The following is a 57,671-nucleotide window of genomic DNA, read 5'->3' as shown; positions in this document are numbered from 1 at the left end:
CGATTAACGTTGGACAGGAACCCTTGGTCTTCCGGCGTGCGGGTTTTTCACCCGCATTATCGTTACTTATGTCAGCATTCGCACTTCTGATACCTCCAGCAGCCCTCACAGGCCACCTTCAACGGCTTACAGAACGCTCCCCTACCCAACAACACATCGTGTCGCTGCCGCAGCTTCGGTGCATGGTTTAGCCCCGTTACATCTTCCGCGCAGGCCGACTCGACCAGTGAGCTATTACGCTTTCTTTAAATGATGGCTGCTTCTAAGCCAACATCCTGGCTGTCTGGGCCTTCCCACATCGTTTCCCACTTAACCATGACTTTGGGACCTTAGCTGGCGGTCTGGGTTGTTTCCCTCTTCACGACGGACGTTAGCACCCGCCGTGTGTCTCCCGTGATAACATTCTTCGGTATTCGTAGTTTGCATCGGGTTGGTAAGTCGGGATGACCCCCTAGCCGAAACAGTGCTCTACCCCCGAAGATGAGTTCACGAGGCGCTACCTAAATAGCTTTCGGGGAGAACCAGCTATCTCCCGGTTTGATTGGCCTTTCACCCCCAGCCACAAGTCATCCGCTAATTTTTCAACATTAGTCGGTTCGGTCCTCCAGTTAGTGTTACCCAACCTTCAACCTGCCCATGGCTAGATCACCGGGTTTCGGGTCTATACCCTGCAACTTAACGCCCAGTTAAGACTCGGTTTCCCTGCGGCTCCCCTATACGGTTAACCTTGCTACAGAATATAAGTCGCTGACCCATTATACAAAAGGTACGCAGTCACCCCACATGGAGGCTCCTACTGCTTGTACGTACACGGTTTCAGGTTCTTTTTCACTCCCCTCGCCGGGGTTCTTTTCGCCTTTCCCTCACGGTACTGGTTCACTATCGGTCAGTCAGGAGTATTTAGCCTTGGAGGATGGTCCCCCCATATTCAGACAGGATACCACGTGTCCCGCCCTACTCTTCGAGTTCACAGCATGTGCATTTTGGTGTACGGGACTATCACCCTGTACCGTCGGACTTTCCAGACCGTTCCACTAACACACACGCTGATTCAGACTCCGGGCTGCTCCCCGTTCGCTCGCCGCTACTGGGGGAATCTCGGTTGATTTCTTTTCCTCGGGGTACTTAGATGTTTCAGTTCCCCCGGTTCGCCTCGTTTGACTATGTATTCATCAAACGATAGTGCAACGAATTGCACTGGGTTTCCCCATTCGGACATCGCCGGTTATAACGGTTCATATCACCTTACCGACGCTTTTCGCAGATTAGCACGTCCTTCATCGCCTCTGACTGCCAGGGCATCCACCGTGTACGCTTAGTCGCTTAACCTCACAACCCGAAGATGTTTCACTTCTGATTGCGAAAATTTGAGAGACTCGAACACACTTTAACTGTGTGTCGTTTCAATTTTCAGCTTGATCCAGATTTTTAAAGAGCAAAACTTCGCAGTGAACCTTTTCAGGTACACTCTGAAGTTTTCTTGTTTTTTGCAGTAATGATGGTGGAGCTATGCGGGATCGAACCGCAGACCTCCTGCGTGCAAAGCAGGCGCTCTCCCAGCTGAGCTATAGCCCCATCGTAGTTAAAATCTCATCAACCTTAATTCGTTTTCGGGCGCGGCGTGGTGAAGCGAAGCATACTGAAGTATGCGAGCTTTGCCACAACAAAGCACGGAGACGAATTTGGTAGGCCTGAGTGGACTTGAACCACCGACCTCACCCTTATCAGGGGTGCGCTCTAACCACCTGAGCTACAAGCCTGCAGAGATTTTCTTACTGCTTATTTTTCATCAGACAATCTGTGTGAGCACTACAAAGGCAGGTTCTTTCAGGTAAGGAGGTGATCCAACCGCAGGTTCCCCTACGGTTACCTTGTTACGACTTCACCCCAGTCATGAATCACAAAGTGGTAAGCGCCCTCCCGAAGGTTAAGCTACCTACTTCTTTTGCAACCCACTCCCATGGTGTGACGGGCGGTGTGTACAAGGCCCGGGAACGTATTCACCGTGGCATTCTGATCCACGATTACTAGCGATTCCGACTTCATGGAGTCGAGTTGCAGACTCCAATCCGGACTACGACATACTTTATGAGGTCCGCTTGCTCTCGCGAGGTCGCTTCTCTTTGTATATGCCATTGTAGCACGTGTGTAGCCCTGGTCGTAAGGGCCATGATGACTTGACGTCATCCCCACCTTCCTCCAGTTTATCACTGGCAGTCTCCTTTGAGTTCCCGGCCGGACCGCTGGCAACAAAGGATAAGGGTTGCGCTCGTTGCGGGACTTAACCCAACATTTCACAACACGAGCTGACGACAGCCATGCAGCACCTGTCTCACAGTTCCCGAAGGCACGTTCTCATCTCTGAAAACTTCTGTGGATGTCAAGACCAGGTAAGGTTCTTCGCGTTGCATCGAATTAAACCACATGCTCCACCGCTTGTGCGGGCCCCCGTCAATTCATTTGAGTTTTAACCTTGCGGCCGTACTCCCCAGGCGGTCGACTTAACGCGTTAGCTCCGGAAGCCACTCCTCAAGGGAACAACCTCCAAGTCGACATCGTTTACAGCGTGGACTACCAGGGTATCTAATCCTGTTTGCTCCCCACGCTTTCGCACCTGAGCGTCAGTCTTTGTCCAGGGGGCCGCCTTCGCCACCGGTATTCCTCCAGATCTCTACGCATTTCACCGCTACACCTGGAATTCTACCCCCCTCTACAAGACTCCAGCCTGCCAGTTTCGAATGCAGTTCCCAGGTTGAGCCCGGGGATTTCACATCCGACTTGACAGACCGCCTGCGTGCGCTTTACGCCCAGTAATTCCGATTAACGCTTGCACCCTCCGTATTACCGCGGCTGCTGGCACGGAGTTAGCCGGTGCTTCTTCTGCGGGTAACGTCAATTGCTGCGGTTATTAACCACAACACCTTCCTCCCCGCTGAAAGTACTTTACAACCCGAAGGCCTTCTTCATACACGCGGCATGGCTGCATCAGGCTTGCGCCCATTGTGCAATATTCCCCACTGCTGCCTCCCGTAGGAGTCTGGACCGTGTCTCAGTTCCAGTGTGGCTGGTCATCCTCTCAGACCAGCTAGGGATCGTCGCCTAGGTGAGCCGTTACCTCACCTACTAGCTAATCCCATCTGGGCACATCTGATGGCAAGAGGCCCGAAGGTCCCCCTCTTTGGTCTTGCGACGTTATGCGGTATTAGCTACCGTTTCCAGTAGTTATCCCCCTCCATCAGGCAGTTTCCCAGACATTACTCACCCGTCCGCCACTCGTCACCCGAGAGCAAGCTCTCTGTGCTACCGTTCGACTTGCATGTGTTAGGCCTGCCGCCAGCGTTCAATCTGAGCCATGATCAAACTCTTCAATTTAAGTTTGATGCTCGTAGAATTAAACTTCGTAATGAATTACGTGTTCACTCTTTGAGACTTGGTATTCATTTTTCGTCCGAAGACGTTAAGAATCCATGTCACTTTGAGTGCCCACACAGATTGTCTGATAAATTGTTAAAGAGCAGTGCAACGCGGCTTTCGCTCACCGTTGCGAGGTCCCGTATAATACGGTTTCCTCATGCAGAGTCAAGCGTTTAATTTCGCTTTTCTCTGCCGGCATTCATCGCTGAATCCCGCTGACCCGGCGGCTTGCGTGCCGTTGTTCCGTGTCAGTGGGAGCGCATTATAGGGAGTAATTCTGACGTGACAAGGGGAAATTTCAAAAAACTTTTCAACCGCCTCTTTTTTCATCATCACGGCGTGTAATGTAGCAAAAAACCGGCGTTTTGCCGTTTTAACCAACGAAGTGAGCCGCCAGATGGCATACTGATAAGGTAAAAACGAGAAAGGAACGGCATTTATGTCTTTAAGCGCACAGCAGTTGGCGGCACAAAAGAATATCTCCTGGGTATTAGCGGAGAAACTGGCTCAAAAAATTCTGACCGGTGAATATCAGCCAGAAAGTATCCTTCCAGGAGAGATGGAGCTGGGTGAGCAGTTTGGCGTAAGCCGTACCGCCGTGCGTGAAGCGGTAAAAACGCTAGCGGCAAAAGGTATGCTTTTACCTCGACCACGAATCGGAACGCGGGTAATGCCGCGCAGCAGCTGGAACTTTCTCGATAAAGAACTCCTCGCCTGGTGGTTAACAGAAGATAACTTCTCAGAGGTAGTCAGCCATTTTCTTGTTATGCGTGGCAGTCTTGAGCCCCAAGCCTGTTTTCTGGCGGCAATAACGGGTACCCAGGAACAAAAAGCCCAGCTCAACGCCTTGATGAAAGAAATGGTTGAGCTGAAGAGGAACTTTCAGCGCGAGCGCTGGATTGAAGTCGATATGGCCTGGCATGAACATATATATGAAATGAGCGGCAACCCTTTCCTGACCTCTTTCGCTTCTTTATTTCATTCGGTCTATCACACCTACTTCACTTCAATTACTCAAAATGAAGTGGTGAAACTGGATCTCCATCAGGCAATTGTTGATGCCATTCTGGAAAATGACGGGACTCGAGCGCTTAGCGCCTGTCAGGCGTTGCTCAGTACACCAAATCATTCAGACAAATAGCAAGGGAATCGAATGACCGAGAAGAAAGCCCGCAGTATGGCCGGGCTGCCGTGGATCGCAGCAATGGCTTTTTTTATGCAGGCGCTTGACGCCACCATTCTGAACACAGCCCTTCCAGCTATCGCCCACAGTCTTAATCGTTCACCGCTAGCGATGCAATCGGCCATCATCAGCTATACGCTTACGGTGGCTATGCTTATTCCGGTCAGCGGCTGGCTGGCCGACCGTTTCGGCACCCGGAAAGTGTTTATCATTGCCGTCAGCCTGTTTACTCTTGGCTCTCTCGCCTGCGCCCTTTCAAACTCCCTGATGGAGCTGGTTATCTTCCGCGTCATTCAGGGTATCGGCGGGGCGATGATGATGCCGGTAGCGAGGCTGGCATTACTGCGTGCCTATCCGCGAAGTGAATTATTGCCGGTACTTAACTTCGTTACAATGCCAGGGCTGGTCGGTCCTATCCTCGGTCCCGTACTCGGCGGCGTTCTGGTCACCTGGGCTAGCTGGCACTGGATTTTCCTGATTAATATTCCCATCGGTATTATCGGGATTGTGTATGCCCGCAAATATATGCCGGATTTCACCACGCCCCGGCGTCGCTTCGACACGCTCGGATTTGTCCTGTTTGGCCTGAGCCTGGTACTATTTTCCAGCGGAATAGAGCTGTTTGGCGAGAAAATTGTCGCAACGTGGATTGCTCTGGCGGTAATCGCCCTGAGCCTGGTTTTAATGTGGGCCTACATCCGCCACGCTCGCCGTTATCCCACACCGCTCATTTCGCTTTCTTTATTTAAGACTCATACCTTCTCTGTGGGGATCGCGGGAAACCTGGCAACGCGTCTGGGTACCGGATGCGTACCATTCCTGATGCCGCTGATGTTACAGGTTGGCTTCGGTTATCCGGCAATTATTGCTGGCTGTATGATCGCGCCTACGGCTATCGGTTCGATTATCGCGAAATCCACCGTCACCCAGATTCTTCGCTGGTTTGGATACCGTAAAACGCTGGTTGGAGTCACGATATTTATCGGGCTGATGATCGCTCAGTTTTCATTGCAATCACCGGACATGTCGATCTGGATGCTGCTGCTGCCGCTATTCGTTCTGGGGATGGCGATGTCCACCCAGTTCACCTCAATGAACACCATCACGCTCGCCGATTTAACCGATGAAAACGCCAGCAGCGGCAACAGTATACTGGCCGTTACCCAGCAGCTATCGATTAGTCTTGGGGTCGCCGTGAGCGCGGCGGTACTAAGGTTTTATGAAGGATTCGATAGCGCAAATACCATCGAACAGTTTCACTATACCTTTATTACTATGGGGGCAATCACCGTGGTATCAGCGCTGGTATTTGCCTTATTAAGAGCAAAAGATGGCCGCAACCTGATTAAGGAGCGGCATAAACGTTAGGCTGAGCCGCGAACTACCAGTTCAGGAGTTAATTGCACGCGCTGCTGTTTTTGTCCCGGCTCGGCCATGCGGTGAATCAGCACGTCGATGGCTAATTCACCCAGTTCATCTTTCGGCTGATGAATAGTAGTCAGCGGCGGCGTCATATAACGCGCCAGTTCAATGTCGTCATAACCCACCAGCGCCATGTCCTGGGGGATGCGCAGGCCACTCTGGTAAAGCGCCTGATAGGCACCCACCGCCATCGCATCGTTACCGACAAACACGGCCTGCGGTAGCTCTGGTAGGGCCAGCAGTTTCTGCATGGCGCTAAATCCGCCGCCAAATTCAAAATCGCTGCTAATCACATATCCTTCAGGTACCGCGAGCCCGGCTCGGGTCATCGCGGCCTGATAACCTTCCAGGCGCAGCCGCGATGGTGTTTTATCCAGCGGACCCGCAATGCAGGCAATTCGGGTATATCCCTTATCAATCAAATACTGGGTGGCCATATCGCCGCCCAGCAGGGAGTTATCCTGAATCAGGTCGCTATCGCCGTCGAACGGTGCCCAGTCCATCATTACCGTCGGTACAGAGGGATAGCGCTGCATAATCTCGGGAGAAGGTTGATGAGTTTCAGTACACAGGAGCAGTAAACCATCGACGCGTTTTTGCATCAGCGTCTCCAGATTACGGTTCATCCGCTGTTCATCACCTTCTGTATTGCACAGCACCAGACTGTAGCCTCGCTCAAAGCAGCTGCGCTCCACGCCGCGAACCAGCTCCGAATAAAACGGATTGGTACTGGCAGTAATGAGCATGCCTATAGTGCGGGTTTGGTTTAATTTGAGACTGCGCGCCAGCGCGGACGGCGCGTAATTCAGGCTCTTAATCGCAGCGTCGACTTTAGCGGTAATCGCTTCGCTAACGAAACGATCTTTGTTAATGACATGAGAAACCGTCGAAGTGGAAACGCCCGCAATGCGGGCTACATCCTTCATGGTGGCCAAGCGTTACCCCTGTTGACGTAAAAATTCGTCTATTTCTTTTCGCCATGGCACGGAGGGCTGGGCTCCTTTACGGGTGACAGCAATGGCTGCGGCAGCGTGGGCAAAACGTATTGCCTCCGCCAGTTCACTGCCTTCAAGCAGCGCAGTAACCAGCGCGCCATTAAAGGTATCGCCAGCGGCAATAGTATCAACCGCCTGCACTTTAAAGCCGGGCACCCGACGACCTTCACCCTCGCGGCTAGCCCATACGCCACGGCTACCGAGCGTAATGATCACCGTACCGATACCTTTATCATGGAGCACTTTGGCGGCTTTTGCCGCATCATCGTCATTTTCCACGCGAACGCCGGTGAGCTTTTCCGCTTCGGTCTCGTTAGGGGTAATGATATCCACCAGCGTGAGCAGTTCATCGGGCAATTCACGTGCCGGCGCCGGATTGAGAATAACTGAGGTTTGATTCTGGTGAGCAATTTTCGCCGCCGCCAGTACGCTTTCCAGCGGTGATTCCAGCTGCATCAGCAGGGCCTGCGCGCCGGCAATACGCTCTTTTTCCGCATCAACCTGCGCAACCGAGAGCGCGGCATTAGCACCGGCATGAATACCGATAGTATTCTCACCTTCAGCGTTAACAAAAATCAGCGCCACGCCGGTTGATTCTCCGGCTACGGCCCTGACCGGTGAAACGTCGATATTATCGCTTTCCAGCTGACGCCGAATGCGCTCGCCGGTATCGTCATCGCCGGTACAGGCGATAAAGGAAATATTTGCCCCGCTGCGTCCTGCAGCTACGGCCTGGTTTGCGCCTTTACCGCCAAAAGCGACCTGATAGTGATGGCCGGTGACAGTTTCACCAGGCGTTGGGAAGGCGTCGAGATTGAGGATGTGATCGGCGTTAATACTGCCAAGGACGACAAGTTTGCCTGCGGTTTTCATAATCAATATTCCCGGAAAGCGCGCCACCGGGATCCGGTGGCGCATGCCCTGCTTTTCTTTATTATGTTGTCCCTCGGACCGTCACCGGTCCGAATCGCACATTATTGCTTAATGACCAGTTTCAGCTCAACCGGATAGCTGGCATCCACTTTTTCGCCCTTCAGCACTTTATCGGCTGTCTCAACGCCTTTCACGCCGATTTGCTCCGGTAACTGAGCGATGGTCGCAGCCAGTTTGCCACTGTTTACCGCTTTCTCGCCATCCGGAGTGCCGTCAAATCCAACGACCATCACATCTGATTTACCTGCAGTTTGCAGAGCACGCAGCGCACCCAGCGCCATTTCATCGTTCTGGGCAAATACCGCCTGCACATCAGGATGCGCCGTCAGCAGGTTCTGCATGACGTTCAGGCCCTTAGTACGGTCAAAATCAGCAGGCTGGCTGGCCAGGACGTTAAATTTATGCGCGGCAACGGCCTGCTGGAAACCTTCACCACGCTCGCGCGCCGCGGACGTGCCTGCAATTCCCTGGAGTTCAATAATCTTCGCGCTTTCGCCCACTTTCTTCGCGATATAGTCGCCGGCCATCTTGCCGCCGAGTACGTTGTCAGACGCAATATGGCTGACTACTTCGCCTTTTGACGCCTGACGGTCGAGAGTGATAACCGGTATTTTCGCCTGGTTCGCCAGCTTCACGGCATTACCCACCGCATCGGAATCCGTTGGGTTGATCAGCAGCAGTTTGGTACCACGGACGGTTAAGTCCTGAACGTTAGCCAGCTCTTTTGCCGGGTTGTTCTGTGAATCCAGAACCACCAGGTTATAGCCAAGCTTATCCGCTTCTTTCTGCGCACCATCCTTCAAAGAGACAAAGAACGGGTTGTTAAGCGTAGAGATAACCAGAGCGATAGTGTCTTTTGCCATCGCATTCGCGCTTACGGTCGCACTTAAGGCTACAGCAGAGACCAGGGTCGCCAGTTTTTTCATATTCATAGTTAAGATGTCCTGTAGAGTTCTCAGTTACTGCTTCTTGTTATCTACCAGTACCGCCAGCAAAATGACCACCGCTTTCACGATCATCTGGTAATAGGATGAAACACCTAATAAATTCAGGCCGTTGTTCAGAAAACCAAGGATCAACGCACCAATCAGCGTACCGACAATTCGGCCCTTACCGCCCGCCAGACTGGTACCACCCAGCACTACCGCAGCAATCGCATCCAGCTCATATCCGGTACCCGCCGTCGGCTGTGCGGAAGAGAGACGCGCAACCTCAATAATCCCGGCCAGCGAGGCCAGCATGCCGCACAAAGAATAGACGATAATTTTAACTTTATTGACGCTGATGCCGGAAAGACGCGTTGCCGCTTCATTGCCGCCAAGCGCGTAGATATAACGACCAAGACGGGTATGATGGAGCATGTACCAGGCCGCCAGGAAGACGATCGCCATAATCCACACCGGCGTAGGGATCCCCAGCGGACGACCAATACCGAACCAGCCAAACAGATCGGCGTTATCGGTAAAGCCGGTATTTACCGGGCTACCGTTGGTATACACCATCGTCACGCCGCGCAGCAGCAGCATCATTACCAGGGTGGCGATAAATGCCTGGACGCGTCCTTTTGCCACAATCACGCCAGTGACCGCGCCAATTGCCGCCCCTAACGCCAGCGCAGCAGCTACGGCCACCAGCGCGTTAACTTCAATCCCGACAATCGAAGCCGCGACCGCGCCGGTCAGCGCCAGCAGGGAACCAACGGACAGGTCGATACCTGACGTCAGAATAACCAGGGTCATCCCGACCGCCATAATGGCGTTAACTGAAGTCTGCTGCAGAATATTGAACAGGTTGTTTACGGTAAAAAAGTTGGGGCTCATGGTCGAAACAATCGCAATCAGCACCAGCAGGGCAATCAGCGATTTTTGCTCCATCAGCCACGCTTTTGTGAAGTAGCGACGACCAGAAACAGCCGGGTTATTCATCTTTTTTACTCCTGATTCACACGGTTAAGCTTGCCCACAGCGGCAGCCATCAATACTTCCTGAGTGGCCTGCTCGCGTGTGAATTCACCGCCGAGATGCCCTTCATGCATCACCATGATGCGATCGCTCATACCCAGCACTTCCGGCATCTCCGAAGAGACCAGAATGATGCTCAGGCCTTCGGCTTTGAACTGGTTGATCAGCTGATAGATCTCTTTCTTCGCCCCGACATCAACCCCACGGGTCGGTTCATCCAGGATCAGCACCTTCGGACGGGTCATCAACCCGCGGGCAATCGCCACTTTCTGCTGGTTACCGCCGGAAAGCAGCCCAATAGCCTGTTCCATTGAAGGCGTCTTGACGTTAAACAGGCGGATAAAATCACTCACCGCCTGCTGTTCATCTTTATGCTTGAGACTACCGCCGCTGCGGCTGAAGTAGCGCAGCGCGGTTAATGACATATTCTCTTTAACCGACATACCCAGCACTAAGCCATCGCGCTTACGGTCTTCGGAGATGTAGACAATTCCGTTGGCCAGACCATCCTGAGGGGAACGAGTAATAACTTCGCGCCCATCCAGCGTCACTGAACCGCTGCTGCGCGGTAGCGCGCCGTACAGTACTTTCATCAGTTCGGTGCGCCCGGCGCCCATCAGTCCGGCAACGCCAAGAATTTCGCCCTGACGCAGGATAAAAGAGATGTTCTCCACGCCTGACCCGCACAGGTTATCGACCTTAAGGCGAACGGAGCCAGGAGCTTTATCCAGATGCGGGTACTGATCTTCCAGCTTGCGGCCAACCATCATCTCAATCAGCAGATCTTCATCGAGGCTGGCTACTTCACGCTCGGCGATAAATTGTCCATCGCGGAATACCGTAACGTCATCGCAGATCTCGAAGATCTCTTTCATACGGTGGGAGATATAGACAATACCGCGCCCCTGCGATTTTAGTTCGCGGATCACGCGGAACAAAGATTCGGTCTCGGTATCGGTCAGCGCGTCGGTCGGCTCATCCATAATGATGACCTTCGACTCAAAGCTCAGCACTTTAGCTATCTCGACCATCTGCTGATCGCCGATTGACAGATCGCCCACCAGCTTCTGGCTGTTAAAGCGTAGATTCAGCTTTGCCAACAGTTTGTCAGCCTCGGCATACATCGTTTTCCAGTCAATTTTGCCAAAGCGATTCACAAACTCACGACCGAGAAAAATGTTCTCGGCAATCGTCAGCTGTGGGATCAGGTTTAGCTCCTGGTGAATGATTCCGATTCCGGCTTCCTGAGAAGATTTGGGTCCGTTGAAGGTGGTCTCTTTGCCCAACCACAGCAGCGAGCCGGCATCGCGGGAGTAGATACCGGTTAGCACCTTCATCATAGTGGATTTACCGGCACCGTTTTCCCCGACCAGCGCCATCACGCGGCCCGGATAAACGTTTAGCGAGGCGCCGGAGAGCGCCTTGACGCCTGGGAACGCTTTATCGATCCCTTTTAACTGCAATAAGGCTTCCATGTCGGCGACCTCAGAACGTAACGCCGGCACAGAGAATAACGTTCGCATACGGGGAACATTCCCCGCTGCGAATCACCGCCTGGCTATCTGCGGTTTCTTTTTTGAACTGCTCATGACTGGTGTAACGAATTTCAATGGTGTTTCCCTGGTGTTGCTGCAGCTGCTCAAGATGCTTGAGCAACGTCGCGTGGAGCTGCGGATTGTGGATTTTAATCTCCTCCGCGAGGATAGCCGCTTCAACCTGCATTTCGCTCGTCACTACCTCCAGGACCTGCATAAAGGAGGGCACCCCGTGGGTTAACGCCATATCGATACGTGCACTGGTGCGGGGAACAGGTAATCCTGCATCGCAAACCACCAGCGTATCGGTATGACCCAGACGGGAGATGACCGACGAAATATCAGCATTGAGTACGGTACCTTTTTTCATTTTCTCTTTTACTCCACTAGCGAAACGTTTCGCTGGTACAAGTATTAGCAATAAGAGAACAGAAAACCATCACCAGATGTAAAAATTGTGATCGCTATCGAAACGTTTCGCAAACCAGGAGAAAGAAAGCCAGAAGAGTGCAAATAAACAAAAAGCCCTTCATCAGAAGGGCTTCAAGTCATCAAATCTCAACCTGGGTACCGAGCTCAATAACCCGGTTAGGCGGGATTTCGAACTGATCCGGCGCTCGCAGGGCATTACGCTGCAGCAGGAGATACAGCTTGCCGCGCAGGCGCAGATACCAGGGCCGTTTACCGATAATCAGCGACTCATGCGACATGAAGAATGAGGTCTCCATCATCCGGCAGCTCAGCCCTTCCAGGCCGCAGCGGTGGAAAACCTCTTCGACATTCGGCGTTTCGCGCCAGCCGTAGCTGGCAACGACGCGCCAGAACGACGGCGAAATCTGCTCAATCTGCACGCGACGGACATTGTGTACGTATGGCGCATCTTCAGTACGAAGCGTTAACAATATCACCCTCTCGTGCAGCACCTTGTTATGCTTCAGGTTGTGCAACAAAGCGAAAGGAATCACGTTCAGCGCCCGGGACATATACACCGCAGTGCCGGGAACACGAACCGGTGGTGATTTCTCCAGGGAAGAGATCATCGCTTCCAGAGAATTACCGTGCTCATGCATCCGGCGCAGCAGACGGAAACGCTCGCTCTTCCAGGTGGTCATGATGGTAAACATAACCAGACCGAGGGACAGAGGCAGCCAGCCGCCGGAAACAATCTTATCGAGGTTCGCGGAAAAGAGCGGAATATCGATGCACATAAAGGCAACCAGCAGCAGCGCCACCACAAACTTATTCCAGTGCCAGTTTTGACGCGCCACGGTTGTGAAAAGGATAGTGGTCAGCACCATCGTCCCCGTTACCGCGATACCGTAGGCCGCAGCCAGGTTCGATGAGTGCTCAAAGTTCACTATCACGATGACCACTGAGATATAGAGCAGCCAGTTGATAAAGGGGATGTAAATCTGCCCGGACTCCATTTCCGAAGTATGGATAATCCGCATCGGCGAGAGGTACCCCAGGCGCACCGCCTGGCGAGTCAGAGAGAAGACCCCGGAGATAACCGCCTGAGAAGCGATAACCGTCGCCAGAGCTGCAATGATCAGCATGGGGATTAGTGCCCATTCCGGCGCCAACAAAAAGAACGGGTTTTTAATCGCTTCCGGGTGTTTGAGCAGCAGCGCGCCCTGGCCAAAGTAGTTCAGAACCAGCGAAGGCAGCACTACCGAGAACCAGGCCAGGCGAATCGGCAGTTTACCGAAATGCCCCATGTCGGCATACAGCGCTTCGACGCCAGTAATAGAGAGCACAACCGCGCCAAGCGCCACAAACGAGACGGTTTTATATTCAAGGAAGAAGTGAACCGCCCAGTAAGGATTCAACGCCTGCAGCACTTCCGGGTTGGCGAAGATACTGCGGGCGCCAAGTACTGCCAACAGCAGGAACCAAATCAGCATAATCGGCGCGAACAGCTTGCCCACCATGCTGGTACCGTGCTTTTGAATAGCAAACAGCAGCGTCAGAACAATGATGGATATTGGCACAATCCAGGTATCCAGGTCAGGGGCGATAATTTCCAGCCCCTCTATCGCGGACATCACCGAGATGGCCGGCGTAATCACCACCTCTCCATAGAAGAAGCTGCCGCCGATAAGCCCAAGGATCACCAGTACCGATGTCGCTCGTGCGGACGTGTTACGCCCCGCCAGCGACATTAACGTCAGGATCCCCCCCTCGCCGGCGTTATCTGCCCGCATAACGAAGGTTATATATTTGAGCGAAACGGTAAGAATTAATAGCCAGAAAATGAGCGACAGAAAGCCAAAAACAGCATCACGCTCAACGCCAAAACCAAACTGACCGGACAGACATTCACGAAGTGTATAAAGTGGGCTGGTACCGATATCGCCGTATACCACGCCGATTGCCGCCAGCGTTATTGCCGGCAGCGATTGCTTATTATCAGTGCTCATAGACTAGTCTTTTCGTTTATAAAACAAATGTGTGCCTAGTCCCTTGGCCCACAAAAAGCGCACAGTATGCACGATTATTTGCTGAATCGTACCCCTAACTGACATCATATTAACCTGACTCAAAGAAAATAAATCGATTCTTCAGGCTATTACCACCCCTAATCAAACATCTATACTCGACCTAACAACGACATTCTAAAAAGCACGCAACTCTATTATGGCTCAATCACATTTACTGGCAGAAAGAATTTCCCGGCTCAGCGCCGCTCTGGAAAAAGGACTCTTTGAACGCAGCCATGCAATACGTCTTTGTTTGCTTGCCGCGCTGAGCGGCGAGAGCGTTTTTCTGCTGGGCCCGCCGGGGATCGCCAAAAGCCTGATTGCCCGTCGCCTCAAGTTCGCCTTCCAGAAGGCCCGAGCTTTTGAATACCTGATGACCCGCTTCTCTACGCCAGAGGAAGTATTTGGCCCGCTCTCCATTCAGGCGCTGAAAGATGAAGGACGCTATGAGCGTTTGACTGCGGGCTACCTTCCGGAGGCCGAAATTGTTTTCCTCGATGAGATCTGGAAAGCGGGACCGGCGATCCTCAATACGCTGCTGACAGCGATAAACGAACGCCATTTTCGCAACGGGGCGACCGAAGAAAAAATCCCTATGCGCCTGCTGGTGGCGGCGTCAAACGAACTTCCGGAGGCGGACAATAGCCTGGAAGCCCTGTACGACCGTATGCTTATTCGCTTATGGCTGGACAAGGTACAGGATAAAACCAACTTCCGCTCAATGCTGATGAGTCAGCAGGACGAAAACAGTAACCCCGTGCCGGAAAGTTTGCAGGTCAGCGACGAAGAGTTTCTGCAATGGCAGCAGGAAATTGGCAGCGTGAAGCTACCGGACAGCGTTTTTGAGCTCATTTTCCAGCTACGCCAGCAGCTGGAAACGCTGCCGAACGCGCCCTACGTCTCAGATCGTCGCTGGAAAAAAGCCATCCGCCTGCTGCAGGCCAGCGCCTTTTTCAGCGGTCGCGACACCATTGCGCCAATTGACCTGATCCTGTTGAAAGATTGTCTGTGGCACAACATTGAAACAATGAACCTGATGTCCGTACAGCTTGAGACCTTAATGACCAGCCACGCCTGGAAGCAGCAGGCTATGCTTACCCGCCTGGGGTCGATTATCCAGCGGCGCATTCAGCTTCAACAGCAGCAAAGTGATAAAACCGCGCTAAAGGTAAACCGTCTCGGCGGTATGTTCAGCCGTAAACCTCATTATGAACTGCCTGCTGAAGTGCAGGAACCCACGCTGACGCTGCTCCTCCAGCAGCCGCTTAAGCTGCACGATCTGGAAGTGATTCACATTACCTTTGTTCGTGAAGAGCTCGCCCACTGGCTGGAGAAAGGCGGAGAGATCCGCGGCAAGCTTAACGGTATCGGTTTTGCCCAGCAGCTGAATATGGATGTCGATACCAGCCAGCATCTGGTCGTGCGCGATGTCAGCTTGCAGGGTTCGCGGCTCTCCCTGCCCGGCAGCGAAGCAAGGGAAAATATGCCGGCCGAAATCCGGCAGCAGCTTGAGGCTCTTGACGACGAATGGCATCAGCAACACAACCGTTTCAGCGAGCAGCAGAAATGTCTGTTTATTCCCGGCGAGTGGCTGGGACGTATTGAAGCCAGCCTGCAGGACGTCGGGACGCAGATTAAACAGGCCCGTCAGTCATGACGCTGGATATGCTGAATGTCATGCTGGCAGTCAGCGAAGAGGGAATGATCGACGAGATGCTGCTGGCACTGCTGGCAGCACCTCAGCTCGCAGTATTCTTTGAAAAATTTCCGCGACTCAAAAATATTATCGCCGCCGATATTCCTCGCTGGCGCGAAGCGGTGAGATCGCGACTCAAAGCGACCAACGTCCCGCCCGAACTGGATGCAGAAGTTCAGTGCTATCAGCAATCGCAGCGGCTTTCAACCTCGCAGTTTATCGTTCAGCTACCGCAAATTCTGAGCCAGCTACAGAAGCTGCACTCCCCTTTTGCCAGCCAGGCGCAGCAGCTGGTGGATAACAACAGCACCTTTACGCCAGCGCTACACACGTTATTCCTCCAGCGCTGGCGCCTGAGCCTGGTGGTGCAGGCAACGTCCCTTAATCAGCAGCTGCTGGACGAAGAGCGCGATCAGCTGCTGAGCGAAGTTCAGGAACGTATGACCCTCAGCGGCCAGCTTGAGCCGGTGCTGGTGGAAAATGACAATGCGGCGGGACATCTGTGGGATATGAGCGCCGGAGAGCTGAAGCGAGGCGATTATCAGCTGATCGTTCGCTACGGTGATTTTTTGAGCCAACAACCGGAACTCATGCAGCTGGCCGAACAGCTGGGACGCTCACGTGAAGCGAAAGCGGTGCCGAAAAAAGATGCGCCGATGGAAACCTTTCGCAGCCTGGTGCGCGAACCGGCCACCGTTCCTGAGCAGGTCGACGGACTTCAGCAAAGCGATGATATTCTGCGCCTGTTGCCGCCGGAGCTGGCAACCCTTGGTATTACTGAACTGGAGTTTGAGTTCTATCGTAAGCTGGTTGAAAAGCAGCTGCTGACCTATCGGCTTCACGGCGATGCGTGGAAGGAAAAGATCACCGAACGACCGGTTACGCGTCAGGATTTTGATGAACAGCCGCGCGGACCGTTTATCGTCTGCGTTGATACTTCCGGCTCAATGGGCGGCTTTAATGAACAGTGCGCCAAGGCATTTTGCCTGGCGCTGATGCGCGTCGCGCTCGCGGACAACCGCCGCTGCTTCATTATGCTGTTTTCCAGCGAGGTGGTGCATTACGAACTTACCGGCCCGCAGGGGCTGGAACAGGCGATTCGTTTCTTAAGCCAGCGCTTTCGCGGCGGCACCGATCTGGCCAGCTGCTTCCGGGCGGTGATTGAGCGTATGCACAATCCGCAGTGGGTCGATGCTGATGCAGTGGTGATTTCTGATTTTATCGCCCAGCGCCTGCCGGATGAGGTAATTAATAAGGTAGGAGAGCTACAGCATAAACATCAACACCGTTTTCATGCGGTAGCGATGTCGGTACACGGAAAACCCGGTATTATGCGCGTCTTCGATCATATCTGGCGCTTTGATACCGGGTTACGGAGCCGCCTGCTGCGACGCTGGCGGCGTTAATCACTTATTACAGAAGAGCGGCAACGCTTTGACGAACCTGCGTCGGCCATACGCCGCACTGTACTTGGCCGATGTGGTCAAGCTGCAGAAGCAGCATCGTCAGACGAGACTGACCAATGCCGCCGCCGATAGTCTGCGGCATCTCTCCGCGCAGCAGCGCCTGGTGCCATTCCAGCTGCAGGCGATCTTCATCACCGGTAATTGCAAGCTGGCGCTTCAGCGCTTCGGCATCGACGCGGATACCCATTGAAGAGAGCTCGAAGGCATCTTGCAACACCGGGTTCCACACCAGAATGTCGCCGTTCAGACCGGCAAAACCTTCAGCAGCAGGGGTGCTCCAGTCGTCGTAATCAGGAGCACGAACGTCATGACGCTGGCCATCGGAAAGCTTGCCGCCGATACCGATCAGGAATACCGCACCGAGTTCTTTGGCGATCGCCCGCTCGCGGCCTTTAGCATCGAGCTCCGGATAACGGCTTAACAGCTCCTCGCTATGAACAAACTGGATCGTCTCCGGCAGAAACGGCTTGAGACCAAACTCTTTACTGACGGCTGCTTCAGTCGCTTTGATCCCGGCATAGATCGCTTCAACGGTTGATTTCAGCGTTCCGCAGTGACGTTCTTCATCACCCATTACGCGCTCCCAGTCCCACTGGTCAACGTAAACGGAATGGATAGGGGTCAATCGGTCTTCATCGGGGCGAAGGGCCTTCATGTGCGTGTACAGCCCTTCGCCCGCGCTGAAGTCGTGTTGTCCCAGGGTTTGACGCTTCCACTTCGCCAGTGAATGAACCACTTCAAACTGGGCGTCTGGCAGCGTTTTCACTTTCACCTGCACCGCTTTCTCGCAACCAGAAAGGTTATCCTGAGTCCCGTCGCCTACGCGGCTTAAAATGGGGGCCTGAACTTCAATCAGACCGAGCTTCTCTTCAAGCTGACGGGAAAAGTGAGACTTAACGAAACTAATCTGGCGTTGTTTTGCGATATATGCGGCTTTCATTTTTATGACTCCTGCGTCCTGTTGCCACTGATTAAGCAACAAAACAGCGCCACAATTCAATAATCTAACAATAAAAAGCCTGTATCGATTTTAATTCATCAAAATAAGACGCTAAAATAGAGCTATTCATCAAACTTCATAAGAAAAACCTATGGAAAATTATCAGATCGACAATCTGGACCGCGGCATCCTCGAGGCTTTAATGGCCAATGCGCGTACCGCCTATGCAGAACTGGCAAAGCAGTTTGGGGTCAGCCCGGGGACCATTCACGTTCGCGTAGAGAAAATGAAGCAGGCGGGAATTATTACCGGCGCACGCATCGACGTTAGCCCAAAACAGCTGGGTTACGATGTGGGATGTTTTATCGGCATCATACTGAAAAGCGCGAAAGATTATCCTTCGGCGTTGGCCAGACTAAACAGTCTGGATGAAGTTACCGAGGCGTATTACACCACCGGACACTACAGCATCTTTATAAAGGTAATGTGTCGATCGATTGATGCCCTCCAGCATGTACTTATCAACAAGATCCAAACAATCGATGAAATTCAGTCCACTGAAACGCTGATCGTCCTGCAAAACCCGATAATGCGTACCATCCGCCCGTGATCGGGCTTTTTAATCCCACATTTTTCCACAGGTAGATCCCAGCTCGCTCACAGCGTACAATACGTCACTCTGAATAGTTGAGCAGGCGATCATGGCAGATATAACTCTTATCAGCGGCAGTACTCTGGGTAGCGCAGAATATGTATCAGAACATCTGGCGGAAAAGCTGGAAGAGGCTGGTCACAGTACAACTATCCAGCACGGACCGTTGATCGAAGATCTGCAGGCTGAAGGGATCTGGCTGGTTATCTCTTCTACTCATGGCGCTGGCGACATTCCCGATAACCTGCTGCCTTTTTATGAAGCGCTTCAGGAAAAGCAGATCGACCTTTCTGCGGTTCATTTTGGCGCTATCGGTATTGGTAGCCGCGAATATGACACCTTCTGCGGAGCGATTGATAAGCTCGAGACGGCGCTTAAGGCGTGTGGTGCAAAACAGATCGGCGAAACGCTAAAAATTAACGTCCTCGAACATGAAATTCCGGAAGATCCGGCGGAGGTTTGGCTGGGATCCTGGGAAAAATTGCTCTGAGAATTGTAAAGATCACTCTTTCTTCTGTGGATAACTATGCTTAAAAGCTTGGATCAACCGGTAGTTATCCAAAGTATAACCGTAGACTGATTTTTGTGCTGTGCATAACCCTTCATTTTGATCCCAGCTTATACGGACCAGGATCACCGATCATTCACAGAAAGCGATCCTTCTTAAGCGTTTGATCTTAAATTGCGGATCTGACTTATCCACAAGACAAGCCGATCCTAATAAGAGATCACAATAAAACAGATCTCTAAATAAAAGATCTTCTTTTTAATACTCAGGATCCCGGCGCTTTCTCGAAAGGCTAAAGTTGAGTAGAATCCACGGCCCGGGCTTCAATCTATTTTCAAACCGCTTTACGCGAGGCATACCAACATGTTTTATCAGGATCCTTTTGACGTCATCATCATTGGCGGGGGTCATGCAGGCACTGAGGCCGCGATGGCCGCAGCGCGAATGGGTCAACAGACTCTGCTTTTGACACACAATATCGACACGCTGGGGCAGATGAGCTGCAATCCGGCGATTGGCGGTATTGGGAAAGGACACCTGGTAAAAGAAGTGGATGCGCTCGGCGGACTGATGGCGAGGGCTATTGACCACGCTGGCATCCAGTTTAGGATACTAAACGCCAGCAAAGGCCCTGCTGTGAGAGCAACCCGCGCTCAGGCAGACCGCGTGCTCTACCGGCAGGCTGTCCGTACTGCGCTGGAAAACCAGCCCAATCTGATGATCTTCCAGCAGGCCGTCGAAGATCTGATTGTTGAGAACGATCGCGTTGTTGGCGCCGTTACCCAGATGGGGCTTAAATTCCGCGCCAAAGCGGTAGTACTGACCGTTGGAACCTTCCTCGATGGTAAGATCCATATCGGTCTGGATAACTACAGCGGCGGTCGTGCAGGCGATCCTCCGTCGATCCCGCTATCGCGCCGTTTGCGTGAACTGCCGCTACGCGTCAGCCGCCTGAAAACCGGCACTCCGCCGCGTATCGACGCAAGGACTATTGATTTCAGCGTTCTGGCACAGCAGCATGGCGATGACCCAATGCCGGTCTTCTCGTTTATGGGGAATGCTTCCCAGCACCCTCGTCAGGTACCGTGCTATGTCACCCACACCAACGAGAAAACCCACGATGTGATCCGTAATAACCTCGATCGCAGCCCGATGTATGCCGGCGTGATTGAAGGGATCGGTCCTCGCTACTGTCCTTCGATCGAAGACAAAGTGATGCGCTTTGCCGATCGTAACCAGCATCAGATCTTTCTCGAGCCGGAAGGGCTGACCTCCAACGAGATCTACCCGAACGGTATATCCACCAGCCTGCCTTTCGACGTACAGATGCAGATCGTCCGCTCAATGCAGGGGATGGAAAATGCGAAGATCGTCCGTCCGGGCTATGCCATTGAGTATGACTTCTTCGATCCGCGTGACCTGAAGCCGACCCTCGAGAGCAAATTTATCCAGGGGCTGTTCTTCGCTGGCCAGATCAACGGGACGACCGGTTATGAAGAAGCTGCCGCGCAGGGGCTGCTGGCAGGGCTGAACGCCGCCCGCTTCTCTGCGGAAAAAGAGGGCTGGGCGCCGCGTCGCGATCAGGCCTACCTCGGCGTGCTGGTGGACGACCTGTGTACCCTTGGTACCAAAGAACCGTACCGTATGTTTACCTCGCGCGCGGAATACCGCCTGATGCTGCGTGAAGACAATGCCGATCTGCGCCTGACCGAACAGGGTCGCGAGCTGGGTCTGGTGGATGACGAACGCTGGGCGCGTTTCAACGAGAAGCTTGAAAGCATTGAACGTGAACGCCAGCGGCTGAAATCGAGCTGGGTTAATCCGCTGGCCGAAAGCGCGGCGGAAGTTAACGCTCACCTTACGGCCCCTTTGTCTCGCGAAGCTAACGGTGAAGATTTACTCCGTCGTCCGGAGATGACCTATGAACAGCTGGTACAGATGTCGCCGTTCTCACCGGGTCTGGAAGACAAGCAGGCGGCTGAACAGGTAGAAATCCAGGTTAAATACGAAGGTTATATCGCACGCCAACAGGATGAAATCGAGAAACAGCAGCGCAATGAGAACACCTTGCTGCCAGCTACTCTTGATTATCGTCAGGTCAATGGCCTGTCGAATGAAGTCATTGCCAAGTTGAACGATCATAAGCCGTCTTCAATAGGGCAGGCATCGCGTATTTCCGGCATTACGCCTGCGGCAATTTCAATTTTGCTGGTGTGGTTAAAAAAACAGGGAATGCTGCGCCGTAGTGCCTGATCCTTCTCTGAACGATACATTTAGCGGCTAATTCAGAAAGCATCCGCTATGTTAATTTCTCAGCCCGGTAAGCGCTCGCCTCCGGGCTCATTGCTTTAAACAGGTACTGAACGTGTTCAACAAACTCTCTCGTCTGCTTGATGAAGCCGGTATTTCACTTACCGATCACCAGAAAAACCAGCTTGTAGCCTATGTTGGCATGCTGGATAAGTGGAATAAGGCTTATAACCTGACCTCGGTTCGCGATCCCAATGAGATGCTGGTGCGCCATATTCTCGATAGCATTATCGTTGCGCCATACCTTAAAGGAACGCGTTTCATCGACGTCGGTACGGGGCCGGGGCTACCGGGGATCCCGCTGGCTATCGTGCGTCCGGAATCCCACTTCACCTTGCTTGACAGCCTTGGCAAACGGGTGCGCTTTCTGCGACAGGTTCAGCATGAGTTAAAACTGGATAACGTCACGCCAGTGCAAAGCCGTGTAGAGACGTTCCCGGCTGAGCCACCGTTTGATGGAGTGATTAGCCGTGCATTTGCATCGTTGAATGACATGGTTAACTGGTGTCATCACTTACCCGCGGAGAACGGACATTTCTATGCGCTCAAAGGATTAGCGCAAGAGGATGAAATGGCAAACCTCCCGGAGGGATACGCCATTTCTGACGTTTTTGAGCTCCATGTTCCTCAGCTGGAAGGGGAGCGCCATCTGGTGGTGATTCGCCCAAAAATGATTTAATTTTTATCAAAAAATGTGAAAAAAAGAGCACCCGCGCATGTTACAAAAAAATAAGTCACGGCGCGGTATTATCGGATGAGGTTTAACCTTGCCTTTACTATGGCTTTTCTTTTCGTTAACTTTGCTTTGTTACTTCATCATCAAAATAGTCAACATTGAAAATATCAGCCCGCTAAAAGTCGAGAAGATTGATGTTCATATCGATGTTAAAAGTTTATTAAGAATGTCAATGAAAGGTTTTTATTGTATGCTCGATTGTTTTAGAAAGAATACCTGTTTTTTATGTTGAATATCAGTCGGATAAAATCTTACGTTTTATGTACAGAATTAATTCGATTTAACTGAAAATGTTTATTATGTGATCTGAGGCACGCTTTAATTGCCGTGTTTTCGCGTTATTTGCAGTTTTGTATGACTGCTCACAGATCGGTGAAATGCGTGAAAAGTTGTCTGTCGGAAAATAATTAAACATTTATTCACTATTTTGCTACTTATTGTTTGAAATCACGAGGCGTCACCGTATAATTTGTCCGCTTTTTGATGCTTGACTCTTCGTCTTAAAGGACGTTTTATACGACACGCGACATACCTCGAAGGGAGCAGGAGTAAAAACGTGATGTCAGTGTCGCTCTTGAGTCGAAACGTTGCTCGTAAGCTTCTGTTTATTCAGTTACTGGCAGTAATAGCAAGTGGACTGCTGTTCAGCCTAAAAGACCCTTTCTGGGGCATCTCTGCGGTAAGCGGAGGTTTGGCGGTCATTTTGCCAAATATGATATTTATGATTTTTGCCTGGCGCCATCAGGCGCATACACCAGCTAAAGGCCGAGTGGCCTGGTCCTTCGCCTTCGGTGAAGCGTTCAAGGTGTTGCTGACCTTCGCTCTTCTGGCGGTGGCGCTGGCAGTTTTGAAAGTGGTATTTTTGCCGCTGATAGTGACGTGGGTTTTGGTGCTGGTGGTACAAGTTCTGGCGCCAGCTGTAATTAACAACAAAGGGTAAAAGGCATCATGGCTTCAGAAAATATGACGCCGCAGGATTACATAGGCCACCATCTGAATAACCTTCAGCTGGACCTGCGTACATTCTCGCTGGTGGATCCGCACAACCCCCCGGCCACCTTCTGGACGCTCAACATTGACTCCATGTTTTTCTCAGTGGTGCTCGGTCTGTTATTCCTGTTTATGTTCCGCAGCGTGGCTAAAAAGGCGACAACCGGCGTTCCTGGCAAGTTCCAGACCTTTATTGAGATGATCATCGGTTTCGTCCATGGTAGCGTCAAAGACATGTATCATGGCAAAAGCAAGGTCATTGCTCCGCTGGCCCTCACCGTGTTCGTTTGGGTATTCCTGATGAACCTGATGGATCTGCTGCCTATCGACTTTATCCCCTGGATCGGTGAACACGTTCTTGGCCTGCCTGCTCTGCGCGTGGTGCCGTCTGCTGACGTTAACATCACCCTGTCGATGGCGCTTGGCGTATTTATCCTGATTCTTTTCTACAGCATCAAAATGAAAGGCGTGGGCGGGTTCGTTAAAGAACTGACCCTACAGCCGTTCAATCACTGGGCGTTCATTCCTGTCAACTTAATCCTTGAAGGGGTAAGCCTGCTGTCTAAACCTGTATCACTGGGTCTGCGACTGTTCGGCAACATGTATGCCGGTGAGCTGATTTTCATTCTGATTGCTGGCCTGTTGCCGTGGTGGTCACAGTGGATTCTGAATGTGCCATGGGCCATTTTCCACATCCTGATTATTACGCTGCAAGCCTTCATCTTCATGGTTCTGACGATTGTCTATCTGTCGATGGCGTCTGAAGAGCATTGATTTTTACCAACATACTACGTTTTAACTGAAACAAACTGGAGACTGTCATGGAAAACCTGAATATGGATCTGCTGTACATGGCTGCCGCTGTGATGATGGGTCTGGCGGCAATCGGTGCTGCGATCGGTATCGGCATCCTCGGGGGTAAATTCCTGGAAGGCGCAGCGCGTCAACCGGATCTGATTCCTCTGCTGCGTACTCAGTTCTTTATCGTTATGGGTCTGGTGGATGCTATCCCGATGATCGCTGTAGGTCTGGGTCTGTACGTGATGTTCGCCGTCGCGTAGTAAGTTGTTCGAAAGAAACCTAAGCCACAGAGTTATTTTTTAAGAGGTATTGTGCTGTGAACATGAACGCAACAATCCTCGGCCAGGCCATCGCGTTTGTTATCTTCGTATGGTTCTGCATGAAGTATGTATGGCCGCCGTTAATGGCTGCCATCGAAAAGCGCCAGAAAGAAATTTCTGACGGTTTGGCTTCTGCAGAACGCGCTAAGAAAGATTTGGACCTTGCACAGGCCAACGCGACCGACCAGCTGAAAAAAGCGAAAGCGGAAGCCCAGGTAATCATCGAGCAGGCTAACAAGCGTCGCTCTCAGATCCTGGACGAAGCCAAAGCTGAAGCAGAACAGGAACGCACCAAAATCGTCGCACAGGCGCAGGCTGAAATTGATGCCGAACGTAAACGTGCTCGTGAGGAGCTGCGTAAGCAGGTCGCTATCCTGGCTGTTGCTGGCGCCGAGAAGATCATCGAACGTTCCGTGGATGAAGCTGCTAACAGCGACATCGTGGATAAACTTGTCGCTGAACTGTAAGGAGGGAGGGGCTGATGTCTGAATTTGTAACGGTAGCTCGCCCCTACGCCAAAGCAGCTTTTGACTTTGCCGTCGAACACAACAGTGTTGAACGCTGGCAGGATATGCTGGCGTTTGCCGCTGAAGTGACTAAAAACGAACAAATGGCAGAGCTACTCTCTGGCGCACTGGCGCCGGAAACGCTCTCTGATGCGTTTATCGCGGTTTGTGGTGAGCAACTGGACGAGAACGGTCAAAACCTGATTCGGGTAATGGCTGAAAACGGTCGTCTGAATGCGCTCCCTGATGTTCTCGAGCAGTTCATTCACCTGCGCGCTGCCAGTGAGGCAACCGCAGAGGTAGAAGTTACTTCTGCCGCCCAAATGAGTGAAGAACAGCTTGCGAAAATCGCCAGCGCGATGGAAAAACGTCTGTCACGCAAAGTTAAGCTGAATTGCAAAATCGATAAGTCTGTAATGGCAGGCGTAATCATCCGCTCGGGTGATATGGTCATTGATGGTAGCGTACGCGGCCGTCTTGAACGCCTTGCAGACGTCTTGCAGTCTTAAGGGGACTGGAGCATGCAACTGAATTCCACCGAAATCAGCGAACTGATCAAGCAGCGCATTGCTCAGTTCAATGTTGTGAGCGAGGCTCATAACGAAGGTACTATCGTTTCTGTCAGTGACGGTGTTATCCGCATTCACGGCCTGGCCGATTGTATGCAGGGTGAGATGATCGCTCTGCCGGGTAACCGTTACGCAATCGCACTGAACCTGGAGCGCGACTCCGTTGGTGCGGTTGTTATGGGTCCGTACGCTGACCTCGCCGAAGGCATGAAGGTTAAATGTACTGGCCGTATCCTTGAAGTTCCGGTTGGCCGTGGCCTGCTGGGACGTGTGGTTAACACCCTGGGTGCACCGATTGATGGTAAAGGTCCGCTGGAGCACGACGGCTTCTCCGCAGTTGAAGCTATCGCTCCGGGCGTAATCGAACGTCAGTCCGTCGATCAGCCGGTACAGACCGGTTATAAATCCGTTGATGCCATGATCCCAATCGGTCGTGGTCAGCGTGAACTGATCATCGGCGACCGTCAGACCGGTAAAACCGCTCTGGCAATCGACGCCATCATCAACCAGCGTGATTCCGGCATCAAGTGCGTGTACGTGGCAATCGGCCAGAAAGCGTCCACCATTTCTAACGTGGTGCGTAAACTGGAAGAACACGGCGCGCTGGCTAACACCATCGTTGTGGTTGCTACCGCATCTGAATCTGCTGCACTGCAATACCTGGCGCCGTATGCCGGTTGTGCAATGGGTGAATACTTCCGCGACCGCGGCGAAGATGCGCTGATCATTTATGATGACCTGTCTAAACAGGCTGTCGCTTACCGCCAGATCTCCCTGCTGCTCCGTCGTCCGCCAGGACGTGAAGCATTCCCGGGCGACGTATTCTACCTCCACTCTCGTCTGCTGGAGCGTGCTGCACGCGTTAACGTTGAATACGTTGAAGCTTTCACCAAAGGTGAAGTGAAAGGTAAAACCGGTTCTCTGACTGCGCTGCCGATTATCGAAACCCAGGCGGGTGACGTTTCTGCGTTCGTTCCGACCAACGTAATCTCCATTACCGATGGTCAGATCTTCCTGGAAACCAACCTGTTTAACTCCGGTATTCGTCCTGCGGTTAACCCGGGTATCTCCGTATCCCGTGTTGGTGGTGCTGCTCAGACCAAGATCATGAAGAAACTGTCCGGTGGTATTCGTACCGCTCTGGCACAGTATCGCGAACTGGCGGCGTTTTCCCAGTTTGCCTCTGACCTTGACGATGCAACCCGTAAGCAGCTGGACCACGGTCAGAAAGTAACTGAACTGCTGAAACAGAAACAGTATGCGCCGATGTCCGTTGCGCAGCAGTCTCTGGTTCTGTTCGCGGCAGAACGTGGTTATCTGGCTGATGTAGAGCTGGCGAAAATCGGTAGTTTTGAAGCCGCTCTGCTGGCTTACGTCGACCGTGATCATGCTCCGTTGATGCAAGAGATCAACCAGTCCGGTGGCTATAACGACGAAATCGAAGGCAAGCTGAAAGGCATCCTCGATTCCTTCAAAGCAACCCAATCCTGGTAAAGTCTGGCGGCTTGCTTTAGAGCAGGCCGCAAGGCATTGAGGAGAAGCTCATGGCCGGCGCAAAAGAGATACGTAGTAAGATCGCAAGCGTCCAGAACACGCAAAAGATCACTAAAGCGATGGAAATGGTCGCCGCTTCCAAAATGCGTAAATCGCAGGAGCGCATGGCAGCCAGCCGTCCTTATGCAGATACTATGCGCAAAGTGATCGGTCACCTTGCGAACGGTAATCTGGAATATAAGCACCCTTACCTGGAAGAACGCGACGTTAAACGCGTGGGCTACCTGGTGGTGTCTACCGACCGTGGTCTGTGTGGTGGCTTGAACATTAACCTGTTCAAAAAGCTGCTGGCGGAAATGAAAGCATGGTCCGATAAAGGCGTTCAGTGCGAACTCGCAATGATCGGCTCGAAGGGCGTGTCTTTCTTTAATTCCGTTAGCGGTAATGTTGTCGCCCAGGTGACGGGTATGGGGGATAACCCATCCCTGTCCGAACTGATCGGTCCGGTAAAAGTGATGTTGCAGGCCTACGATGAAGGCCGTCTGGACAAGCTGTATATTGTCAGCAACAAATTTATTAACACCATGTCTCAGGTTCCAACCATTACTCAGCTGCTGCCGTTACCGGCTTCAGAAGATGGTGAGTTGAAGCGTAAATCCTGGGATTACCTGTATGAACCCGATCCGAAAGCGCTGCTGGATACCCTGCTGCGTCGTTATGTGGAATCTCAGGTTTATCAGGGCGTGGTAGAAAACCTGGCCAGCGAGCAGGCCGCACGTATGGTGGCGATGAAAGCCGCGACCGACAATGGCGGCAGCCTGATTAAAGAGCTGCAGTTGGTATACAACAAAGCTCGTCAGGCCAGCATTACTCAGGAACTCACCGAGATCGTCGGTGGAGCATCCGCGGTATAACCAGGTTAATTCGTAGAGGATTCAAGATGGCTACTGGAAAAATTGTCCAGGTAATCGGCGCCGTGGTCGACGTCGAATTCCCTCAGGATGCCGTACCGCGCGTGTACGAGGCTCTTGAGGTACAAAATGGTAGTGAGAATCTGGTGCTGGAAGTTCAGCAGCAGCTCGGCGGCGGTATTGTTCGTACCATCGCTATGGGTTCTTCCGACGGTCTGCGTCGTGGTCTGGAAGTTAAAGACCTTGAGCACCCGATCGAAGTCCCGGTAGGTAAAGCAACGCTGGGTCGTATCATGAACGTACTGGGTCAACCGGTAGACATGAAAGGCGACATCGGCGAAGAAGAGCGTTGGGCTATCCACCGCGCAGCGCCTTCCTACGAAGAGTTGTCAAACTCTCAGGAACTGCTGGAAACCGGCATCAAAGTTATCGACCTGATGTGTCCGTTTGCGAAGGGCGGTAAAGTTGGTCTGTTCGGTGGTGCGGGTGTAGGTAAAACCGTAAACATGATGGAGCTGATCCGTAACATCGCGATCGAGCACTCCGGTTACTCCGTGTTTGCGGGCGTAGGTGAACGTACTCGTGAGGGTAACGACTTCTACCACGAAATGACTGACTCCAACGTTATCGATAAAGTATCCCTGGTGTATGGCCAGATGAACGAGCCGCCGGGAAACCGTCTGCGCGTTGCGCTGACCGGTCTGACCATGGCTGAGAAGTTCCGTGACGAAGGTCGTGACGTTCTGCTGTTCGTCGATAACATCTATCGTTACACCCTGGCCGGTACTGAAGTATCCGCGCTGCTGGGTCGTATGCCTTCAGCGGTAGGTTACCAGCCGACTCTGGCGGAAGAGATGGGCGTTCTGCAGGAACGTATCACCTCTACCAAAACCGGTTCGATCACTTCCGTACAGGCGGTATACGTACCGGCGGATGACTTGACTGACCCGTCTCCAGCAACCACCTTTGCGCACCTTGACGCCACCGTGGTACTGAGCCGTCAGATCGCCTCTCTGGGTATTTACCCGGCAGTTGACCCGCTGGATTCCACCAGCCGTCAGCTCGATCCGCTGGTTGTTGGTCAGGAGCACTACGACACCGCTCGTGGCGTTCAGTCCATCCTGCAGCGTTATCAGGAACTGAAAGACATTATCGCCATCCTGGGTATGGATGAGCTGTCTGAAGAGGATAAACTGGTGGTAGCTCGCGCGCGTAAGATTCAGCGCTTCCTGTCCCAGCCGTTCTTCGTGGCAGAAGTATTTACCGGTTCTCCGGGCAAATACGTCTCCCTGAAAGACACCATCCGTGGCTTTAAAGGCATCATGGAAGGCGAATACGATCACCTGCCGGAGCAGGCGTTCTACATGGTCGGTTCTATCGACGAAGCCGTGGAAAAAGCCAAAAAACTTTAACGCCTTAATCGGAGGGTGATATGGCAATGACTTACCACCTGGACGTCGTCAGCGCAGAGAAACAAATGTTCTCTGGTCTGGTCGAGAAAATCCAGGTAACGGGTAGCGAAGGTGAACTGGGTATTTACCCGGGTCACGCGCCGCTGCTCACCGCCATTAAGCCTGGTATGATTCGCATCGTTAAGCAGCACGGTCACGAAGAGTTTATCTACCTGTCAGGCGGCATTCTTGAAGTGCAGCCGGGCAGCACGACCGTTCTGGCTGATACGGCAATTCGTGGCCAGGATCTCGACGAAGCGCGAGCTCTGGAAGCGAAACGTAAGGCTGAAGAGCACATTAAGAGCTCTCATGGTGATGTGGATTACGCTCAGGCGTCTGCGGAACTGGCCAAAGCGATCGCTAAACTGCGCGTTATCGAGTTGACCAAAAAAGCGATGTAACACCGGCTTGAAAGTTAAAAAGCCAGTCTGGTTTTCCAGGCTGGCTTTTTTTATGGTTTCGTTTCAGAAAAACCGAAACTGAAAAGCCAGTTTAATATTTTTGTGATATAGGTCTCATTTTTATTGATCGACTTAAAAATTGAGCGTAGACTTCTTTTTGTGATTTAAATCACAAAAATAGTTAGTCAAAATGTAATTACTATCCAGGAAGACATCATGAAACTGCTCAACAAAATCATCGCTTTCTTCAGTGCTATGAACGTCACTTTCGGTACTTTTAATAACTAAGAATCAAACTATCCATATCTGCTTTTGCGCTGTACCGCTAACTAAAACGACAACACATGCGGTGTGAAGCAGGAAAGAAAGTAAAAAGGTCGCTCTGAGCGACCTTTGTGCTTTTACAGTGGCGAACTAATTGCGGCTGAGGAAGTTACCAGTGTTGAAGCTGCCGTCGGCCTCACGTATTAGCGGTTCCGGCAGGGCCAGACTTTGATAGTCGGTGTTGTTAATGCTCTTTCCTTGAGCGTTAATGCTTTTGCCGCCGTGGATAAAGTAGTTACTGTCGTCAATGTTTCCGACAACGGCATCGTCATATTTCCCCGGCTGGCTGCGCAAGGAAAGGTTATCGCTGAAGATCCCCTGTGTTTCCGGGGCGCCATAAGGGCTTGGGCGGAATATGTAGTTAAAGCGCTGATTATCTACGGCGACGTTGTTGACCACCACCAGCTTGCCGGGATTAAAGTTGTCGGTAAAACCGTCGAGATGGTTCCCGATGGCGATGCTATTACGTACCTCATGAGCAACCGGCTGCCCTTCCCCGCCGAGCTTAAAACCGTTGCTGGTATTATTGCGGGCAATGGAATTCTCGATCACCACAACTCCGTTGGCGCCATCTTCAATCTTGTTGAACAGGTCGAAGCCGTCATCAATATTATCGTGTGAGTAACAGCCTTCCAGCCGGTTTCCTTCCCCTACGCGCATCTTCACCGCAAAACCATCGGCGTTAATTTTCCCCGGGTCTTCGTTATTAAAAGATTCAGAATTCACCACCCGGTTATAGCTGGCCCACAGCGGGCGACCAACGTCCGGCGGAGAGGAAATTTGAATGCCGGTATCATCGTTACGATAAGCCGTGACGTTCTCAATCAGGTTATGGCTACCCTGAATACGCAGACTCTTGTCCGTAATGTCTATTCCAGCGAGATGCCAGTAGCTGGCATCCAGCAACAGGCCATGAATGACGGCTTTACCGTCGGCTTTCAGGGTCTTGGTCTGGTCTTTCAGGCCGCTGGCGCTAAGAGGTATCGTCGTTTGCGGGTAATCACCGGCGGCTAATATAATTTCCCCGCCAGCAGGCACCAGCTCTACTGCGGAGGCTAAATCCAAAGGAGAGTCTACCGTCCCTTTAGCCTGCGGTTGTCCCTCTGGAGCAGCATAAAGCTTATTTCCTGTCACTTTGGCACTTTGTTCAACCGTCAGCGTCTGGGTTAACGTTTTTGCGCTGGTGGCTGGAGTGAAGATGACTTCGAACGTGCTTTTCTCTTGCAGAACGGCAGGCAGGATAAACATCTCTCCGGCCTTCACGGTTTTATCCTGCCAGATCACCACTTCATCCTGACGAACGGTTATGCGTCCGTCACTGTTGGTTCGCGCCTGGAGTATATACTCTTTGCCCTGGCTTTTTGCGCCTGAGGCAATCTGCATGACCGGCGGCCAGCTTTTGGCAACATATGGCGCTGAGGGGACTGTATTTGCCGCGGAGGTCGTGAGTGAAGCGTTGCTGACGGTGATTTTTGCGTTACGCGAAGCAAAAAAACCGACGTAGTAATGTTCTTTATCCTGTTGTGTAATCAGATCTGCATGAGGAACCTGCTGACTAATCCATTCATTGCTGCCTGTCGCAGCCCATGAGGTAATGAATCCGTCGTTGGTACGTTCCAGCTTGAGTTGAAAAGTCGGCGTTTGCTTTAAATCGATTTTCTCTTTATAGCTCTCACGCTTTATTGATGCGCCAGCATTACCCCATGGTTGGGTTATCCCTTCTCGGCTGATAGCCTGGAGTTTGATATGCGAGTGATCTTTTTTATCCTGGGTCATAATGGCGTTCATCACCATATTAGATGCCGCAGGAAACTCTTCATAGCCGACTTTTAGCGGCTGTTGACGCGCTATACCAATCACATCGCGTACCAGCAATCCCGCCCCTTCCTGGGCTGCCGGACGTGCGCCATTTTCCGGACCGAACTGATTGACGGTCACCGTTGCCTGCAGGATAAAATTCTGGCTGGCAGGTAGCTCGGTATAAAAGAAGGTTAACCCATCGTGGGAATTGGCAATTTTTCCGCCGCGGCTCTCAATAGTTATGGGCTGGCTAAGATCGGCGAGGTCTGCAGGATTCAGTTTTTTGCCAGCAATTGTGACATCATTGACGCCGATCTTTTCCGGCAGCACGTTGGAGGAGAAATTACTGTCTGTGGATTGCCCGAAGGCGATAGCCCGCCATTGATAACCTTCGTTGGCCTGCAGTGGTAGCGCGATTATCGAGCTGCAAAGGGTTAATGCCAAAGGTATTTTGTTATTCATTTTTTTCTCCTGGGTAATTATTGAGCGGTATTATCAGGAAAATGAAATGGCGTTTCTATTTATCGCGTCACAATAAATGAATATTAAAACTGTGTTTTATTTTATTATTTTTCTTTATTCAGGCATCAAAAAAACAGCAAAAGCAGTGGGATAGCTAGTATTGCTGCTCGTAATATTGATTTTTTTGCCCTGAACAGGTTTGCGCTGGCTAAAAATAGCGCTCTAAAATGGTGTATAGCGCTGAGCCTGCGCGTTTTATCTTCGTCTCGTTTCATGATGAAAAATATGTAGATATTTCAACGTGAAAGGCTTTTACTTTTCGTTCCAACAGCAGTCAGGATGCGTATGTCAAACAGTCCTATGAGCGTGGTCATTCTTGCCGCCGGCAAAGGTACCCGCATGTATTCCGATCTTCCCAAGGTATTGCATTGTCTGGCTGGTAAGCCAATGGTGCAGCATGTTATTGATGCAGCTAAAGAATTAGGTGCTTCAGCCGTGCATCTGGTCTATGGGCACGGCGGCGATCTGCTGCGCCAGACGCTGCACGAAGATAATCTTAACTGGGTCTTACAGGCTGAACAGCTTGGTACCGGTCATGCTATGCAGCAGGCGGCGCCGTTCTTCAGCGACGATGAAGATATTCTGATGCTGTACGGCGACGTGCCGCTGATCTCTGTTGAAACATTGAAGCGTCTACGGGAAGCGAAACCGCAGGGCGGCATTGGTTTGTTGACGGTGAAGCTTGAGGATCCAACCGGCTATGGCCGCATTACGCGTGATAACGGCACGGTAACGGGGATTGTTGAGCATAAAGATGCCAGCGAAGAACAGCGAAAGATTCAGGAGATTAATACCGGCATCCTGGTCGCCAACGGCGCGGATCTTAAACGCTGGCTGGCTAAACTGACAAATAACAACGTTCAGGGCGAATACTATATCACCGATATTATCGCCATGGCCTACGCCGAGGGCCGTGAAATTGCCGCGGTTCATCCCCAACGTTTAAGTGAAGTGGAAGGCGTGAATAATCGCCTGCAGTTATCCCGCCTTGAACGCGTCTGGCAGTCTGAACAGGCGGATAGACTGCTGTTCGCAGGCGTTATGCTGCGCGATCCGGCACGTTTTGATCTGCGCGGCGTGCTCAAACATGGGCGAGATGTTGAAATTGATACTAACGTTATCCTCGAAGGGAACGTGACGCTGGGCAATCGGGTGAAGATTGGTACCGGTTGCGTCATCAAGAACAGCGTCATTGGCGATGACTGCGAAATCAGCCCCTATACGGTGGTGGAAGATGCTCACCTGGAAGCCGCCTGCACTATCGGCCCATTCGCTCGCCTGCGTCCGGGTGCGGAGCTTCTGGAAGGCGCGCACGTTGGCAACTTTGTCGAAATTAAAAAGGCGCGCCTGGGTAAAGGCACTAAAGCCGGACATCTCTCCTATCTTGGTGACGCTGAGATTGGCGATAACGTTAATATCGGCGCTGGCACTATCACCTGTAACTATGATGGCGCAAATAAGCACAAAACGGTGATTGGCGATGATGTGTTTGTCGGTTCCGATAGCCAACTGGTGGCTCCGGTAACCGTTGGCAACGGCGTCACTATCGCTGCTGGAACAACGGTAACGCGCAATGTTGCCGATAACGAATTAGTTTTAAGCCGCGTACCGCAGGTCCATAAACAGGGCTGGCAGCGTCCGGTGAAGAAAAAGTAACGCTATTTCTCTTTCGCCCTTTCGGGGGAAAGAGCGGGGTGAGGGGATAAAATAATCCTCCCCCCACGGCAGTACCTATAAAAATAACCCCACTCTCTACAAGGCTCGGGGCGCCCGAAATACGGGCAAACAGGTTGACCGACAACGTATGGCATACAGCCAAAATCGGAATTAAAAACTATGTGTGGAATTGTTGGCGCAGTCGCGCAGCGTGATATTGCTGAAATCCTTCTCGAAGGTTTACGTCGTCTGGAATACCGCGGTTATGACTCCGCCGGTCTGGCGGTCGTCGATAACGAAGGTCATATGAACCGCGTTCGTCGCCTTGGGAAAGTCCAGATGCTGGCTCAGGCGTTGGAAGAACATCCGTTACACGGCGGGACCGGGATTGCCCATACCCGCTGGGCGACGCATGGTGAGCCATCTGAAGGTAATGCGCATCCGCATGTTTCTGACCATATTGTAGTGGTGCATAACGGGATCATCGAAAACCATGAGCCGCTGCGCGAGCTGCTGCAGTCAAGGGGCTACGTATTTGCCTCCGAGACGGACACTGAAGTTATTGCGCACCTGGTGCATTGGGAACTGGAGCAAGGCGGTACTCTGCGTGATGCCGTTCTGCGCACTATCCCGCAGCTGCGCGGCGCTTACGGCACGGTGATCATGGATTCCCGCGATCCGGGTACGCTGCTGGCCGCTCGTTCAGGTAGCCCGCTGGTGATTGGCCTGGGCATGGGAGAAAACTTCATCGCCTCCGATCAGCTGGCGCTGTTACCGGTTACCCGCCGCTTTATCTTCCTCGAAGAGGGCGATATTGCGGAAGTTACCCGCCGCTCGGTGACTGTCTTTGATAAATCAGGTGCGGAAGTGCTGCGCCCGGATATTGAATCCAATCTGCAGTACGATGCGGGTGATAAAGGTATCTATCGCCACTATATGCAAAAAGAGATCTACGAGCAGCCAAACGCTATCAAAAACACCCTTTCCGGGCGTATTAGCCATGGCGAGGTTGATCTGAGCGAGCTGGGCCCGAAAGCTAACGAGCTGCTGTCCCAGGTTGAGCATATCCAGATTATCGCCTGCGGTACCTCCTATAACTCAGGTATGGTTTCCCGCTACTGGTTTGAGTCGCTGGCCGGTGTGCCGTGCGATGTCGAAATCGCTTCTGAGTTCCGCTATCGTAAATCGGCCGTGCGTCGTAACAGTCTGATGATCACCCTCTCGCAGTCCGGCGAGACGGCGGATACGCTGGCTGGTCTGCGTCTGTCGAAAGAGCTGGGCTATCTGGGTTCGCTGGCGATCTGTAACGTGCCGGGTTCATCACTGGTGCGAGAGTCCGATCTGGCGATGATGACCAACGCCGGGACGGAAATTGGCGTTGCCTCGACCAAGGCGTTCACGACGCAGCTGACCGTTCTGCTGATGCTGGTGGCGAAACTGGCTCGCCTCAAAGGTCAGGATGCCGCTATCGAACACGATATCGTGCATGGTCTGCAGGCGCTGCCAAGCCGCATTGAGCAGGTGCTCTCGCAGGACAAGCGTATTGAAGCGTTGGCTGAGAATTTCTCTGACAAACACCACGCGCTGTTCCTTGGCCGCGGCGATCAGTATCCAATCGCCCTTGAAGGGGCGCTGAAGCTGAAAGAGATCTCCTATATTCACGCGGAAGCCTATGCCGCCGGCGAGCTGAAGCACGGTCCGCTGGCGCTGATTGATGCGGAAATGCCGGTAGTGGTGGTGGCACCGAACAACGAACTGCTGGAAAAACTGAAATCCAACATTGAAGAAGTTCGCGCCCGCGGCGGTCAGCTGTACGTTTTCGCCGACGGCGATGCGGGTTTCACCGGCAGCGACAATATGCACATCATTGAGATGCCGCATGTTGAAGAGGTGATTGCGCCAATCTTCTATACCGTACCGCTGCAGCTGCTGGCATATCACGTCGCGCTGATTAAAGGTACTGACGTTGACCAGCCGCGTAACCTGGCGAAATCGGTGACCGTGGAATAACGAATTTACACCGTTGAAAGGGCTGCCTTCCGGCAGCCCTTTTTGTTATCCGTATGGGTTGGATAGCGGCTGTTGTTCCACCCGCTTTATGACAGTCTGTCATTTTTAATACGCTTTTTGCCTGTCATAAAAATAAAATTTTCCGCTAATCTTTTCATCATTATTTAAATTAACAATATGATTTATATTGTTTTTATTTATCATTAAAACCTGCATTTTGGTGTGTCATAAAACTGTAATAATTCGTACATTTTACTGTCACCTGTTTGTCCTATTTTGCTCACCATAGCTTCGAAACAATGGTTTACGAATCCAGCAGGAGACATTATGAACGTTATGCGTACCACCGTCGCAACAGTTGTCGCCGCGACCTTATCGATGAGCGCTTTCTCTGCATTCGCAGCAGCAAGCCTGACTGGCGCAGGTGCTACTTTTCCTGCTCCGGTGTATGCCAAATGGGCTGATACCTACCAGAAAGAGACGGGTAATAAAGTCAATTACCAGGGTATTGGTTCTTCTGGTGGCGTAAAACAGATCACCGCCAACACCGTTGACTTCGGTGCTTCTGATGCTCCTCTGGCCGATGACAAACTGGCTCAGGAAGGTCTGTTCCAGTTCCCGACCGTTATCGGCGGCGTGGTACTGGCTATCAACCTGCCGGGTGTAAAATCCGGTGAGCTGGTGCTCGACGGTAAAACGTTGGGTGACATCTACCTGGGCAAAATTAAAAAATGGGATGACGAGGCCATTGCTAAGCTCAACCCTGGCCTGAAGCTGCCTTCTCAGAATATCGCTGTCGTCCGCCGTGCGGATGGCTCCGGTACTTCCTTCGTTTTCACCAGCTACCTGGCGAAAGTGAACGAAGAGTGGAAATCTAAAATTGGCGCTGGCTCTACCGTAAACTGGCCGACCGGACTGGGTGGTAAAGGCAACGACGGCATTGCCGCTTTCGTTCAGCGTCTGCCTGGCTCTATCGGCTACGTTGAGTATGCTTACGCGAAACAAAACAACCTTGCTTACACCAAACTGCTGTCTGCTGACGGTAAGCCGGTGAGTCCAACTGAAGATAATTTCGCTAATGCTGCGAAAGGAATCGACTGGAGCAAATCCTTTGCACAGGATTTGACTAACCAGAAAGGCGATAACGCGTGGCCGATCACCTCAACGACCTTCATCCTGGTGCATAAGGCTTCCAACAAGCCAGAGCAGACCGCTGAAGTGCTGAAGTTCTTCGACTGGGCATACAAAAACGGTGGTAAAGAAGCAAACGCGCTGGATTATGCCACTCTGCCGGAAAACGTGGTTGAGCAAGTTCGCGCAGCATGGAAGACCAACGTAAAGGACAGCAGCGGTAAAGCGCTGTACTAATACCCGTCATTTTTCGAGCTGCAGCAGCGGTGTACCCCGGTCACATAGCGTGATTAGGCATAAGTTGGCCGTCTTCCTGTAGCTCGAATTATTTAGGGTATGGCATTACCTTTGCCAGAAAGATCAGTAAACTACGTGTTTTTCTGGCCCGAAACTGAAGAGTAACTTATGGCTGCAACCAAGCCGGCATTTAACCCTCCGGGGAAAAAGGGTGACATAATTTTCAGCGTGCTGGTGAAACTGGCGGCGCTGATTGTGCTATTGATGCTTGGCGGCATCATCGTCTCTCTCATCATCTCTTCCTGGCCAAGCATTGAGAAATTTGGCTTCTCCTTCCTGTGGACCAAAGAGTGGGATGCGCCGAATCAGATTTTCGGTGCCCTGGTGCCTATTTACGGAACGCTGGTCACATCATTTATCGCGCTGCTGATCGCCGTACCGGTAAGCTTCGGTATCGCACTGTTCCTGACCGAACTGTCGCCAGCCTGGCTTAAACGCCCGCTGGGTATTGCCATCGAGCTGCTGGCCGCGATCCCGAGTATCGTTTACGGCATGTGGGGCCTGTTTATTTTCGCCCCGCTGTTTGCGACTTACTTCCAGGAGCCGGTTGGCAACGTCCTGTCTACCATTCCGTTCGTTGGCGCGCTTTTTGCGGGCCCGGCATTTGGTATCGGTATTCTGGCTGCGGGCGTCATTCTGGCCATTATGATCATTCCTTATATCGCAGCCGTTATGCGTGACGTTTTCGAACAGACGCCGGTGATGATGAAAGAGTCGGCTTATGGTATCGGCTGTACGACGTGGGAAGTTATCTGGCGTATCGTTCTGCCCTTTACTAAAAACGGCGTTATTGGCGGCATCATGCTTGGATTAGGGCGCGCGCTAGGGGAAACCATGGCGGTAACCTTTATTATCGGCAACACTTACCAGCTTGATAGCGCTTCGTTATATATGCCCGGCAACAGTATTACTTCCGCGCTGGCTAATGAGTTTGCCGAAGCGGAAACCGGCCTGCACGTTGCTGCGTTGATGGAGCTGGGGCTGATTCTGTTCGTTATCACCTTTATTGTTCTGGCCGCATCGAAGTTAATGATTACGCGTCTGGCTAAGAACGAGGGGGCGCGCTAATGGCGACGATTGAATTGCAAACCTCCGCTGAGCTGGCGGAATCCCGCCGTAAGATGCAGGCGAAACGCCGCATGAAAAACCGCCTCGCCCTGACGCTGTCGATGGCAACGATGGCGTTTGGTTTGTTCTGGCTCATCTGGATCCTGATGTCTACCGTCACCCGCGGTATCGACGGTATGAGCCTGGCGCTGTTTACTGAAATGACGCCACCGCCAAACACGGCAGGCGGTGGTCTGGCTAACGCCCTCGCGGGCAGCGGTCTGTTAATACTATGGTCCACGGTTATTGGTACGCCGTTGGGCATTCTGGCAGGGATTTATCTGGCGGAGTACGGTCGTAAATCCTGGCTGGCCGAAATCATTCGTTTTATTAACGATATCCTGCTTTCCGCACCGTCGATTGTTGTTGGCCTGTTTGTCTACACCATCGTCGTTGCGCAGATGCAGCACTTTTCCGGCTGGGCGGGCGTGATTGCGCTGGCGCTGCTGCAGGTGCCTATCGTGATTCGTACTACCGAAAACATGCTGAAGCTGGTCCCGGACAGCCTGCGCGAGGCGGCCTATGCGCTCGGTACGCCTAAGTGGCGCATGATCTCCGCCATCACCCTGAAAGCATCGGTATCCGGCATTATGACCGGTATTCTGCTGGCCATCGCTCGTATCGCCGGGGAAACGGCGCCGCTGCTGTTTACCGCGCTCTCCAACCAGTTCTGGAGTACCGATATGATGCAGCCGATCGCTAACCTACCGGTGACGATTTTCAAATTTGCCATGAGTCCGTTTGCGGAGTGGCAGCAACTGGCATGGGCCGGGGTATTGATAATCACTCTGTGCGTATTGCTGCTGAACATTCTGGCGCGCGTTATTTTCGCGAAGAATAAACACGGTTAATTTTTGCGGCGCGGCGAAACGCGGCGTCGAATGAGGAAGAGAACGAGATGAGTATGGTGAATACGACCCCGGGTAAACTTTCAGTTCGTAACCTGAACTTCTACTACGGAAAATTCCATGCCCTGAAGAATATCAACCTGGATATCACCAAAAACCAGGTTACGGCGTTTATCGGTCCATCAGGCTGCGGTAAGTCTACGCTGCTGCGTACGTTCAACAAAATGTTTGAGCTGTACCCGGAGCAGCGTGCGGAAGGTGAAATTCTGCTGGATGGCGATAATATTCTGACTAACACCCAGGATATCGCGCTGCTGCGCGCGAAAGTTGGCATGGTTTTCCAGAAGCCGACGCCGTTCCCGATGTCTATCTATGACAACATCGCCTTTGGCGTGCGTCTGTTTGAGAAACTCTCCCGCGCGGATATGGACGAACGAGTCCAGTGGGCTTTGAGCAAAGCCGCATTGTGGAATGAAACCAAAGATAAACTGCACCAGAGCGGATATTCTCTCTCCGGTGGTCAGCAGCAGCGCCTGTGCATCGCTCGCGGTATCGCGATTCGTCCGGAAGTTCTGCTGCTTGATGAGCCCTGCTCGGCGCTGGACCCGATCTCTACCGGGCGTATTGAAGAGCTGATCACCGAGCTGAAACAGGATTACACCGTCGTTATCGTGACCCACAACATGCAGCAGGCTGCGCGTTGTTCCGACCATACGGCATTTATGTACCTTGGCGAGCTGATTGAATTCAGCAACACGGACGATCTGTTTACCAAGCCCGCTAAGAAGCAAACCGAAGACTACATTACTGGCCGTTACGGTTGATATGCCCTTCAGCTTTCAAGCGATAACCGCGTTGGCTGCCTTTGCTCACCCCGGTCACGTAGCAGACTACGCTTCCGGGGATTCGCGTAGTTGCCGCCTTGTTCTCGCTCGAAATCTTTTGGGTATCTGGAGAAATGATGGACAATTTAAATCTTAACAAACATATTTCCGGCCAGTTCAATGCCGAACTGGAATACATCCGCACTCAGGTGATGACGATGGGTGGGCTGGTGGAGCAGCAGCTTTCTGATGCGATCACCGCGATGCATAATCAGGATAGCGAACTGGCAAAGCGCGTTATCGATGGCGATAAACAGGTCAATATGATGGAAGTCGCGATCGATGAAGCCTGCGTGCGCATCATCGCCAAGCGTCAGCCGACCGCCAGCGACCTGCGTCTGGTGATGGCGATTATTAAAACCATCGCTGAGCTGGAGCGTATCGGTGACGTCGCGGATAAAATCTGCCGCACTGCTCTGGAGAAATTCTCGCAGCAGCATCAGCCGCTGCTGGTAAGCCTCGAGTCTCTGGGACGCCATACCGTACAGATGCTGCACGATGTGCTGGACGCCTTTGCCCGGATGGATCTTGATGAAGCCGTGCGTATCTATCGAGAAGACAAGAAAGTTGACCAGGAGTATGAAGGCATCGTACGCCAGCTGATGACCTATATGATGGAAGATTCTCGCACCATTCCAAGCGTGCTGACCGCGCTGTTCTGCGCCCGCTCTATTGAGCGTATCGGCGACCGTTGTCAGAATATCTGCGAATATATTTTCTACTTTGTTAAAGGGCAGGATTTCCGTCACGTTGGCGGCGATGAGCTGGATAAACTGCTGGCTGGTAAAGATCCTAAAGAGTAATAAATCACATAAACTAATTCTGATGAAATTATATATCAGAATTAGTTATGATTACTGATGCTGTCATTTTTTATTAGCAAAAATTGATGCGCTTTTCATCACAAATAACAATTTCGCCAATTGTCTTTTGATTTTGATAGCGTAACAATGCGGCTCATAAATCGGGTGACTTGTCGTTACAAGGCTCGAATAAAATACAGGATTGTTACTGCGTAAGCAGGCAAAACCTGACATCACCGTTAACCGGGTGATGTCAGGTTTTTTTTTGCCAAATAATCCACCAGCTGTTGATGAATGGGATTGTTACCGCCGGGCGGGCAAAACCTGAAGAAAATCGCCTCTGTTTTATGCAGGGAGTTTTCTTCAGGTTTTTTTATGCGATGCAAAAACGTCTGAAGATAAATCATGCCTTCGCGATGGTGGTTATTTTTCGCAATATTCAGTTGCACTCATGTTTATATAAAGGGAACTTATGTTTAAACGAAATCTGATTACATCTGCAGTAGTTATTATGGCGCCGTTCGCCTCTGCAACCCATGTTATGGCGGAATCGCTGACGGTCGAACAGCGTCTTGAGCTTCTGGAAAAGGCGCTCAAGGATACGCAGACCGAACTAAAAAAATATAAAGATGAAGAGAAAGCCAGAAATCAAATCTGGATCGCCAATACGCAGTCCGGCACAAATAAACAGCATGCGTCTGCGCAGGTTGTAAGCGCTCCCACACCGGTCGGCGGCACAGAAAAACCGGCGGCGGTTCTGGTCAAAAATGAACAGACTGCGGCTAACGGTGAGTCCATTTATAGCTCTATGACGATGAAAGACTTCAGTAAGTTTGTGAAGGATGAAATCGGCTTTAGCTATAACGGCTACTACCGTTCCGGCTGGGGAACCGCATCTCATGGTTCACCAAAGTCCTGGGCTATTGGCTCGCTAGGTCGCTTCGGTAATGAATATTCTGGCTGGTTTGATTTACAGCTTAAGCAGCGGGTCTATCAGGAAGGCAATAAGCGGGTTGATGCAATCGTGATGCTTGACGGTAACGTCGGACAGCAATATTCCACCGGTTGGTTCGGCGACAACGCTGGTGGTGAAAACTACATGCAGTTCTCTGATATGTATGTAAATACCAAAGGTTTCCTGCCGTTTGCGCCGGACGCTGATTTCTGGGTTGGGAAGCACGGTGCGCCGAAAATAGAAATTCAGATGCTGGACTGGAAAACGCAAAGAACGGATGCCGCAGCGGGCGTTGGCCTTGAAAACTGGAAAGTGGGGACTGGTAAATTTGATATCGCTTTAGTACGCGAAGATGTCGATGATTACGATCGCTCTCTGAAGAATAAACAGCAGATTAATACCAATACCATTGATATTCGTTATAAAGAAATACCGCTCTGGGATAACGCATCGTTAACGATGAGCGGCCGTTATGTCGCAGCAAATCAGAGCTCATCTGAAAAATATAATGAAGATAATAATGGATATTATGAATGGAAAGATACCTGGATGGCGGGCACCTCGTTAACGCAGAAGTTTGATAACGGCGGTTTTAACGAGTTTTCACTCCTGCTGGCCAATAACTCCATCGCCAGCAGCTTCTCTCGCTATGCGGGATCCAGCCCATATACCACCTTTAACGGCAGATACTATGGCGACCATACCTATGGTACCGCCGTTCGCCTGACTTCTCAGGGAGAAACCTATTTACTGGATGACCTCATAATGGCAAATGCCATCGTTTATTCCTTTGGCAACGATGTCTATAGCTACGAGACCGGTGCACATTCAGATTTCGAATCTATTCGCGCCGTCGTACGTCCGGCCTGGATTTGGGATAAATATAACCAGACCGGCGTCGAACTGGGCTATTTCAGGCAGCAGAACAAAGATATCGCCGGTCATAAATATAACGAATCCGGATACAAAACCACCTTGTTCCATACCTTTAAAGTTAATACCAGTATGCTGACCTCCCGCCCGGAAATTCGTTTCTATGCGACTTATATTAAAGCGGAGGATATCGACCTGGATAAGGCCGCTAACAGCAATACCAGCAGCATTTTTGAAGACGGTAAGAACGACCAGTTTGCCGTGGGCGCCCAGGCTGAAATCTGGTGGTAAGGCTGACCACGGTCAGGACAAAATTCAAAAGAGGAATAACGATGAAAAGACATGCTATTTACTTCGCTATGGCGCTGGCTGGCGCAGCATTTACCGCTCATGCCGCACCGCTCCCGGCCACGCCGAGCGCGGCAATTCCGGTCAGCCAGTATATTACCCAGGTCAACGGCGATAAAAGCATTACCTTCCGCCTGTTTGCCCCGGATGCAAAACGGGTATCCGTGGTGACGGGAGCAACGCCGGACACGTTTGTCTCCCACGATATGACCAAAGATGAACAGGGGATCTGGACATGGAAAAGCGAAGCTCTGGCTCCGAACCTCTACGAATATTATTTTGATATCGACGGATTCCGTTCAGTTGATACCGGTAGCCGCTATCAGAAGCCGCAGCGCCAGGTAAATACCAGCCTGATTCTGGTACGCGGCAGCATTCTTGACGATCGCGCGGTTGCTCATGGCGAGCTAAGAACGTTGACCTATCACTCAAAGGCGCTGAATTCTGAGCGTCGTGTATATGTATGGACGCCGCCTGGCTATACCGGCACAGGTGAGCCGCTGCCGGTGCTCTATTTCTATCACGGTTTTGGCGACAGCGGCCTGTCGGCTATCGATCAGGGACGGATCCCGCAAATCATGGATAACCTGCTGGCGGAAGGCAAAATCAAGCCAATGCTGGTCGTGGTACCGGATACTGAAACCGATATCCCAGAAGCGATTGCAGAAAACTTCCCGCCTCAGGAGCGGCGTAAAACTTTTTATCCGCTGAATGCGAAGGCGGCGGATAAAGAACTGATGAGCGATATTATTCCGCTGATTGATGAACGTTTTAATGTGCGTAAAGACGCGGATGGTCGGGCGCTTGCCGGGCTGTCGCAGGGGGGCTATCAGGCGCTGGTGTCCGGAATGAACCATCTGGAGAGCTTTGGCTGGCTGGGGACGTTTAGTGGCGTAACGACAACTACGGTACCGGATGCGGGCGTCGAGGCGCAGCTAAACAAGCCGCAGGAGATCAATAAGCAGCTGCGTAATTTCACCGTTGTCGTGGGTGAGAAAGATGTGGTTACCGGGAAAGATATTGCCGGGCTGAAGGCGGAGCTGGAGAAACAGAAAATTAAATTTGATTACCATGAATATCCAGGCCTGAACCATGAAATGGACGTCTGGCGCCCGGCCTACGCGGAGTTCGTGCAGAAGTTGTTTAAATAAAATTAAGGGGCCAGATCCCTGGCTCCTTACCTTCAATATATCCAGGGAGACAAGATGAAATTAATCGTAACGGAAGATTATGCCGAGATGAGCCTGGTCGCCAGCCACCATGTTTTAGGTTACATCACCGCTCCGCGGAGGATGAATCTGGCGGTGACGGCGGGTAGTACGCCAAAGAAAATGTATGAACATCTGACGGCTGCGATTAAAGGGAAACCGTTCTATTCTCAGGTCCATTATTACAACTTTGACGAAATCCCTTTTCGCGGACAGGATCGTGAAGGCGTGACTATTTCCAATCTGCGTAGCCTGTTTTTCACTCCTGCTCAGATTCAGGAAGAGAACATTCATAAGCTCAGCCATGAAAACTTTATGCAGCACGACCAGCGGTTAGAAGAAGAGGGTGGTCTCGATCTTATTGTGATGGGCCTCGGCGCTGATGGCCATTTTTGCGGCAACTTGCCGAACACCACCCGCTTCCACGATGCGACGGTGGAAGTTCCTGTCGTCGGGGATATGGTAGGGCTTGTCGCTCACGGCGAAATGGGCGGCGACTTCTCGGCGGTACCGGATAGCTACGTCACGATGGGGCCGAAAAGCGTCATGGCGGCGAAAAATCTGCTGCTCATCGTCAGCGGAGCGGCAAAAGCTCAGGCGCTAAAGCAAGTCATTGAAGGTGAAGTCAGCGAGCGGGTTCCTGCTTCGGTGCTAAAACTGCATCCTTCGCTTGTGATTATTGCCGATAAGGCAGCGGTTGCGGAATTAAGCTTGCCGTAGCTTTTTGGCGTAGCGCAGGCGGGTACTACCGGAATGCGCTACGCAAGTGATTTAGCGGGTAATATTCCAGCCGCGTGCTTTCCACAGTGCCGGTAGCTCTTCCAGATGAGTAAACGTTGTTACTTTCGGATGTACTATCGGCTTATTATGCGGATCGGCGCAGAAGTAGAACACCTCCATGCCTGCCGCGATTCCCGATTGCGCACCTGCGCTGGAATCATCGACCAGAATGCAGTTTTCAACGTTAACATGCATCGCTTTTGCAGCATGGTGCATCAGGGCCGGATCGGGTTTCCAGCGCTGGATATCGTAGCCGCTATAAAGGCGATCGGGGAAATGGTGCAGCATGCCTGTTTTACCGAGAGAGTGCTGCATTTTGCTTACCGGACCATTGGAGACTACGCACATCGGCACGTTGACCGCATCCAGCAGCGCCTGGGCGCCAGGGATGACTTCCAGCTCAGTATCAAACAGGCGCGCGACTTCATCGCGATAAACCGGCTCCAGGGTCGCTTTTTCCAGATTAACCCCGTACTCCGCGTTAATAGTATCGATAATTTCGTACAGCTTTACGCCTTTGAAGCGCTTAAAAATCTCTTCTAAATCCAGCGTAATGCCGAATTCCCTGAACATGTGAACGTAGGCGCGGGAGCAGATCACCTCGCTGTCGACCAGCGTGCCGTCACAGTCGAAAAATACTGCTTCTGGTTGGGTCATGTCGTTTCCATTTTAATAAGTTAACGTTTTCGTGATGCTGATTTGTGAGACGCAATCGTTGCCGTATAAGCAAAATCGATGAAAAAAAGTATCTCACAAACGCCCTTATTGTCGCATTTTGGTATAGGATAGCGACGAATTTTCCCTCCTTTGTTCGGAAACCGATAATGAGTCAACAACAAACCAGCCAGTCTTCTGGCCAGGGTCTGCTGGAGCGCGTGTTCAAACTTCGCGAACACGGCACGACGGCACGTACCGAAGCGATTGCAGGTTTCACCACCTTCCTGACGATGGTGTACATCGTTTTCGTTAACCCACAGATTCTCGGCGTGGCGGGCATGGATACCAGCGCCGTTTTTGTCACCACCTGCCTGATCGCTGCGTTTGGCAGCATCATGATGGGGCTGTTCGCTAACCTGCCCGTTGCGCTGGCGCCGGCTATGGGCCTGAACGCCTTCTTCGCGTTTGTCGTGGTACAGGCGATGGGGCTGCCGTGGCAGGTTGGTATGGGCGCGATTTTTTGGGGGGCTGTTGGCCTGCTGCTGCTGACAATTTTCCGCGTACGCTACTGGATGATCGCCAATATTCCGGTGAGCCTGCGCATCGGTATCACCAGCGGTATCGGCCTGTTTATCGGGATGATGGGCCTGAAGAACGCAGGTGTGATTGTCGCTAATCCGGAAACCCTGGTAAGCATCGGCAACCTGACCTCTCACAGCGTACTTCTGGGTATTCTGGGCTTCTTTATTATTGCGATACTGGCTTCCCGCAACATTCACGCGGCGGTTCTGGTCTCTATCGTGGTGACTACTCTGCTGGGCTGGATGCTGGGTGATGTTCACTACACCGGCATTGTTTCCGCGCCGCCGAGCGTGAGCACGGTCATTGGTCATGTTGACCTTGCGGGCTCGCTGAATCTGGGCCTGGCGGGGGTTATCTTCTCCTTTATGCTGGTGAACCTGTTCGACTCCTCCGGCACGCTGATCGGCGTAACCGACAAGGCCGGCCTGGCCGATGCGAAAGGTAAGTTCCCGCGTATGAAGCAGGCGCTGTTTGTTGATAGCGTCTCGTCCGTTGCAGGCTCTTTTATCGGAACCTCTTCCGTAACCGCTTATATTGAATCGTCCTCTGGGGTTTCCGTAGGCGGCCGTACCGGCTTAACCGCCGTTGTGGTTGGCCTTTTGTTCCTGCTGGTTATCTTCCTGTCGCCGCTGGCGGGGATGGTTCCGGCCTATGCCGCAGCCGGTGCGCTGATTTACGTCGGCGTTCTGATGACTTCAAGCCTCGCTCGCGTGAAGTGGGATGATTTAACCGAATCAGTTCCGGCGTTTATTACTGCCGTCATGATGCCGTTTAGCTTTTCCATCACTGAAGGTATCGCCCTGGGCTTTATCTCTTACTGCGTGATGAAGATTGGTACCGGCCGTCTGCGCGAACTCAGCCCGTGCGTGATTGTGGTTTCACTGCTGTTCGTGCTGAAGATTGTGTTTATTGACGCACATTAACAGGTAATCCGTCACACCCGCTCTGGCGAGTGTGACGGAGTCAGTTATGCTTTAACCCGCTGAATATACTCGGCAAACGCGCTAAGCTGGCCGGTCAAATGGTCAAGCGTACCCTGATCGACGACTTTCCCCTCCTGCGGATCCACCTTGTTCTGAATCACCCCGCCCATAAATTCGGGTTTATTCATTACCATCGCGTCAAGGAACACCAGAATCTGGCGCAGATGATACTGACAGCGCGCGCCGCCAATCGCCCCCATTGAACTGGTTTGAATCAATACCGGTTTGCCGGATAACGGCTGCTCCGGGAGACGAGATAGCCAGTCGATGGCGTTTTTCAGGCCGCCAGGAACTGAATAGTTATATTCTGGCGTAACGATAACCACGCCATCAGCTTCACGAATTTGCTGGGCGATATCCTGAACGCTTTGCGGGAATCCCTCTTCCTGCTGAACATCGGAGTCATACAGAGGAATATCGCCAATGGACGGTAACGCAGATATTTCCATTCCCGCAGGCGCAATACCGGGAAGGGTGCGTGCGACCATGGCATTAAAAGAGCCTTTGCGCAGACTTCCGAGTAACGTAACAACTTTCAACGTATCAGACATGATTGCTCCTTTGCATCATGATGGCCGGGAAAACCGGTCAGTTGAGGGAAAAGGCTTTTTCTACCGGTAGACTGGTAAAGCGCATCAGCCGCGCGGACGGCTCTTTTGCGCGAGCCTGTGCGTCGGGCAGGCTGAGCCAGCCTTCTTTACCACTATATTCCCAGACTTTCAGCTGGCCGATATCCGGGCTGGCGGCGATAGACCACACCAGTACCGTTTCGGCATCGCAGATGGCTTCGATTGGCTGCGGGCTGTCTGTCCGTAGCCGCCCGGAGCCTGGAAGAAGCTGTAAGTTAACGTCGGCTTGACCGGTCAGTTTCAGCACGCTTTTGCGTAGTGCATCCAGCTGGGCGCGAGCTTCGACAGGGTCGTGCTGATTGTTAATCCACAGACGCTCATTGCGGTTAAACGCGCTGCGTTCCCTGCTGTGGGATGAGTGTAAACCCCGGGAAGCGTGCTGCAATTCCATATCCAGTCCGCAATCGCCTTCCGTGGTTAACGCGACGCCGACGATATTTCCGGTATAAGAGATGGAGAAACGCGGGAGATTTTCATCACGAAAAGCGGGCTTTCCATTCTCTTCGTCAATTATTTCAGGAAGTTCGCTGATGCCGTAAAGCATAAAGAGGAGTTCTGCGAGTAGTGACCGTGATGCGCGATAGCGGCTTTGTCGGTACTCAGGCAGGCGCCTTGCGGATTGATGACATGCCGCTGACAGGCGTGTTGATAGCGGCTCTCGGGTATTGAGTATCCCTCTTGCAAAATGCGTTGCCATTCTTCGCTCCGTGATTAATGGTCAATAATAAAAATTGCGAATTATATTATGGCTCAGAATTGTCAGGTTTTAATGCGGAAATCACCCCTTGAAAAGGGAAAACGCATGAATTTTACAATTCATTGCGTAAGGAGGGCCAACCTGAGGTTAAAGCGGCTCAATATAGAGCTGTCTGAGCGTTTCCCGGAGCCAGACGATCTTTGGATTGTAGCTGTTGCGCTTATGCCACAGGAGGGTGAAAGGAACGCGTATTTTCTCCAGCTGCGATGGTTCCAGCGGGAGGGGCAGTGAGACCAGCGGCAGATGATGCTGTTGATTATAACGAGCGCAATAGCGAGGAGCAGTAGCCAGCATCGTATGATCAGGCTGGGCCGCCATAAACAGCGACTGTTCGAAACCCGGAACGGTCAGCGCCACGGTGCGTTTATGCCCCAGATCGTGCAGAACATCATCCAGCGCCCAGGTGTCGCTTTGTTCCCAGCAGATATTGATATGCGGATAACGTAAGAAAGTGTCCAGATTCCACTCATCGTTAAGCGCTGGGTGATCGGCGCGCAGCCATACTTGCGGTAGGTCGGTAAAAAGGACTTCAAAATCGATATACCATGGCAGCTGGCTGAGCTGCTCCCGGGAACGAGGATGGGTTTCCCGGCCGCAAAATCCGATGTCGACTTCACCGCGAATAATTGCATCCAGCGAATCGTAATCCCAGTTTCGCAGACGGATCAGCGCCTGCGGGTAACGTTGATAGATCTGCTGCGAAAGCATATTTAGCAGGATCATCAGCAGCGGTGACTCCGCCGCCAGTTCAAACTTCAGCCCGCTAGGCATGGTATGGTGAGGCTTGTCGAGGATCTGATTACCCATCTGCATCCAGTCGGCCAGATCCTGCTCAATACTGCTCATCAGAGGCGTGGGAGACAACCCTAAAGGCGTTTTCACAAACAGCGGATCGTCAAACCAGGCGCGCAGTTTAGCCAGCGATTTGCTTACCGCTGACGGTGAAACGTTCATCCGTTTCGCCGTACGGGTCACGCTGAGCTCCTGGGTTAAGAGCTGCAGACACAACAGTAAGTTAAGATCGAGACTCGACAGGGGTTTCTTCATAGCGTTGTGCTTTCCGCGCCGGAGAGGCGACCATAATCAGTACAATACTCACTATGCTACAGGCAATAAGTATCCCGATCAGCATATTCAGCGCGCTGAGTCCGACGATAGCGGCCAGCCAAATCCACAGGGAAGAACCGCAGACCTGAGCAATCCCCAAAACTGAACTCGCGACGCCCGCGCGCAGGGTAAATGGCCCCAGAGCCTGACTCATCGCCACGCCAAATCCGGCGGAGAAGCCGGCGCAAATCAGCCCCAGTCCCAGCATCGTCATCGTCTGGCTGGTGGAGAGACTAAGCAGCACGCCCGCGATAAAAAACAGCGTCTGCGAGGTTAGCATCATCGTACGGGGTTTAAACATGGTCAGAGCAAACGGCGTCGAGAATGACACCACCATACTGACCAGCGCCATCATCGCCATGATCATGGAATAGGTACCGCGATCGAATCCCATCACCTCCATCATCAGTACCGGAGAGACGTTAACGTATGTCAGGATGGTCGTTACGCTCAGGGTTGTAATGACAATGCGGCTAAGGAAAAAGCGATTAAGCAGCGACTCGCAGGCGATATCTTGCCGTGCTGCCGCGCCAGGAGCGGATATTGGGCGAGTTTCTCTTAAAACAAATATGGAAAGCAGAGTCACCAGTACGCCCATTCCGGCCATGGTATAGAACAGGCTCTGCCAGGGAAATTTCAGCATAATCAGGTGGCCTAATACTGGTGCCAGTACCGGAATAATGCAGGTAATGCCGTTCAGAAGGGAGAGAACCTTCGCGCGGCGGCGATCGTCCAGAGTATCGCGCAGCACGGCAAAGGCGACAACGTAGCAGCTGCCCGCGCCAATCCCCTGAATAAAACGCCCGACCAGGAAGTGGGTACTGACCTGCGCCTGTGAGCAGAGAAGCGAGGCGAGAATAAAGACAATGGCACCGAAAATAGCAACGGGCTTACGGCCTGATTTATCGGCTATACGACCAGCAAACAGCATCGCCGCAGCCATCCCGGCCAGATAAACCGAAAAAGCGATATGCAGCTGAGCTTCGCTGGCACCCAGATCCTGCGCAATGCGCGGTAGACCGACCAGATACATATCGATGCCGGATGGATAAAGCAGAACCAGCGCAAAACTGCAGATAAGAAAGCGTGCCATAGAAACCCTCACAGATGAATGCTGTACAGGATAGTGGGGTTAGTACGGTCGTACGAGTTGCCATTTGGACAACAATGATTTCCTGGGAGGAAAAACGGTCAGGAACTGGGTGGAGATAATTTAATCGATTGAGTTTATAACGTTTCTTACGCTTTCAATAAAGCTATCGCGTAATTGATGGTTTATCCCTGGATTCCACGCGAGACCAATATCCCAGCCAGCCTGATGACCTTCCAGCTTATGCAGGCTTACTCCTGCAGGCAGAAAATTACGAACGCTTTCTGGCAGCAGCGCCACGCTGTTTCCGCCAGCGATTAAGGCCAATAAGGCATGAATGTCATCCGTCACCGATGTCGGTTCAGCTGTGATGCCATTATACAGAAGATATTGCTTTGTCTGTTCTGCGAGACAGGGGCTAAGCGCAGAGTTAATTTGCAGGATAGTGTTCGACATTAAGATATCCCGCTCGCTTTTTTGCTGCCTGAACATGTCTGATGGTATTGCCAGAATAAGCTTTTCATTTTTAATGAATATTGAACTAAGCGGCTCTATCACTGGCAGTCGAATAAATCCAATATGTAGCTCACCATCCGTTTATAATTTACATTGAATACTTGAGGGGATATGGTTTACGGATATTTCTATATTCGGATACCTTGACTGAAAAGTATTAATCCAGCCTGGGACGGTATTAAAAGATGAGATCCCAAATCCAATTAGTAAACTATTGGTCGTCTTTTTCTGTATTTCTCGGGTATAGTTCAGAAAGCTATGGTGTTGTTTCACCAGTTCATCGGCTTTTGAGTACAGCTGCTGCCCAAGCTCGGTGAGTACCGCGCCGTGGCGTCCGCGTTGGAAAAGAGCGCCGCCAATCAGCAGTTCCAGAGCCTGGATTTGTTTGGATAGCGCCGGCTGCGTGATATGCAGAGCCAGAGCGGCCTTGTGATAGCTACCTTGTTCGGCGACGGTAACAAAAGCGCGTAAGAGTCGTATATCCATTCCTGACGTTTATTGAACGCTGAAAAAAGGGAATTATACACGTAATCGCCATCGCAGGCATACTGCTTAATAAATATTTATCAATGCCTGTAAGTAAGGATGACATTTATGTATCAAAATAAATCGACAAAGCTCGCTGTTCTCTTTGATATGGATGGTGTATTAATTGACTCTAATGCGGTTATTGAGCGCGCATGGTGTGAAGCGGCAAATATGTACGGCCGCATAATTAGCGAAGAGGATATTATTAAGCATATTCACGGTCAGCCAGGACCGCATACTATTAAGGCCCTGTTTCATGATCTTCCTGTTATCGATCGGCAGAAAGTTCAGGCTCATATTATTCATGTTGAAAACACCGCCAGCTATAACGCTATTCCTGGCGTAGCGACGCTCATCACTTCTCTTAAAGATGCAGGAATCACCGTCGGTATCGTCACCAGCGGCTGGCGTGAGAAAATCGACCGGGTGATAGAGATGTTGCAGGTGCAATCCTGCATTTCAGTTATCGTCGAGCGCGATGATGTTTCCAGAGGGAAGCCCTATCCCGATCCTTATCTGTTAGCGGCAGAGCGCCTCGGGATCCCGGCGAGTCAGACGGTTGTTTTTGAGGATTCCCGAAGTGGGGTGACTTCCGCCGTTGCCGCCGGAGCTTATTGTGTAGGGATAGGCGGCAATGATTTACTGACTTGCGGCGCGATGCTTGCTATCCCTGATTTTCTTGGGGTCCGCATTATGGATGAAGGCGATACTGGCCCGGCGCTTTTATTCACATCTGAACATTCTGTCCAGATGGCGCGGTTATCGCCAACGTAAATCGTCTGCAGGCGTTATTTGTGCAGCCAAAGCTCCTTGAATGAGGAAACAACCCGAGGCTCACCCAGCGTTTCAATCATATCCGGCGGCAGGTGCTGCCGGGTTTGCGGTCGCCCAATGACCAGCGCATCTTCCGCATCAGCCCAGTACAAAGCCGTATTGGTGATCGTCAAAATATCCACCACGCTCTGCCAGAAAGCATCTGTTCCTGGATTATGTACAAAGCTAAGATTGCTGATTAAAGGGGGAGTATCATCGGTCGCCCATATAGAAAAGTCATAATCGGGTTGCCGGGAATATTTAAGTTTAAATGAAACGAGTATTTCTCCGGCTTTTTGACTGCGAGTAATCTCTTTACCGGTGAGAGCATCGCCAAACGCCTCCTCGACAATAGAAAGTGGGAAAAAGCCTTGTTTGCCATTATCGAATGCCTGAAGCCAGTAATCCATACTCATGATATTTCTTCTTTTATTTGTAAATTCAATAGACTACGCGACCTGAGCTGGTATGAGCCATAACGAGCAAGCAATTTCGCTATGCTTTGGCTTTTGGACCTGACGCTGGAAAAACCAAATTTTGCATACAGTTCGGGAACGTCAGCCACCAGCGAAACGTATGCTCCTTTTAGCGCGTTTTCATCCATCCTGGTGCTGACGACCCTGACTTTTCTATTGATGATCCGGGTCAACGGCGACATCGACGATTTCAACGTTCAGCGCGCCGTTGCCAACAATACGCCCCCTACCAAAAAATAAAACCCGCCTTTAACAGAGCATTAAAGCGGGTTAGTCAATGCTCACAAACTAAGGTTACTTACCAATACAGAAACTGGAGAAAATGCGTCCCAGCAGGTCGTCAGAGGTAAATTCACCGGTAATTTCGCTCAGGTTTTGCTGGGCAAGGCGCAGCTCTTCCGCCAGCAGCTCGCCGGCCCAGGCGCCCAGAAGCTGCGCTTTACCCTGCTGCAAGTGCTCTGCGGCGTCGGACAGCGCCTGCAGATGGCGGCGACGCGCCAGGAAACCGCCTTCCATATTGGTTTCAAAGCCCATGCTCTGCTTGAGATGGTTACGCAGTACGTCAACACCCTCGCCGGTGCGCGCCGAGAGGCGAACAAGTGAGTGGTCATTTACTTCGCTCAGCCCCAGCGTCTCGCCGGTGATATCCGCTTTGTTGCGCACCACGGTAATCGGCAGGTTTTTCGGTAGGCGGGCGATAAAATCCGGCCAGATATCCGCCGGGTCAGTAGCGTCAGTAGTGGTACCGTCGACCATAAACAGCACGCGGTCGGCTTGTTCAATCTCTTGCCAGGCGCGCTCAATACCGATGCGTTCAACCTCATCGTTCGCATCGCGCAGCCCTGCGGTATCGATGATGTGCAGCGGCATACCATCGATATGAATATGTTCGCGCAGCACGTCACGGGTGGTACCGGCGATATCCGTAACAATAGCCGCTTCACGACCGGCCAGCGCGTTCAGCAGGCTCGATTTCCCGGCGTTCGGCCGCCCGGCTATCACCACCTTCATCCCTTCGCGCAGCAGACTACCCTGGCGAGCCTCGGCGCGAACGGCGTCAAGATCGGCGATAACGTCGTTCAGCTGGGCTTCAATTTTACCGTCGGAGAGAAAATCGATTTCTTCATCCGGGAAATCAATCGCCGCTTCCACGTAGATGCGCAGGTGAGTAAGTGCTTCCACAAGATGGTTAACGCGTACGGAGAAGGCGCCTTGTAAGGAGTTCAACGCCGAACGGGCCGCCTGCTCTGAACTGGCGTCGATAAGGTCGGCGATGGCCTCTGCCTGCGCCAGATCGAGCTTGTCGTTGAGGAACGCGCGTTCGGAAAACTCACCCGGGTTAGCGATGCGCACGCCGGGCAGCGTCAGAATACGTTTGAGCAGCAGATCCAGAATAACCGGGCCGCCGTGGCCCTGAAGCTCCAGCACGTCTTCACCAGTAAAGGAGTTCGGGCCGGGGAACCACAGGGCAATACCCTGATCCAGCGCGCTGCCGTCGCTGTCTTTAAACGGCAGATAGTCGGCATAGCGCGGCTTCGGTAGCTTGCCGAGTACCGCCTGCGCAACGTCGCGCGCCTTCAGGCCAGAGATGCGCAGGATGCCCACACCACCGCGTCCCGGTGGGGTTGCCTGGGCGACGATAGTGTCGTTATGGCTCATGGTGACTCTCTATGTAGATGTAAAAAAGGCGGTCTATTGACCGCCTTCTCTGGCATTAACTTTACCGTAGATTCTCGAAATAGTTCAAGTTACAGGAAGGCGGCAAGTTAGAGAGGCCCCGGGAGCTTACTGAAGTAAGTGACCGGGACGAACTAACGAAGCCAACGCATCTGCGGCTTGAAGAATGAAGAGAATCAGGATTTTTTCTTCTCGCGGCTATGCAGGCCACGCTTCTCCAGACCACGGTAAATCAGCTGCTGCTGAATAATGGTGACCAGGTTGCTGACGATGTAGTACACCACCAGACCAGACGGGAACCACAGGAAGAACACCGTGAAGATGACCGGCATAAAGGTCATGATCTTCTGCTGCATCGGGTCGGTCACGGTAGTCGGAGACATCTTCTGAATGAAGAACATCGTCGCGCCCATGATGATCGGCAGGATGTAGTACGGGTCTTGTGCGGACAGGTCGTGGATCCACAGGATAAACGGCGCATGACGCAGTTCAACCGAGGCGCTCAGCATGTAGTACAGCGCAAGGAAGATTGGCATCTGGATAATCAGCGGGAAGCAGCCACCCAGCGGGTTAACCTTCTCAGCTTTATACAGGGCCATCATTTCCTGGCTTTGACGCTGTTTGTCATCGCCCAGACGCTCGCGCATTGCCTGAATTTTCGGCTGCAGCATACGCATCTTCGCCATGGAGGTGTACTGCGCTTTGGTCAGCGGGTACATGATACCACGAACGATAAAGGTGATAACGATGATGGAGAAGCCCCAGTTGCCCAGGAAGCTATGGATCCATTTCAGCAGTTTGAACAGCGGCTGGGAAATAAACCACAGCCAACCATAGTCAACGGTCAGGTCAAGATGTGGCGCAACGGCGGCCATTTTGTCCTGAATTGCCGGACCAACCCACAGCACGCTTTCCAGCTTATCGGTTTGACCCGGCTGTACCAGAACCGGCTGAGATTTGTAGCCAATAGCCACAATACCGTTGCCGAGGTTGGCGGTGTAGAAGTTGTTAGTACCGTTATTGTGCGGAACCCATGCGGTAGTAAAGTACTGCTGCAGCATGGCAACCCAGCCGTTTTTGGTGCTGACGTTCAGGTTTTCGTTATCGACGATAGTATCGAATTTATATTTTTCGTACTTCGTTTCAGACGATGAGTACGCTGCGCCACGGAAGGTATGCATCGTTGTCAGACCGCCGGTCTGAGTATCACGATGGCTCGGCAGATTAGCCGTTTGCTTCAGCTGACCGAAGGTCGAGATTTCCAGCGGCTTTTCACTGGCGTTTTGCACGCTATAGCCAACGTTCACCGCATACTCACCGCGCTTCAGGGTGAAAGTTTTGGTGAATACGTTGCCTGCTTTATCGGTGTACGTCAGCGGAATGACGATTTCGTTCTGGCCTTCAGCCAGCACAAACGCATCTTTATCAGCGTTATACAACGGACGCGGTCCGTTAGCCGGGTTGTCCGGGCCATCACGACCGGTTAAACCGCTCTGCGCCTGATAGGTGAACTGCGGCGTGGTTTCCAGTAACTGGAACGGCTCAGTTGACTTCAGCTCTTTCGGATAATCCAGAAGCAGCGCCTGTTCAACATCACCACCGCGGGTGTTGATGGTCAGGTCAAGCACATCGGTTTTTACCGTAATCAATTTCCCCTGGCCACTGGCCGGTACGCCCTGGTCGGCGGCGCTACCCGTTGCTGTGGTCGTTGTCTGCGTGGTCTGCTGCTGAGGCTGAGGATTGTTATCCTGCTCCCAGGCTTGCCAGATCATGAAAGACACGAACAACAAAGCGATGATAAGAAGATTGCGTTGCGAATCCATCGTTAGTGTTCTCTGGTATCAAATGGTCCAGGCGGGACGGGATCGTCACCACCAGGGTGTAAAGGGTGGCATTTTAATACGCGTTTCACCGTCAACCAACTGCCTTTTATCAATCCAAACCTGCGCAATGCCTCAATTCCGTAGCTTGAGCATGTTGGTGTGAAACGACAGTGCGGCCCGAGTAGCGGACTAATCAGGCGTTGATAAACCCGAATCAGGCCTATCAGGACCCGCGAGCCAGGCGACAGTGGCGGCGCCATAATTTTTCCAACGCTTCCGAGAGAGCACGGTTATCGAGGTCGGCAACCCCTTTCTTCGCCACCACCACGAAATCCATTGGCGGGAGTTCATGCTGACGTAAACGGAAGCTTTCGCGCGTCAGACGTTTAATCCGATTGCGTTCATGCGCACGCTTAACGTTTTTCTTGGCGACGGTAAGACCGATGCGGGGATGCCCCAGCGAATTTTGGCGGCCGAGGATGGTGATTTGCGGCGTGCCAGCCCGTAATGGCTGCTGGAAGACGAAAGTGAAATGACTGGGAGTTAACAAACGTAACTCCCTGGGAAATGCGAGCTTAACCACTCAGGGTTAGCTTTATTACTTGGAAACGGTCAGACGAGCGCGGCTTTTAGCACGACGACGTGCCAGAACCTGACGACCATTTTTAGTAGCCATACGAGCACGGAAGCCGTGAGAACGGTTGCGCTTCAGTACAGACGGTTGAAAAGTGCGTTTCATGGCGATTTCTACCTAAACTTGAATAATTTCACTGACTTTCGCGTAAATCCGAACGAATTTCGAACGGCCTACGC

Annotated in this window: 51 protein-coding genes, 2 tRNA genes, 2 rRNA genes and 2 pseudogenes (1 of these 57 running past the window's edge); 29 read left to right on the top strand and 28 right to left on the bottom strand. The window is 52.0% G+C overall.

The window, feature by feature from the left end:
* The 4 genes from GJ746_RS00280 to GJ746_RS00265 all read right to left on the bottom strand — a co-directional run.
* Window positions 1-1,329: ribosomal RNA gene (locus tag GJ746_RS00280) — 23S ribosomal RNA — on the bottom strand; it reaches 1,577 nt to the left of the window's first position.
* 170 nt (window positions 1,330-1,499) lie between these two features.
* Window positions 1,500-1,575: transfer RNA gene (locus GJ746_RS00275), tRNA-Ala, on the bottom strand.
* Between the two features lie 108 nt (window positions 1,576-1,683).
* Window positions 1,684-1,760, bottom strand: a tRNA-Ile gene (locus tag GJ746_RS00270).
* A 72-nt stretch (window positions 1,761-1,832) separates the two neighbouring features.
* Window positions 1,833-3,372 (bottom strand): 16S ribosomal RNA (locus GJ746_RS00265).
* Together the 16S and 23S rRNA genes with 2 tRNA genes alongside form the textbook arrangement of a ribosomal RNA operon.
* 481 nt (window positions 3,373-3,853) lie before the next feature.
* Here GJ746_RS00265 and GJ746_RS00260 point away from each other — a divergent pair.
* Entirely contained in the window at window positions 3,854-4,555 is a 702-nt protein-coding gene (locus GJ746_RS00260; RefSeq protein WP_154678431.1) for a FadR/GntR family transcriptional regulator, read from the top strand.
* A gap of 12 nt (window positions 4,556-4,567) precedes the next feature.
* Window positions 4,568-5,965 (top strand): multidrug transporter subunit MdtD, encoded by a 1,398-nt coding sequence (mdtD, locus tag GJ746_RS00255; RefSeq protein WP_154678430.1) that lies wholly within the window; start codon window positions 4,568-4,570, stop codon window positions 5,963-5,965.
* On the opposite strand, the gene rbsR is transcribed toward mdtD, so the two are convergent.
* The 7 genes from rbsR to kup all read right to left on the bottom strand — a co-directional run bounded on the left by rbsR (window position 5,962) and on the right by kup (window position 13,863).
* Window positions 5,962-6,954, bottom strand: coding sequence for a ribose operon transcriptional repressor RbsR (gene rbsR / locus GJ746_RS00250; protein ID WP_154678429.1), 993 nt, complete (start codon window positions 6,952-6,954; stop codon window positions 5,962-5,964). The genes mdtD and rbsR overlap by 4 nt on opposite strands.
* A 3-nt stretch (window positions 6,955-6,957) precedes the next feature.
* Window positions 6,958-7,890, bottom strand: coding sequence for a ribokinase (gene rbsK, locus GJ746_RS00245; protein ID WP_195908833.1), 933 nt, complete (start codon window positions 7,888-7,890; stop codon window positions 6,958-6,960).
* Window positions 7,891-7,988: 98 nt separating this feature from the next.
* Window positions 7,989-8,879, bottom strand: coding sequence for a ribose ABC transporter substrate-binding protein RbsB (gene rbsB / locus GJ746_RS00240; protein WP_154678428.1), 891 nt, complete (start codon window positions 8,877-8,879; stop codon window positions 7,989-7,991).
* A gap of 27 nt (window positions 8,880-8,906) precedes the next feature.
* Window positions 8,907-9,872, bottom strand: coding sequence for a ribose ABC transporter permease (gene rbsC, locus GJ746_RS00235; RefSeq protein ID WP_004855792.1), 966 nt, complete (start codon window positions 9,870-9,872; stop codon window positions 8,907-8,909).
* A gap of 5 nt (window positions 9,873-9,877) precedes the next feature.
* Window positions 9,878-11,383 carry a ribose ABC transporter ATP-binding protein RbsA gene (gene rbsA, locus GJ746_RS00230; protein WP_154678427.1) on the bottom strand — a complete coding sequence of 502 codons (1,506 nt, stop codon included), beginning with the start codon at window positions 11,381-11,383 and terminating at the stop codon, window positions 9,878-9,880.
* Between the two features lie 10 nt (window positions 11,384-11,393).
* The gene (rbsD, locus tag GJ746_RS00225) at window positions 11,394-11,813 is read right to left on the bottom strand and encodes a D-ribose pyranase (RefSeq protein ID WP_154678426.1); all 420 of its coding nucleotides are present in this window, start codon (window positions 11,811-11,813) and stop codon (window positions 11,394-11,396) included.
* A gap of 181 nt (window positions 11,814-11,994) precedes the next feature.
* On the bottom strand, window positions 11,995-13,863 hold the full coding sequence (gene kup, locus GJ746_RS00220) for a low affinity potassium transporter Kup (protein ID WP_154678425.1): 1,869 nt from the start codon (window positions 13,861-13,863) through the stop codon (window positions 11,995-11,997).
* A 217-nt stretch (window positions 13,864-14,080) separates the two neighbouring features.
* Between kup and ravA the strand changes: the two genes are divergently transcribed.
* Window positions 14,081-15,580 carry an ATPase RavA gene (gene ravA / locus GJ746_RS00215; protein WP_154678424.1) on the top strand — a complete coding sequence of 500 codons (1,500 nt, stop codon included), beginning with the start codon at window positions 14,081-14,083 and terminating at the stop codon, window positions 15,578-15,580.
* Complete coding sequence (viaA, locus tag GJ746_RS00210; protein ID WP_154678423.1) at window positions 15,577-17,025, top strand: ATPase RavA stimulator ViaA; 1,449 nt, start codon at window positions 15,577-15,579, stop codon at window positions 17,023-17,025. The genes ravA and viaA overlap by 4 nt, the downstream gene beginning before the upstream one ends.
* A 7-nt stretch (window positions 17,026-17,032) precedes the next feature.
* Here viaA and asnA read toward each other — a convergent pair whose 3' ends face one another.
* On the bottom strand, window positions 17,033-18,025 hold the full coding sequence (gene asnA / locus GJ746_RS00205; RefSeq protein ID WP_154678422.1) for an aspartate--ammonia ligase: 993 nt from the start codon (window positions 18,023-18,025) through the stop codon (window positions 17,033-17,035).
* A gap of 151 nt (window positions 18,026-18,176) precedes the next feature.
* On the opposite strand from asnA, the gene asnC reads away from it, so the two are divergent.
* The 13 genes from asnC (at window position 18,177) to GJ746_RS00140 (ending at window position 29,674) form a co-directional block, all read left to right on the top strand.
* Window positions 18,177-18,635, top strand: a complete 459-nt coding sequence (gene asnC, locus GJ746_RS00200) for a transcriptional regulator AsnC (RefSeq protein WP_004107306.1) — start codon at window positions 18,177-18,179, stop codon at window positions 18,633-18,635.
* A gap of 91 nt (window positions 18,636-18,726) precedes the next feature.
* The gene (gene mioC / locus GJ746_RS00195) at window positions 18,727-19,167 is read left to right on the top strand and encodes an FMN-binding protein MioC (RefSeq protein ID WP_154678421.1); all 441 of its coding nucleotides are present in this window, start codon (window positions 18,727-18,729) and stop codon (window positions 19,165-19,167) included.
* Between the two features lie 381 nt (window positions 19,168-19,548).
* Window positions 19,549-21,438: a tRNA uridine-5-carboxymethylaminomethyl(34) synthesis enzyme MnmG gene (gene mnmG / locus GJ746_RS00190; protein WP_154678420.1), complete on the top strand. Its 1,890-nt coding sequence runs from the start codon at window positions 19,549-19,551 to the stop codon at window positions 21,436-21,438.
* Window positions 21,439-21,550: 112 nt separating this feature from the next.
* Window positions 21,551-22,174, top strand: a complete 624-nt coding sequence (gene rsmG / locus GJ746_RS00185) for a 16S rRNA (guanine(527)-N(7))-methyltransferase RsmG (RefSeq protein ID WP_154678419.1) — start codon at window positions 21,551-21,553, stop codon at window positions 22,172-22,174.
* 616 nt (window positions 22,175-22,790) lie between these two features.
* Complete coding sequence (gene atpI, locus GJ746_RS00180) at window positions 22,791-23,171, top strand: F0F1 ATP synthase subunit I (protein ID WP_154682606.1); 381 nt, start codon at window positions 22,791-22,793, stop codon at window positions 23,169-23,171.
* Window positions 23,172-23,179: 8 nt separating this feature from the next.
* Complete coding sequence (gene atpB / locus GJ746_RS00175; protein ID WP_004127037.1) at window positions 23,180-23,995, top strand: F0F1 ATP synthase subunit A; 816 nt, start codon at window positions 23,180-23,182, stop codon at window positions 23,993-23,995.
* Between the two features lie 47 nt (window positions 23,996-24,042).
* On the top strand, window positions 24,043-24,282 hold the full coding sequence (atpE, locus tag GJ746_RS00170) for a F0F1 ATP synthase subunit C (protein WP_000429386.1): 240 nt from the start codon (window positions 24,043-24,045) through the stop codon (window positions 24,280-24,282).
* A 56-nt stretch (window positions 24,283-24,338) separates the two neighbouring features.
* Window positions 24,339-24,809 carry a F0F1 ATP synthase subunit B gene (atpF, locus tag GJ746_RS00165; RefSeq protein ID WP_004107293.1) on the top strand — a complete coding sequence of 157 codons (471 nt, stop codon included), beginning with the start codon at window positions 24,339-24,341 and terminating at the stop codon, window positions 24,807-24,809.
* A 14-nt stretch (window positions 24,810-24,823) separates the two neighbouring features.
* The gene (gene atpH, locus GJ746_RS00160) at window positions 24,824-25,357 is read left to right on the top strand and encodes a F0F1 ATP synthase subunit delta (RefSeq protein ID WP_154678418.1); all 534 of its coding nucleotides are present in this window, start codon (window positions 24,824-24,826) and stop codon (window positions 25,355-25,357) included.
* A gap of 12 nt (window positions 25,358-25,369) precedes the next feature.
* Window positions 25,370-26,911, top strand: a complete 1,542-nt coding sequence (gene atpA, locus GJ746_RS00155) for a F0F1 ATP synthase subunit alpha (protein ID WP_139538500.1) — start codon at window positions 25,370-25,372, stop codon at window positions 26,909-26,911.
* A 50-nt stretch (window positions 26,912-26,961) separates the two neighbouring features.
* The gene (gene atpG / locus GJ746_RS00150; protein ID WP_004107278.1) at window positions 26,962-27,825 is read left to right on the top strand and encodes a F0F1 ATP synthase subunit gamma; all 864 of its coding nucleotides are present in this window, start codon (window positions 26,962-26,964) and stop codon (window positions 27,823-27,825) included.
* Window positions 27,826-27,851: 26 nt separating this feature from the next.
* Window positions 27,852-29,234 carry a F0F1 ATP synthase subunit beta gene (gene atpD, locus GJ746_RS00145; RefSeq protein WP_004107276.1) on the top strand — a complete coding sequence of 461 codons (1,383 nt, stop codon included), beginning with the start codon at window positions 27,852-27,854 and terminating at the stop codon, window positions 29,232-29,234.
* 20 nt (window positions 29,235-29,254) lie between these two features.
* Window positions 29,255-29,674: a F0F1 ATP synthase subunit epsilon gene (locus GJ746_RS00140; protein ID WP_004107274.1), complete on the top strand. Its 420-nt coding sequence runs from the start codon at window positions 29,255-29,257 to the stop codon at window positions 29,672-29,674.
* Window positions 29,675-30,088: 414 nt separating this feature from the next.
* Here the strand turns inward: GJ746_RS00140 and GJ746_RS00135 are convergent, their stop codons facing one another.
* On the bottom strand, window positions 30,089-32,260 hold the full coding sequence (locus GJ746_RS00135; protein WP_154678417.1) for a right-handed parallel beta-helix repeat-containing protein: 2,172 nt from the start codon (window positions 32,258-32,260) through the stop codon (window positions 30,089-30,091).
* 345 nt (window positions 32,261-32,605) lie between these two features.
* Between GJ746_RS00135 and glmU the strand changes: the two genes are divergently transcribed.
* The 7 genes from glmU (at window position 32,606) to phoU (ending at window position 41,056) form a co-directional block, all read left to right on the top strand.
* On the top strand, window positions 32,606-33,976 hold the full coding sequence (glmU, locus tag GJ746_RS00130; protein ID WP_154678416.1) for a bifunctional UDP-N-acetylglucosamine diphosphorylase/glucosamine-1-phosphate N-acetyltransferase GlmU: 1,371 nt from the start codon (window positions 32,606-32,608) through the stop codon (window positions 33,974-33,976).
* Between the two features lie 180 nt (window positions 33,977-34,156).
* Window positions 34,157-35,986, top strand: a complete 1,830-nt coding sequence (gene glmS / locus GJ746_RS00125; RefSeq protein ID WP_154678415.1) for a glutamine--fructose-6-phosphate transaminase (isomerizing) — start codon at window positions 34,157-34,159, stop codon at window positions 35,984-35,986.
* A gap of 327 nt (window positions 35,987-36,313) precedes the next feature.
* Window positions 36,314-37,354, top strand: coding sequence for a phosphate ABC transporter substrate-binding protein PstS (pstS, locus tag GJ746_RS00120; RefSeq protein WP_154678414.1), 1,041 nt, complete (start codon window positions 36,314-36,316; stop codon window positions 37,352-37,354).
* A 168-nt stretch (window positions 37,355-37,522) separates the two neighbouring features.
* A complete protein-coding gene (gene pstC / locus GJ746_RS00115; protein ID WP_154678413.1) occupies window positions 37,523-38,482 on the top strand; it encodes a phosphate ABC transporter permease PstC in 960 nt (319 codons plus the stop codon).
* Window positions 38,482-39,372: a phosphate ABC transporter permease PstA gene (pstA, locus tag GJ746_RS00110; RefSeq protein WP_154678412.1), complete on the top strand. Its 891-nt coding sequence runs from the start codon at window positions 38,482-38,484 to the stop codon at window positions 39,370-39,372. Before pstC ends, pstA begins: the two co-directional genes overlap by 1 nt.
* 47 nt (window positions 39,373-39,419) lie before the next feature.
* Window positions 39,420-40,193 carry a phosphate ABC transporter ATP-binding protein PstB gene (gene pstB / locus GJ746_RS00105; protein WP_154678411.1) on the top strand — a complete coding sequence of 258 codons (774 nt, stop codon included), beginning with the start codon at window positions 39,420-39,422 and terminating at the stop codon, window positions 40,191-40,193.
* A gap of 137 nt (window positions 40,194-40,330) precedes the next feature.
* Window positions 40,331-41,056 carry a phosphate signaling complex protein PhoU gene (phoU, locus tag GJ746_RS00100; RefSeq protein ID WP_004107251.1) on the top strand — a complete coding sequence of 242 codons (726 nt, stop codon included), beginning with the start codon at window positions 40,331-40,333 and terminating at the stop codon, window positions 41,054-41,056.
* A gap of 239 nt (window positions 41,057-41,295) precedes the next feature.
* On the opposite strand, the gene GJ746_RS00095 is transcribed toward phoU, so the two are convergent.
* Complete coding sequence (locus GJ746_RS00095; protein ID WP_154678410.1) at window positions 41,296-41,505, bottom strand: hypothetical protein; 210 nt, start codon at window positions 41,503-41,505, stop codon at window positions 41,296-41,298.
* A 23-nt stretch (window positions 41,506-41,528) separates the two neighbouring features.
* On the opposite strand from GJ746_RS00095, the gene GJ746_RS00090 reads away from it, so the two are divergent.
* The 3 genes from GJ746_RS00090 to GJ746_RS00080 are packed head-to-tail and all read left to right on the top strand — an operon-like array spanning window position 41,529 to window position 45,160.
* On the top strand, window positions 41,529-43,175 hold the full coding sequence (locus GJ746_RS00090; protein ID WP_154678409.1) for a carbohydrate porin: 1,647 nt from the start codon (window positions 41,529-41,531) through the stop codon (window positions 43,173-43,175).
* Window positions 43,176-43,216: 41 nt separating this feature from the next.
* A complete protein-coding gene (locus GJ746_RS00085) occupies window positions 43,217-44,383 on the top strand; it encodes an esterase (RefSeq protein WP_154678408.1) in 1,167 nt (388 codons plus the stop codon).
* Window positions 44,384-44,437: 54 nt separating this feature from the next.
* Complete coding sequence (locus GJ746_RS00080) at window positions 44,438-45,160, top strand: glucosamine-6-phosphate deaminase (protein ID WP_154678407.1); 723 nt, start codon at window positions 44,438-44,440, stop codon at window positions 45,158-45,160.
* Between the two features lie 51 nt (window positions 45,161-45,211).
* Here GJ746_RS00080 and yieH read toward each other — a convergent pair whose 3' ends face one another.
* A complete protein-coding gene (gene yieH, locus GJ746_RS00075; RefSeq protein ID WP_154678406.1) occupies window positions 45,212-45,877 on the bottom strand; it encodes a 6-phosphogluconate phosphatase in 666 nt (221 codons plus the stop codon).
* A 167-nt stretch (window positions 45,878-46,044) separates the two neighbouring features.
* Here yieH and adeP point away from each other — a divergent pair, with 167 nt between their 5' ends.
* Window positions 46,045-47,382 (top strand): adenine permease AdeP, encoded by a 1,338-nt coding sequence (adeP, locus tag GJ746_RS00070; protein ID WP_154678405.1) that lies wholly within the window; start codon window positions 46,045-46,047, stop codon window positions 47,380-47,382.
* Window positions 47,383-47,426: 44 nt separating this feature from the next.
* Here adeP and GJ746_RS00065 read toward each other — a convergent pair whose 3' ends face one another.
* The 6 genes and pseudogenes from GJ746_RS00065 to GJ746_RS25285 all read right to left on the bottom strand — a co-directional run bounded on the left by GJ746_RS00065 (window position 47,427) and on the right by GJ746_RS25285 (window position 52,027).
* The gene (locus GJ746_RS00065) at window positions 47,427-47,993 is read right to left on the bottom strand and encodes an NADPH-dependent FMN reductase (protein WP_154678404.1); all 567 of its coding nucleotides are present in this window, start codon (window positions 47,991-47,993) and stop codon (window positions 47,427-47,429) included.
* 37 nt (window positions 47,994-48,030) lie between these two features.
* Window positions 48,031-48,615, bottom strand: coding sequence for a 4'-phosphopantetheinyl transferase family protein (locus GJ746_RS00060; RefSeq protein ID WP_413773424.1), 585 nt, complete (start codon window positions 48,613-48,615; stop codon window positions 48,031-48,033).
* A gap of 300 nt (window positions 48,616-48,915) precedes the next feature.
* Window positions 48,916-49,875, bottom strand: coding sequence for an HTH-type transcriptional regulator YidZ (yidZ, locus tag GJ746_RS00055; protein ID WP_154678402.1), 960 nt, complete (start codon window positions 49,873-49,875; stop codon window positions 48,916-48,918).
* Complete coding sequence (locus GJ746_RS00050) at window positions 49,844-51,028, bottom strand: MFS transporter (RefSeq protein ID WP_154678401.1); 1,185 nt, start codon at window positions 51,026-51,028, stop codon at window positions 49,844-49,846. Before GJ746_RS00050 ends, yidZ begins: the two co-directional genes overlap by 32 nt.
* A gap of 120 nt (window positions 51,029-51,148) precedes the next feature.
* A pseudogene (locus tag GJ746_RS25290) lies at window positions 51,149-51,607 on the bottom strand (LysR substrate-binding domain-containing protein); the annotation flags it as partial.
* Between the two features lie 15 nt (window positions 51,608-51,622).
* Window positions 51,623-52,027, bottom strand: coding sequence for a LysR family transcriptional regulator (locus GJ746_RS25285; protein WP_227852728.1), 405 nt, complete (start codon window positions 52,025-52,027; stop codon window positions 51,623-51,625).
* 108 nt (window positions 52,028-52,135) lie between these two features.
* Here GJ746_RS25285 and GJ746_RS00040 point away from each other — a divergent pair, with 108 nt between their 5' ends.
* Window positions 52,136-52,843: an HAD family hydrolase gene (locus tag GJ746_RS00040; protein WP_154678400.1), complete on the top strand. Its 708-nt coding sequence runs from the start codon at window positions 52,136-52,138 to the stop codon at window positions 52,841-52,843.
* Window positions 52,844-52,857: 14 nt separating this feature from the next.
* Here GJ746_RS00040 and GJ746_RS00035 read toward each other — a convergent pair whose 3' ends face one another.
* The 7 genes and pseudogenes from GJ746_RS00035 to rpmH all read right to left on the bottom strand — a co-directional run bounded on the left by GJ746_RS00035 (window position 52,858) and on the right by rpmH (window position 57,597).
* Window positions 52,858-53,298 carry a hypothetical protein gene (locus GJ746_RS00035; protein ID WP_154678399.1) on the bottom strand — a complete coding sequence of 147 codons (441 nt, stop codon included), beginning with the start codon at window positions 53,296-53,298 and terminating at the stop codon, window positions 52,858-52,860.
* Window positions 53,295-53,583 (bottom strand): annotated as a pseudogene (locus GJ746_RS25280) (hypothetical protein); the annotation flags it as partial. The gene GJ746_RS00035 and the pseudogene GJ746_RS25280, both read right to left, overlap by 4 nt.
* Before the next feature lie 69 nt (window positions 53,584-53,652).
* Window positions 53,653-55,017, bottom strand: a complete 1,365-nt coding sequence (gene mnmE, locus GJ746_RS00025; protein WP_154678397.1) for a tRNA uridine-5-carboxymethylaminomethyl(34) synthesis GTPase MnmE — start codon at window positions 55,015-55,017, stop codon at window positions 53,653-53,655.
* A 194-nt stretch (window positions 55,018-55,211) separates the two neighbouring features.
* On the bottom strand, window positions 55,212-56,858 hold the full coding sequence (gene yidC, locus GJ746_RS00020; protein WP_154678396.1) for a membrane protein insertase YidC: 1,647 nt from the start codon (window positions 56,856-56,858) through the stop codon (window positions 55,212-55,214).
* Between the two features lie 2 nt (window positions 56,859-56,860).
* Window positions 56,861-57,118 carry a membrane protein insertion efficiency factor YidD gene (gene yidD, locus GJ746_RS00015; protein ID WP_154678395.1) on the bottom strand — a complete coding sequence of 86 codons (258 nt, stop codon included), beginning with the start codon at window positions 57,116-57,118 and terminating at the stop codon, window positions 56,861-56,863.
* Window positions 57,082-57,441, bottom strand: coding sequence for a ribonuclease P protein component (gene rnpA, locus GJ746_RS00010; RefSeq protein ID WP_004871829.1), 360 nt, complete (start codon window positions 57,439-57,441; stop codon window positions 57,082-57,084). Before rnpA ends, yidD begins: the two co-directional genes overlap by 37 nt.
* Window positions 57,442-57,456: 15 nt before the next feature.
* On the bottom strand, window positions 57,457-57,597 hold the full coding sequence (rpmH, locus tag GJ746_RS00005; RefSeq protein WP_004871828.1) for a 50S ribosomal protein L34: 141 nt from the start codon (window positions 57,595-57,597) through the stop codon (window positions 57,457-57,459).
* Window positions 57,598-57,671 lie beyond the last annotated feature (74 nt).

Origin of the sequence: Klebsiella oxytoca (assembly GCF_009707385.1) — a bacterium.
Lineage (GTDB): Bacteria > Pseudomonadota > Gammaproteobacteria > Enterobacterales > Enterobacteriaceae > Klebsiella > Klebsiella oxytoca_C.
This window is presented reverse-complemented; position numbering and strand designations above follow the sequence as displayed.

Excerpts from the sequence above, each read along its gene's own strand:
- viaA (WP_154678423.1), top strand. The coding sequence starts at position 15,577 with ATGACGCTGGATATGCTGAATGTCATGCTGGCAGTCAGCGAAGAGGGA.
- glmU (WP_154678416.1), top strand. The coding sequence starts at position 32,606 with ATGTCAAACAGTCCTATGAGCGTGGTCATTCTTGCCGCCGGCAAAGGT.
- rbsB (WP_154678428.1), bottom strand. The coding sequence starts at position 8,879 with ATGAATATGAAAAAACTGGCGACCCTGGTCTCTGCTGTAGCCTTAAGT.
- mnmE (WP_154678397.1), bottom strand. The coding sequence starts at position 55,017 with ATGAGCCATAACGACACTATCGTCGCCCAGGCAACCCCACCGGGACGC.
- GJ746_RS00040 (WP_154678400.1), top strand. The coding sequence starts at position 52,136 with ATGTATCAAAATAAATCGACAAAGCTCGCTGTTCTCTTTGATATGGAT.
- GJ746_RS00135 (WP_154678417.1), bottom strand. The coding sequence starts at position 32,260 with ATGAATAACAAAATACCTTTGGCATTAACCCTTTGCAGCTCGATAATC.
- atpG (WP_004107278.1), top strand. The coding sequence starts at position 26,962 with ATGGCCGGCGCAAAAGAGATACGTAGTAAGATCGCAAGCGTCCAGAAC.
- glmS (WP_154678415.1), top strand. The coding sequence starts at position 34,157 with ATGTGTGGAATTGTTGGCGCAGTCGCGCAGCGTGATATTGCTGAAATC.
- GJ746_RS00060 (WP_413773424.1), bottom strand. The coding sequence starts at position 48,615 with ATGCTTTACGGCATCAGCGAACTTCCTGAAATAATTGACGAAGAGAAT.
- atpB (WP_004127037.1), top strand. The coding sequence starts at position 23,180 with ATGGCTTCAGAAAATATGACGCCGCAGGATTACATAGGCCACCATCTG.
- mioC (WP_154678421.1), top strand. The coding sequence starts at position 18,727 with ATGGCAGATATAACTCTTATCAGCGGCAGTACTCTGGGTAGCGCAGAA.
- rbsC (WP_004855792.1), bottom strand. The coding sequence starts at position 9,872 with ATGAATAACCCGGCTGTTTCTGGTCGTCGCTACTTCACAAAAGCGTGG.
- GJ746_RS00035 (WP_154678399.1), bottom strand. The coding sequence starts at position 53,298 with ATGAGTATGGATTACTGGCTTCAGGCATTCGATAATGGCAAACAAGGC.
- pstS (WP_154678414.1), top strand. The coding sequence starts at position 36,314 with ATGAACGTTATGCGTACCACCGTCGCAACAGTTGTCGCCGCGACCTTA.
- GJ746_RS00065 (WP_154678404.1), bottom strand. The coding sequence starts at position 47,993 with ATGTCTGATACGTTGAAAGTTGTTACGTTACTCGGAAGTCTGCGCAAA.
- pstB (WP_154678411.1), top strand. The coding sequence starts at position 39,420 with ATGAGTATGGTGAATACGACCCCGGGTAAACTTTCAGTTCGTAACCTG.
- rbsD (WP_154678426.1), bottom strand. The coding sequence starts at position 11,813 with ATGAAAAAAGGTACCGTACTCAATGCTGATATTTCGTCGGTCATCTCC.
- GJ746_RS00260 (WP_154678431.1), top strand. The coding sequence starts at position 3,854 with ATGTCTTTAAGCGCACAGCAGTTGGCGGCACAAAAGAATATCTCCTGG.
- GJ746_RS00080 (WP_154678407.1), top strand. The coding sequence starts at position 44,438 with ATGAAATTAATCGTAACGGAAGATTATGCCGAGATGAGCCTGGTCGCC.
- yidC (WP_154678396.1), bottom strand. The coding sequence starts at position 56,858 with ATGGATTCGCAACGCAATCTTCTTATCATCGCTTTGTTGTTCGTGTCT.
- pstA (WP_154678412.1), top strand. The coding sequence starts at position 38,482 with ATGGCGACGATTGAATTGCAAACCTCCGCTGAGCTGGCGGAATCCCGC.
- atpH (WP_154678418.1), top strand. The coding sequence starts at position 24,824 with ATGTCTGAATTTGTAACGGTAGCTCGCCCCTACGCCAAAGCAGCTTTT.
- asnC (WP_004107306.1), top strand. The coding sequence starts at position 18,177 with ATGGAAAATTATCAGATCGACAATCTGGACCGCGGCATCCTCGAGGCT.
- asnA (WP_154678422.1), bottom strand. The coding sequence starts at position 18,025 with ATGAAAGCCGCATATATCGCAAAACAACGCCAGATTAGTTTCGTTAAG.
- GJ746_RS00090 (WP_154678409.1), top strand. The coding sequence starts at position 41,529 with ATGTTTAAACGAAATCTGATTACATCTGCAGTAGTTATTATGGCGCCG.
- atpA (WP_139538500.1), top strand. The coding sequence starts at position 25,370 with ATGCAACTGAATTCCACCGAAATCAGCGAACTGATCAAGCAGCGCATT.
- ravA (WP_154678424.1), top strand. The coding sequence starts at position 14,081 with ATGGCTCAATCACATTTACTGGCAGAAAGAATTTCCCGGCTCAGCGCC.
- atpE (WP_000429386.1), top strand. The coding sequence starts at position 24,043 with ATGGAAAACCTGAATATGGATCTGCTGTACATGGCTGCCGCTGTGATG.
- rpmH (WP_004871828.1), bottom strand. The coding sequence starts at position 57,597 with ATGAAACGCACTTTTCAACCGTCTGTACTGAAGCGCAACCGTTCTCAC.
- phoU (WP_004107251.1), top strand. The coding sequence starts at position 40,331 with ATGGACAATTTAAATCTTAACAAACATATTTCCGGCCAGTTCAATGCC.
- yieH (WP_154678406.1), bottom strand. The coding sequence starts at position 45,877 with ATGACCCAACCAGAAGCAGTATTTTTCGACTGTGACGGCACGCTGGTC.
- GJ746_RS00140 (WP_004107274.1), top strand. The coding sequence starts at position 29,255 with ATGGCAATGACTTACCACCTGGACGTCGTCAGCGCAGAGAAACAAATG.
- adeP (WP_154678405.1), top strand. The coding sequence starts at position 46,045 with ATGAGTCAACAACAAACCAGCCAGTCTTCTGGCCAGGGTCTGCTGGAG.
- rbsA (WP_154678427.1), bottom strand. The coding sequence starts at position 11,383 with ATGGAAGCCTTATTGCAGTTAAAAGGGATCGATAAAGCGTTCCCAGGC.
- GJ746_RS25285 (WP_227852728.1), bottom strand. The coding sequence starts at position 52,027 with ATGGATATACGACTCTTACGCGCTTTTGTTACCGTCGCCGAACAAGGT.
- kup (WP_154678425.1), bottom strand. The coding sequence starts at position 13,863 with ATGAGCACTGATAATAAGCAATCGCTGCCGGCAATAACGCTGGCGGCA.
- GJ746_RS00085 (WP_154678408.1), top strand. The coding sequence starts at position 43,217 with ATGAAAAGACATGCTATTTACTTCGCTATGGCGCTGGCTGGCGCAGCA.
- mnmG (WP_154678420.1), top strand. The coding sequence starts at position 19,549 with ATGTTTTATCAGGATCCTTTTGACGTCATCATCATTGGCGGGGGTCAT.
- atpI (WP_154682606.1), top strand. The coding sequence starts at position 22,791 with ATGTCAGTGTCGCTCTTGAGTCGAAACGTTGCTCGTAAGCTTCTGTTT.
- atpD (WP_004107276.1), top strand. The coding sequence starts at position 27,852 with ATGGCTACTGGAAAAATTGTCCAGGTAATCGGCGCCGTGGTCGACGTC.
- GJ746_RS00050 (WP_154678401.1), bottom strand. The coding sequence starts at position 51,028 with ATGGCACGCTTTCTTATCTGCAGTTTTGCGCTGGTTCTGCTTTATCCA.
- pstC (WP_154678413.1), top strand. The coding sequence starts at position 37,523 with ATGGCTGCAACCAAGCCGGCATTTAACCCTCCGGGGAAAAAGGGTGAC.
- yidZ (WP_154678402.1), bottom strand. The coding sequence starts at position 49,875 with ATGAAGAAACCCCTGTCGAGTCTCGATCTTAACTTACTGTTGTGTCTG.
- yidD (WP_154678395.1), bottom strand. The coding sequence starts at position 57,118 with ATGGCGCCGCCACTGTCGCCTGGCTCGCGGGTCCTGATAGGCCTGATT.
- mdtD (WP_154678430.1), top strand. The coding sequence starts at position 4,568 with ATGACCGAGAAGAAAGCCCGCAGTATGGCCGGGCTGCCGTGGATCGCA.